This is a genomic window from Spirosoma jeollabukense, from assembly GCF_054777855.1.
This window is the reverse complement of record NZ_BAAHAD010000010.1, coordinates 172,253-229,798: the sequence shown is the minus strand read 5'-3', so window position 1 is coordinate 229,798 and position 57,546 is coordinate 172,253. Positions and strand designations below refer to the sequence as shown.

Here is a 57,546-nt window from a genome sequence, read left to right as displayed (position 1 = left end):
GTTTTCAGTATCTAACCTGTAACAGATTGATAATGAGCGACTTAGTTCTCTCTTTTCAATCTCCCTGATTGTTTGGGAGTGCAAAGGTACGAGACTTCAATTTATTTGTCAAGTAAATCTGAAAATAAATTTTTACTTGCTTTTCCTATTGGCTGCTCTTGCTAATTGGTGGCGGGGGTTGTGAGACCCAGTCGTCAACCGTTTTCCCTGATTTGGGACTGCAAAGGTAGGGGGCTGGGAGGCCTTTGTCAAGGCCTGAGAGAAAAATAAGTAGGTAGTTGCCAAAGATAATTTGGCAACTACCTACCAGTCAGGCACTTACAGCCGCATAAGAGCTAAACTTTTTTTAAAAGATGGTTTTTCTTCCCTTTTGAAACCAATACGTAGCGTCCCTGTAGCCACTCCAAGTCCGTAGATGCACCCGGATCAGCCACTTTTGTTTTGTTTATACTGACCGCATTTTGCGTAATGGCCCGACGAGCTTCTCCCTTTGAGGCATACACTTCTCCCCTACTGGCAACAGATAACAGATCTGTAATGTCTTTACTGTTGGCTAGTTCTTCAGTTGAGACTTCGGTTTGAGGTACGCCTTCAAAAATAACATCAAATTCATGAGCCTGAATTGAACGTAGCGTCTCGAGCGTGGCTTTCCCAAATAAGACCTCTGAGGCTTTTACGGCTAATTCATATCCAGCCTGAGAATGTATACGAGTTGTTACGTCCTCGGCAATTGCTTTCTGTAAGATTCGCAAATGCGGTGCTTCGGCATGTTGACGTTCCAGCTCTTCGATTTCTTCCCGGGATAAAAGGGTAAATACACGAATTAGGCGCGGACAATCGGCATCCGTTGTATTGAGCCAGAATTGGTAGAACTGATAAGGCGATGTCAGAGCGGGATCAAGCCAGACGTTGCCGCTTTCGGACTTACCGAATTTAGTGCCGTCGGCTTTAGTCACGAGGGGCGTTGTCAGGGCATAGGCCAAATGGTCTTCGTGCGTAGCATTTTCGCCAGCTTCCTTGCGTCGGATGAGTTCGGTTCCAGTGGTGATATTGCCCCATTGATCGGAGCCACCCATTTGTAGACGAACGTTTTTGTTTTTGTAGAGCCAGTAAAAGTCGTAGCCTTGCAATAGTTGGTACGAGAATTCGGTGAATGAAATTCCGGTTTCGAGCCGCTTTTTGACTGAATCTTTCGCCATCATGTAGTTGACGGTGATATGCTTACCGGCCTCGCGTAGAAAACCAAGGAACGATATTTCTTTGAACCAATCGTAGTTATTGACCATTTCGGCAGAATTGGCTCCACTTTCGAAATCAAGGAATTTGGTCAGCTGCTGGCGAATACCTTCCTGGTTCCGACGTAGTGTTTCTTCAGACAAAAATTCGCGCTCGGCTGCTTTACCTGATGGATCCCCAATCATACCTGTAGCCCCACCAACCAGCGCAAACGGTTTGTGACCCGCTCGTTGGAGATGCACTAATAACATAACTGTAGCGAGGTTACCAATATGAAGTGACGCAGCCGTTGGGTCGAAACCAATATAACCCGCTGTCATTTCCTTCTGGAGCTGTTCTTCGGTGCCGGGGGTCATGTCATTCAACATACCACGCCAGCGGAGTTCTTCAATGAAATTCATAATTGGGGAAGAGAGGGAGGAAAAGGAAAGAGAGGGGAAAAGGAAAATAAACAAGCATAGTTTTTTTCGTTTCTTCCTCTTTCTTCTTTTCCTCCTTTTTTCTGCAAAACTAGTAGTTTATGGCAAAAGCAATGACGAATCACCGTAACTAAGGAAGCGATAATCGTTTGCCAAGGCTTCCTTATATATATACTTCCAATCGTCGCCGATGAGAGCCGCAATCAACAGAATCAATGTGGAGCCGGGTTGGTGAAAGTTGGTGACGATCCCCTTGCACACTCTTACCTGATAACCGGGTGTAATGTAGATACCAGTATGCGCTACAACCGACTCCTTATTCGTACTAGTAAGGTAATTTAAAACGGCCGTTAAGGCCTCGTCAACTTTTGGCTGTTGATCGGCTGAGAGTTGGTACGCGTAATACTGATCAAGTGAAAACGGATCAGGCTCATTACGCAGAAGTTTTACACCCATCCAGTATAAACTTTCCAACGCCCGCATAGACGTAGTACCTACCGCAATTATATGACCCAGGTGACCCAGTAAATTACGCAGGTTCTGTTGTGTATAAACGACTTGCTCCGTGTGCATGTGATGTTGCCGAACATTATCCGTTTTGATTGGCTGGAAGGTTCCGGCGCCAACATGCAGGGTCAGGTAATCGTGTTCCAGGCCATGTTCAGCTAACGTGTCAAATATGGCAGGGGTGAAATGTAAGCCAGCAGTAGGGGCTGCGACAGCTCCCTCCTGCTTCGAGTACACGGTCTGATACGTATCCCGATCTAGGTCGGTAGCGTCGCGTTTTAAATACGGCGGCAGCGGAATTTCACCCGCCAGCTGAATAAGCTGAGCGAATGTCAGATCAACGGGTTGCCAACTTAGGCGTACCACCGACGTCTCATAGTTGTACCAGCTGGCAGTGAGTGTTACGTCGCCGGTTGGTGTCGGGAATGTGGTTTGCAGGGATTCGTCCTGTTTCCAGCGTTTACGGTTGCCAATCATACCCTGCCATATGGCTGAACCCGTCGTCTCCATAGCCTGACTGATGGGCAGATTATTTGGAACCGGATTCAGTAAAAACAGTTCAATAATGGCGCCCGTTGGTTTCGTAAAATACAACCGCGCCGGAATAACCTTTGTATTGTTGAAAACCAGGAAACTAGCCTCAGGCAATAGATCGGCTAAGCTGGAAAAGCGTTCATGGCTAATCAGACCACTTTTATACACGAGCAGTTTCGATGCATCGCGTTGGGGTAATGGAAAGCGGGCAATACGTTCATCGGGCAAATTGTATTGAAACTCGCTCAGCAATAGTTCATCCGTTTCACTCATCTTCACTGGGTTTTCTGAACAAACGAATCGGCAACCAGGCAATCACAGCAATCAGGATAAATGTACTAAGTGGTAATAGCCACGCATATTCAACTGCCCGAATCGGCCGGTCGGATCGATTAAGAAATGAGAGTACCAACAATCCTAACCCGAGGATCGTATTAATGGACGACATCAATAGGCTAAACCATTCCTTAAAAACCACGTTCAATTCTGGTCGGTGCGTTGCCCAGACACGTTGATTCGGTACTGGAATCTGATCGGTCGGAACTTTAAGAAACAGGCGCCCAATCAGATTAAGCAACGTATTGTTAATCAGAAAGATAGCGATAGCGATGTAAAAAATCGTTTCTCGATTGATCGTTTGAAGAGGATGATTGAGTTCATCGAAACGTACCACAACATTATCGGGGTACGAAATATAACTACTAAACAGAGCGAATAAGAATCCGACAATGGACAAAACACGCCACACACGGACGAAAAAAGTACCTGCTTTCATGTAAATAAGCGAAAGAGCGAAAGACTGAAAGATCGATCCGTTATAAGGTGAATCGAGCGGCCAATCCAATGCGACTTGATAAGCAATCAGTCTGATTTTTCAAATCAGGGCGCAAAGGTACGGCTCGAATGGGGGAAATCCGTTAGCTTAGCTATTTGTTGATGAGTTTGGTTATGAAGATTTACACAAAAACTGGAGATAAAGGGCAAACGGCACTCATTGGTGGGCGTCGGGTAAGCAAAGCGGATTTGCGCATTGACACGTACGGAACAGTAGACGAACTGAATTCGTGGATCGGTTTAGTACGTGACCAGGCAGTAAATGTCGACCGGAAAGAGTTATTGAAAGAGATTCAGGATCGACTGTTCACGGTTGGTTCAGAACTGGCAACAGATCCTATGAAAGCGTCCGTCCAGACCGGCTCCAAACGGGCAATGCCAGCCATTGCACCCGAAGATATTACGTTGCTGGAACAGGCAATGGATGAGATGGATGCCGAATTACCAGAATTAAGAGCGTTTGTTTTGCCAGGTGGACACGAATCGGTGTCGTTTTGTCATTTAGCCCGAACGGTCTGTCGGCGGGCCGAGCGTTTGGTAATTAGTCTCAATGATAATGCCCCAGTTGATGAGTTCGTATTGCAATATCTTAATCGACTATCTGATTATTTATTCGTACTCGGACGAAAAATGGCACAGGAATTACACGCCGAAGAAGTTGTGTGGAAGCCAAGAGTATGATTTTCCCGATGCTTCTTGGCAGCTATTTTCTCACCGTAGCTACCGATCAAAAAAAAGTTGTCTTGACAACTAAATTTAGTCAATCTATTTTTTTAGCTTTGCCGCAGGTGTTTTTCAGCCACCTAACTCATTACTTAATACCCTGATTATGACGACGGACGTCTTACAAATTGAACTGCGGAAAGTGGAGCACTCCCGCATTCAGGAGGTAGATTTTAATCATCTGCCTTTCGGAAAACATTTCTCGGACCACATGTTTGTGGCCGATTTCGTAGACGGTGAATGGCAAAATCAAATGATTGTGCCATTCGACAATTTCACGCTAAGTCCTGCTCTGTCGTCGCTACACTATGGTCAATCCATTTTTGAAGGCATGAAAGCTTTCAAAAATGAAGCGGGCCAGGTTTCGCTGTTCCGCCCTTATGCCAACTTTGAGCGTATGAACGAATCAGCCCGCCGGATGTGTATGGCTACGCTTCCTGAAGAGGTATTTATTGGTGGACTGGAAGCGCTGCTACGTGTTGACGCTGACTGGGTACCTGATGCGCCAGAAAGCTCACTTTATGTGCGGCCGTATATGTTCGCGACCGACACTTTCCTGGGTGTAGCTCCGTCGAAGACGTATCGTTTCTGCATTTTTACATGCCCGGTTGGTGCTTATTACTCAAATCCGCCCAAACTGAAAGTAGAGACCGAATTTATCCGGTCGGCTCCGGGTGGTGTGGGGTACGCCAAATGTGCTGGTAATTACGGCGGTTCGCTGTACCCAACACTAATGGCGCAACAGCAGGGCTATGACCAATTGATCTGGACCGATGCCCGCGAGCACAAGTACATTGAGGAATCGGGCACGATGAATATCATGTTCATGATCGACGGCAAATTAATAACGCCCGCTACGTCCGATTCGATTCTGAAGGGTGTGACGCGTGATTCGATCATACAAATCGCCCGCAGTTGGGGGATTACTGTTGAAGAGCGATTAGTATCGGTTGAGGAAATCATTGGGGCAATTGAAGCAGGGCGTCTTTCAGAAGCCTTCGGGGCCGGAACGGCTGTAGGTTCGGCGCCGTATTCGCTCATCGGATACAATGGCAAGGATTATATGCTACCGGAGTTTGCACCGGAAGAATCCTTTGCCGTTCGCATCAAAAATTATCTCTCTGATCTTCGTACGGGTAAAGTGGAAGACAGCTTCGGCTGGATGCACAAGGTTTAGGTTTATACTATAAGTTAAAGACAAACGCCCCGGCCACATGGCCGGGGCGTTTGCATTTGCAGGCTTGTCCCTTGGCCTATTTAATTAGTTTGTAATTAGTTTTCACTACGTATACCGTCGTGCTGTATTCGGAAAGGAGATGCCAACTTGCCTATAGCGAGTACGCACGAGGGTCGCGATGGTGAACGTAAGAGATTAATTCGTACAAAAAAGCTCTACTTCGCCGAAGCGGTCGTTGCGCCACCGGCGGGAGCAATCTTGATTTTCAGGCCAAAGTCTTTGCCTTTCGATACGTCTTTCAACGTAACCGTTTCTCCCTTTGAGTTCGTCCAGACTGTTCCTGAATTTCCGGACTTGGGCGCACCATATCGAGTGGCAAAATACGTACCCAATTGTTTCTGATAGTCCGTAACAGACTGGCGGCTATTCAGGAATAAATCGACCTCAATGGCGGATACTTTCTTATTCGCCTGATAATACAGCATATCGGCAGTTTCCAGGTTGGCGAACTCAATGGTGTAGCCAATGTGCGTTGCATCGCTCTCGAATGATTCGCCCTTTTCAGTGGCTTTTACTTTGCTAAAGTCATCACCGAGATTAATACCGCGCCAATCGCTATCCATCGTCAGACCCAGATCGGCTAGGTGACCGGTGATGGCGACATCCGTTGCTGTTTCAGAAATCGATGACTGAGCCGTTGAATCAGGAGACTGGCTATCTGTCTGCTGGCGGCTATTACAGGCAGTAAAAACGACGGTCGAAAGGCAAATGGCTACCGTAAGGAAATGTTTATTCATATGTATCAGGTTGATTCTACAAAGGTACGTTATTGGCCTCATTAGAGACTGGGCTTTGCACAAAAACCGTTCCCTAGAAAAATAAGCGCATATACGCAAAATATTGAACTTTACAGATTAAATCCTAGACTAATCTAATTAATTGAGTAGTTAAAGGAACTCAAACAAACAAACAAAGTTGATGGGTTTATAACACTAGGACTTTCGCTTAGAGCCGTGCGACCATTCAAAACCGTGGCACGGCTCTAAGCGAAAGTCTTAAACACTCATCCTCGAATAGCTATTTCAATTATGCATTTTCCCTTATTCGGCGCTGCTCCAATTCCCTTCGATAATTTACATACTATTGAGAAAAACATACCTAATATTATCCTTTGGGCGGTTCCTGTCATGCTATTTTTTACCGTCATAGAGATGGCCGTTGCATACTATCAGGAGAAAGAGTTCTATGAGAAAAAGGAAACGATCGGTTCTATTCTGGTGGGTCTGGGCAATCTCGTTGTCACCGCGGGCCTGAAAGTCGGATTACTTTATTTATGTATCTGGGTGTATAATCTGATTCCCTGGCGGATGGAATTACAGTGGTGGACTTTGATTCCGTGCTACGTTATTTACGATTTTTTCAGTTACTGGGCACACCGCGTTTCGCACGAGCAGCGATTCTGGTGGGCTACGCATGTGGTGCACCACTCCGGCGAACATTACAACCTAACGGTTTCCTATCGGCTGAGCTGGATACAGCACCTGAAGATTATCTTCTTTTTGCCCGTAGCGTTCATGGGTTTTCATCCAATTATCTTTTTCGTGACGAACCAGATTGCGGTCTTGTTCCAGTTTTGGGTACATACCGAATATATCCGTCGGATGCCCGCCTGGGTCGAATACATTTTTGCTACGCCCTCCAATCATCGCGTACATCACGGCACGCAGGAACAATATATCGACAAGAATTTTGGCGCTACGTTCATTTTCTGGGATCGTATGTTCGGCACATTTGAACCTGAAATTGAGCCGGTTACGTATGGAATTACGACCAATATTCCGAACAAAGCCAACCCGATATTTATCAACTTCCACGAACTCACCGATATGGCCAAGGATGTGAAACAGGCTAAAGGACTTCGTAAAAAGCTTTTTTACATTTTTGGTAGCCCCATCAAAATTGCCGAAGAGAAGAAGCAGCAGGAGATTCGGGAAGCCGTTGATAGTGAGGTCGCCGTCTAGCGAATTCTTTTTTCTAGCTCACACGTTTTCCGTGCAGGAGCATATCGACTGCGTTATCGAACGAGCCAGCCAGCGTAACCTGCCCAGCGTTGATAAAGAATATCTCGTCGGCACTTTCAATGGTGTTCAGGCGGTGGGCAATAATGATACGTGTCGTTTTTTCGGGTAAATTTTGCAGGATTTCGTCCAGCAATTGTTCGGTAATGGTGTCAATATTAGCCGTGGCCTCGTCCAGAATCAGCAAATCCGGATTACGTAACACAGCCCGCATGAATGCGATTAACTGTTTCTGTCCCAGGCTGATCGCGTCGCCAGTTGTCTTGACTTTGGTATCCAACCCATTGTCAAACCGCTCCAGCAATCCGTTCAGATTTGCCTTTCGGATAACCTCCGCCAGTTGCTCATTGGAATAGGACTGATAAGTCTCATTACCGTAAAGAATATTTTCCCGAACGGTACCCGTGAACAGAAACGGCTCCTGCAAGATGAAGCCAATCTTACGAGTGCGTTCCTCTGAACTATAGGAACGTATGTCTTTGCCATCAAGCAGTACGGTTCCACTGGTCGGATCGTATAAGCGGGCAATCAGTGACGCCGTTGTAGTTTTTCCACCGCCGGTCGGGCCGACCAGTGCATACGTTTTGCCCCGCTCCAAATCAAAGTTGATCGTGTGTAGCACCTCCTGTCCATCCGGATAGCTGAATGAAACGTTCCGGAAGGCCAGCAACGGAGCGTTTGGCTCTACCAGCGAATTTTCGACGGTTTGTAAATTCGTTTGCATAGCCAGTAGGTGCGATATGCGATCCCAGGCTGCCATAGCTACCTGAAAGTTGGCCCACAACGTAGCGAGTTGGCGAAGCGGATTATAAAAATTGGTGATGTATGATAAAAAACTAATCAGCAGGCCGATAGAGAAATGACCCGTTGAAATTAAGTAGATGCCGAAGGTGAGCACGATTAACTGGCCAAAATTGGCGGCCAGTCCAATCACGGGCATAAAAATATTGTTGGCCAAACCGGCTCCAATAGCCGTTTTATAGTTAAGCTGGTTTGCTTCCTCAAAACGTTTGCGAAAATAGTCACGTCGGTTAAAGGCGATGATCACCTTGAAGTTGGTTAGGCTTTCCTGAATTTCGGCGCTCATATTTCCGACACTATTCAGGTTGACGGCATTCTTTCGTTTTACCCAGGCCGATGTCGCCTGGGTGAATACCCACATCAGAATAGCCGGAGACAACGCTGCTGCGCCCAGTGGCAGATCGATAAACAACAGAAAAAGGCCCGCCCCGGTCATAATAAAAATACTCCCCACAAACTGCATCAGCGATTGTGAAAAAAACTGATTGAGTTTATCGGTGTCGTTATTGATCCGGGAAATGAGGTCGCCCGCCTGGTTCTGATTGAAAAACGCCACAGGCAAATCCTGTAGCTTATTGAATACCGCATTCCGAAGTTTAAACAAAGTGCGTTGCCCTACCCCACCCATCAGGCGCGATTGCAGGTAATTGGTTCCGAAAGCGACTACGTAAACGACCAGCAGAATACTAACATTTCGCAGGACACCGTCATACTGTTTCGTCTGAATATACTTGTCGACGGTTTGACCCACCAGCATTGGGCCAACTAAGGTCAACCCTGAATTGACTAGAATGGCGATGAACGCCAGAATGAGTGTCTGGCGTTCATCGTCAATCAGGGCCAGCAATTTTCCAAGGGCTTTGTACGTAGCGTTTTTTTCTTCTTTCTGCCCGACAAACTGTTTAAGATCGTAGTTCATATTGGCTGGTGCTACGTTGGGATTGATAGATCTGGACGTATTCGGGGCTGGTTTGCATCAGTTCCGGGTGTGTCCCTATGGCAATAATTTCTCCCTCCATGAGCAGAATTATCTGTTCATAGTCTTCAATGGAAGCAATTTTCTGGGTCACGGCAATGAGCGTCAGGCCGGGATAGTTCTGCTGAACGTTAGCCAGAATTTTCTGCTCTGTGCTGGTATCAACCCGGGCGGTGAAATCGTCAAGCAGTAATACGTTGGGATTAAGCGCCAGCGCGCGGGCCAGCATGATACGTTGTTTCTGCCCACCCGAAAGGCTGGAACCCCGTTCCGAAACGACCGTCTGCAATCTCTCGGGTAAGGATTCAATAAAACCGCTTAATTCGGACGTAGTGATGGCCTTTTTGAGCGATGCATCGGTTACGGTTTCACTGAAGGCAATGTTTTCGCGCAGACTCAAATTGAAAATGATGCTATCCTGAAAGACAAACCCTACCTGCTGATGGAAAACATCTTCATCGTAGCTGTCGATCGGGATGCCGCCGTAGTGTACGCTACCCTCTGTTGGCTTAATCAAACCGGTCAGCAGGAATAACAACTGACTTTTACCCGCGGCCGTTGGCCCAACAACGGCCGTTCGTGTTCCGGCTTTCACCGAGAAAGAAACATTCTTGAGGGCGGGCTTTTCACCGTAGTAAACCGATACGTTCTGAAGGTCAATATTTCCCTTCAGGGTTGAATTGACCGTACCCGTGCTGGCTGTTTCGGGCGTTTGAAGTACTTCGCTAACGCGTTGATAAGAAGCCGACGCCTGCGCGATCACGTTGCTCATGAAACCAATGACAATGATCGGGAAAACCAGCATGGCCAGATAGCCATTGAAAGCGGCAAAATCGCCCAGCGACATACTTCCGGCAATGACAAACTTGCCACCTAACACCAGAATAGCCAGCCCAGCCATACCAGCCGTAAAACTGATAACCGGAATAAGTCCCGCAAACAGTCGCAGAATGGCCAGCCCTAACTCTTTGGCATCGGTATTGGCCGCCAGAAACTTAGTATACTCAAGTTGCTGGGAATTAAGTACCCGAATTAGTGATGCACCCAGGATGCTTTCGTTGATGACTTTATTGAGCCAGTCGATTACTTCGCGGCTTTTGACGAACAGAACCCGCACTTTTTTCAGCACCAGAAAGAACGTAACGCCGATGATCGGCACTATGGTCAATACAGCTAAAGCTAGTTTCCAATTGATGTTGATCAATAAAATACTGGCTCCAATAATAATACAAAGCGACGAAACGATGGACACTATCGCCTGTGACACAAACAGTTTGACCGAATCAATATCCGACGTCAGGTTTGTCAACAATCGGGATGGATTGGCCTGCTGGATATAGGCAAAGCTCTGACGCGAAATTTTCGTTGCCAGTTCGGTCCGCAAATCCTTCGCTACCCGCTCCGACGCGTATGTCTGAACGACACTCTGGAGATAGGTGAAGACAAAAATGAATAGTGCCGCCACCAGAAACTCAACGATTGTCGTTCGCAGCACATATGTACCGGCGGAGTAGGCGTCGATCCCATGCTTGATAATCATCGGCAACAGCAAGTTCACGCCATTGCTCACCAATGCCAGAAAGATCAGCAGCATGATCATTCGGGAATAGGGTTTCAGCAGACTAAGCAGGGGAGATGACGGCTTCCTGGGCGCTTCTTTTTGGGGAACAGCGTTATCCATAATCAATCCTAAAAAACGGAGGCTCTAGCTAAAGTAAAGCATCACCCAAAGGTAAGTAAATTAGGAACGTACCGCCATGTAACGTGGCTGGCATACGGATTAACAGAACATTAAAATGAGAGTGGATTTATAGAATAACTCAATTATGCGTAGTGCTGGGTAGATTATATTCTATTGTTCAGAATAATAATTTTGTCAACTTTGACTAATGTTTAGCTCATTTGATGGCGTCCGAATTTATATTTATCCACGTGACCATAGTCCACCTCATTTTCATGCTTACTACGCTGAATATGAAGCCTTAATTAATATTAGAACACTAGAAATTATGGTTGGCGAGCTACCAGGCAAACAACTAAAGCGCGTACTAAAATGGGCTGGATTAGTTCAAAATGAACTGTTAGACGAATTTATTCGATTACAACAACTATGAGCCAGTTACCACGTATTACTGAAATAATTAAAGTCGAGCCATTCAAAATAACCTGTCGCTGGTCAACCGGTGAGGTGCGGGTTATTGATTTTGAGCCAATTTTTCAGGAATGGAAGTTGGAGCAACAATCGTCCGAAAGTTCCTTACTGGATTATGAACAATTTAAGTATGTCTCCATTAGTGAGCAGAAAACACTCCAGTGGGTTAATATCTTAACATCCCATAAATATTGGGATGAATCAGGAAATGCCAGTGAACAAAAAAGCCCTCTGACCTATGATGCGGATGGCTTATATAGCAAGAGTCAACCTTTAGAGTTCTATCGTTTGGTACCCATTACCGATAGACAACAAGCTGCTTAACTTACAACTCCTGCGCCAGGTTGAAGAAAAAACCAGACTTTCCCTGAGCGTTGATTGTCCCACTAAAACGCATTACCAGGTTGTAAAATGATACGATGTCCAGGCTCATACCAGTTCCAACAAGAAGGCGATTGGCCAACTGACTCTGATACTGTTCTGCTACGGTGCTTCTAACGTAGCCCGCATCGGCGAAACCTGTTATATAAATCGAAATCGGCACGGTGTTGAATTGACGAATGTGCAGCCAGTTGAGTTGTTTTCGGGTATTAACAAGCTGATACCGAATACTATTTCGCCAGGTTGCCGTCCGCTGTCCGTCTATTACATATAATTCATAGCCCCGAACGTTATCGACGGAATTTCCCAGACCACGCAGATTGAAATAAGGTTGGCGCGTTGGCCAGGTAGAGCGCCCCCGCAAGCTACCCGCGGCATAAAATCGATTGCCCAGCGGCCAGTAACGCGTTACGGATGCCGACAGATCCAGAAAGTGAAAGTCATCACCCGGCAAGATGCCCGATACACCAACATTGCCGGAAAACAACGTCCCCCGCAACGGATACACGACGTTATCGCGTCGGTCATACCGATACGTATAACTCATGGCCAGGAATTTTTGACTGGTACGGCCATCCAGAAAATAGTCCGGGTTGATACGGGCTATGGTGTCGGCAATGGTGTTGTGCGTATACCGCGTATCAAACGTATGGTAGTGATATAGCCCACGCCGATGGGTCAGCGTGACGGCTGCGTACCTCCGTTCGCGAAGTACATTTTCTGACTTTACGTAAACCCATTTATCGGCCAGCGTCCGGTACGGAATTTCTTTGTTCGTTATGTATCCCACATCGACCCGCAACCCAATCCGCTGCGCTTTATCAATATAGGGTTTGGCATAAGACAGGACAGTTCGTTGTAGAAACCCCCGCTCAATAATCACCTGAAGTCGGTCATTGTTGCCCGTTACGTTGCGGTAACTAAGATGGCCTCCATAAATTACCCGACTGAAATCGTGCCCCCGGTCATACCACCACTCATTAAAATTCCGGTCAGCCAGATCGAACACCGGATAGGCAATGAGGTACCATCGCTCTTTCATGATAATCGTCAGATCGAGCTGGGTAAGCTGGGTAGAATCGTCGGATGGGGTAAGCCGCGTCTCGGTATCTACCGTAACAAACAGGGTTGTATTGTTAATATTTCGCTGATCCCAGGATACGCGCTCCGGCAGGGTAGACAGCCGAACAGAGTCGCCAACACGGAGTGTCATTTCCCGTAGAATAATCCGGTCGCGGGTGCGGTAGTTTCCCTTGAGCGTAACCGATCGGACAACAACCTTTTGTGTTGAGTCGACCAATCCATTAGCCCGCGCAAATTGAGACGATACGAATAGCGCCATCAGGAGGAGAGCAACGGACGGCCACGTTTTGGGAATCATGCTCAAAAGTACGCCTTTTCAAAAAAATAAGACAAGTATATCCCCATATCCTGCAAATACGTATGTATTATTGTTCGCTATTTAGTAAAACCTATGATGACTGATAAATATACGACAATCTATGCAAACGGGAAATATTCAGGAGCCAGCCAGGAAAGCTAAACCCACCTTACGTTTCTGGCAAATCTGGAACATGAGTTTCGGATTTTTTGGTATCCAATATGGTTTCGGTTTGCAGCAAGCCAACATGAGTCCCATTTTCCGGTATCTGAATGCCGACGAAGCTAACATCCCGATTCTGTGGCTGGCAGGTCCCATAACCGGGCTGATTGTACAGCCAATTATTGGTTCCCTAAGTGACCGTACCTGGTCGACGCGCTGGGGCCGCCGAAAGCCCTTTTTCCTGATCGGAGCCATCGTTACCAGTCTGGCTTTATTCCTCATGCCCAATTCGTCGGCCCTGTGGATGGCCGCCAGCCTGATGTGGATTCTGGATACGGGGCTCAACATTACACAAGAGCCATTTCGCGCCTTTATTGGTGACAAACTCAACGATCAGCAGCGCGATTTGGGGTTTGCCGTGCAAAGTTTCTTTGTTGGATTTGGCCAGACTCTGGCGAATCTGATGCCAACCATTTTTCGACTTCTGGGCTTAACGACAACGGCCGTTGTGGCGGCTGGTGTCATTCCCGACAGCATAAAATTCCCGTTTTATATTGGCGGTGTCGCTGTTCTGCTGGCCGTTTTGTGGACTGTCTATACAACGAATGAGTACCCACCAGATGACATGGAGGAATTCAACCGCCAGAAACAGGAGGGCAGCGGTATTGGCGGGGCTTTTTCGGAAATTTTTCTAGCCTTCAAAGAAATGCCGGCTACCATGAAGCAGTTATGGTGGGTCAAGTTCTTCACGTGGTTCGGCCTGCCGCTTATGTGGCAATATTTAACGCTGGCCGTGGCTCGCCATGCCTTCAATGCCCCTAATGCCGACTCTCCGGGCTTTCAGGAAGGCACCGAATGGGGAAATCTGTGCTTTGCCATGTTCAACGTAGGCTGTTTCAGTATTTCCTTTTTCCTGCCCGCCATTGCCGAACGTATCGGTCGCCGGGCTACCCACGCTACGTTCCTGATGATTGGTGGGCTGGGTTTTCTATCGATGCTGCTGTCGGACGATAAATACGTTTTCTTTATCGGGATGACCTTAGTGGGGTTGGCCTGGGGATCAATTCTGTCCATGCCCTACGTATTACTTTCCGGTTCGGTCCCTCCCGAACGCATGGGTGTTTACATGGGTATTTTCAACGGTTTTATTGTTGTTCCTCAGATCGTTAATAATTTAACCGTACGATTTTTTTACCCGACGTTGCTGAAAAACGACCCGCGTAACGCACTGGCGCTGGCGGGTGTCTGTCTCCTTTTAGCAGCTGGCTCCTGTTTTCTGGTGAAAGAAAACAAAGCCAGCCAGGAAGCCGCTTTCCCAATTGAGCCTGGGGGAAATTAATACATAAACTCGTTTTTAATTTTCTATTCCGATTGTAATCTCCTCCTGTGTCGAGTAGTTTGCAATCGGAATATTTTTTGATAATTATGTCACAACGCTCCTACGCCCTCCTTTCCGTTGGTGAATTACTGGCCGATTTCATTGGTCATCATGTGTCGAGAAGTTTGCTTGATGCGCAGGATTTTCGTCGATACCAGGGGGGTAGCCCCGCTAACATGGCGTCGAACATGGCTCGACTGGGAAACCCAACCGCCCTGGTCGCCTGTGTTGGTACCGACAATATTGGCGAATACCTGACCCGACAAGTGGAAGAGTCTGGCGTTGACATTCAATTCATTACGTCCGACCCGCTGGAGCCGACCAGCATCGTGCTGGTTTCCCGTACGGCTGGTACGCCCGACTTCGTTGCCTACCGCCATGCCGACTCCCTAATCAAACCCGAACAATTACCCGACTCCTTGTTGGCACAGGCAGAGTTATTTCATACAACCTGCTTTGCGTTAAGCCGTCAACCGGCGCAGGATACTATTGTCGATGCCGCCAAACGGGCACAGGCGGCCGGTTGCCAGGTTACAATTGACGCCAATTATGCGCCAACGATATGGCCCGACCGTGAGCAAGCCTGGCGTGTAATCACGAATTATTGCTCGGCTGGCGCACTGGTTAAAGTCAGCGAGGATGATGCCGAACGTTTATATGGCTCCCCTCAACCGCCAGAGCGCATCCTGAACGATTTTCATCAAATGGGGGCAACGATTATTTGCCTGACACTTGGCGCGAATGGCAGTCTGGTATCGTATGAGAAGGGAAAGAAACAGGCCCGTATCCCTGGTAAAAAAATCGATGTTGTTGACGTAACGGGTGCTGGTGACGCCTACTGGGCTGGCTTCCTGACGGCGCACTTAGATGGATACGCACCGGGCAACTGTGCGATTGCCGGGGCGGCTTTAGCCAAAATGAAACTAACCCGGCAAGGCCCGCTACCCGATAAAGTCGACCGTAAAGTGATCTACGAGCAGTTTTTGTAGCCCACTTATTATCAAACAGGCGTGCCACGGTTATAAACCGTGGCACGCCTGTTTGATAATAACTCTATTATTTGCCTTATTTCAAATCCTCCAGCTTATCCAGGTCAATGTCTTCAATGGCCGATTTGATTTTGTCCATGCTGACGCCACGGCCCTCCGCCGTAACAATGAATCGCTTGTTTATCAACACCGCCACTTCACCATTTTTATCTTTGTTATCGTATTTCTCATACGATTTATTATCGCCCATTTTACTGGTTTTTTCGTAGCCGTTTTCGGTCTCTTTATCGATGTCGATCATCGACCAGGCCGCCAGCCCCATCATCATGGGGCCGCCACCCGCATCCACAATGGTGAGTTCAATCGTTTCACTCCCATCTTCATTTCCATATTTACCTTCAGCAGTCGATACATTATAGCCAGCCGCTCCGTTTTTCTCACCAGTAGCTTCTTTCCGGGGCAATCCATCCGCATCGGCGGGAAGCATTTCCTTCAGTTTTCGAAAGTCGATCGTTTCAACAGGGCCTTTCTTTGACATTTCTTCAGCCTGAGCGGCCAATTCCTTCACCGCACTTGCGGCACCCATCATGGATACAGATTCTTCGTCCTTTTTTTCTTCCTCTTTAGTTTTTCCGCAACCAGTCAACAATGTTACTGATAGCAATCCGGTCCAGAGCAGGGTCAGGTTTGTTTGCATGGTAATGTTGAAATGAGAATGGGTGATGATTTATTTGTCGGCAAACTACGTATTACCATCCTATAACGCATTAACTTTTGAGTAAACGTGTTTATGAACGAACCCCACTACTCAACTCGCTTGCTCAACACGTAGTAATTGGCGTCGACCGTCACTACGCTTTCCTGCTGAACAGGCAACGTTTTCCACTGTGTCGTAGGCTGCAATAACTTATAAGGTCCGGACTCGCCCAGACAAACCTGAACAGGCATGGCAAACCCTGCTACGCAATTAGCCCATCGGTACTGAATTCCACCCGCAACGGGACGGTATTCAAGCACCGGAATTCGAACGTCGCGCAGGTATTGATCGAATACGGGTTTCAGGTTAATTCCGGTTTGCTGGATCATATACTCCTCGATTTGCCTGGCTGTAACGGTCTGGTGGTAGAATGTCTTGTTCATACCGCGTAGCAACTGTCGCCATTTATCGTCGTTGTTCACGAGTTGTCGGATAGTATGGAGCATATTGCCCCCTTTGTAGTACATATCTGATGACCCCTCATGGTTGACATTATACGTACCAATGATCGGTTTATCATTCCGGATATTGGCGCGACACCCGATTACGTATTGCGCGCCAGCATCTTTCCCATAATAGTACTCCGTAAACAGGCATTCCGAGTAATTCGTAAAGCTCTCGTGAATCCACATGTCGGCTACGTCCTTGTAGGTAATATTATTGGCAAACCACTCGTGCCCCGACTCATGAACGATAATAAAATCCCAGAGCAGGCCCCAGCCCGTTCGGGAGAGGTCGCGGCCGAGGTAGCCGTTTTGAAAGTGATTCCCGTAGGTCACCGAACTTTGATGCTCCATGCCGAGGTACGGCGTTTCAACCAGTTTGTAGCCGTCTTCATAGAACGGATACGGACCAAACCAATACTCAAATGCTTTCATCATTTTGGGCACCTGCTGAAACTGCGTTTTGGCCGAATCGAGATGTTCGGGAAGAACATAGTAGTTCAACGCCAGCGGGCCTTTTTCCCCTTTATAAACTTCTGACCAGTGCTCATACCGGGCGATGTTGAGGTTAACGCCATAATTGTTGATCGGATTTACTACGTACCAATCAAAAGTTCGGGTGTGATCGGGGTTGGTGGTCACCTTTCGTAGCCGCCCATTCGATACGTCGGTCAGGTCTTCCGGAACGGTTACACTGATGGCCATCGAATCGGGCTCATCATACATGTGATCCTTGCAGGGCCACCACGCGCTCGCACCCAATCCCTGACAGGCCGTAGCGATAAACCAATTACCGGCTTTGTCGTGCGACCAGACCAGGCCTCCATCCCAAGGTGGACGTTTCGCCACGCGTGGCTTTCCGGCATATTCCACCGTTACCGATTCCGTCTGCCCGGGTCGTTGTACCTTGGTTAACTTTACAAAATAGGCGTTACCGTCCTGTTTGAAGGCTAGTGATTTTCCGTTCTGAACAACACGAACAACGCGCAACGGACGCTGTAAGTCCACCTGCATGGTCTGGCCAGGTTTCAGCACACGATATCGGATCATTGTCGAGCCACTCAATGTACTGTCAGTGGGTTGCACGCGGACGTTAAGGTGGTAAAAAGCCAGATCCCACCAGGCCCGCTCGGGTGTGATGGAACCACGTAGCGTGTCGTCATGGGTAAATACATAGCGTTGTGCCTGCGTGAGCATAGGCAGCACTAACAACAGACACAAACTTACAAATCGGGTCATGGTTTTATGGCGGTTAGCGCGGACCGGGTGGGCAGTATTTAAGCAGATAATTTGTGTATAGCGTTCGAAGGTGCTGCGACGTGCCCGGCCCTTCCGAAATACCATGCGTCCGGTTTGGATACGACATTAGCTGAAACTGCTTGTTGTATTTCACCAACTCGTTGATCAGCACTTCGGCGTTGTCGTAATGTACGTTATCGTCGCCGGTGCCGTGAATATAAAGCAAATTTCCCTGTAGATTTTTGGCATACGTAATGGGCGAACCAGCCACAAAATCCTCCCGGTTTTCCTGCGGCAAACCCATATACCGTTCCTGATAAATGTTATCGTAAAATAACTGGTTACCGACGGCAGCAATAGAAATTCCCGTTTTGTAAATCTCAGGATGCTGGAAAAGCAAATGCAACGTCGTGGAGCCACCTCCGCTCCAGCCCCAAACGGCCACGCGGCTCGTGTCAATGTAAGCGTGTTGAGAAAATAATTTCCTGGCCCCCATTGCCTGATCGCGGATGTTGGTACGGCCAATCTGCCGGTAAATCGACTTCCGCCAAGCGGCTCCTTTCAAATTGGGCGTTCCCCGATTGTCGAGTGCTACGTAGATGTAACCCGCTTTGGCCATATCACCCAGAAACATCCGATTCATGCCCACCGAAAAAACATCATTGACTGTACTGCTGGCAGGTTCGCCGTAAACGTAGAAAACAATCGGGTATTTCTTTGTGCTGTCGAAATCCGTAGGCTTGGCCATCCAGCCGTCCAGCGTCACCCCATCGTCGGTGGTGAGGTTAAAAAAGCTAACGTTTGGTTTGGCAACGGGCTTCATGCGCGATTCAATGCTTTCCGGCGTATTAACGGCCTTATGATCGGGCAAGCTAATCCACTCGCGAAGGGGTGGCGTCAGGTAATTTGTAAAGCTGTGTTGCGCCAGTCGACCGGTTGGCGAGATGGTATAATCGTGCGTCCCCGATAAACCGGCGGGTGTCATGCGTTCAGCTTTCCCCTTGCCATCCAGGCGGGTTCGGTAGAGATAACGCTGGTTCGTATTCTGGGGTGAGGCCATAAAGTAAATCTGTCCACCTGCCTCGTCGATCCGGCTAATCGACTCAATGTCATAGGCCCCAGGTGTCAATAAAACTTCGTTTTTACCGTCAATTGCCAAGCGGTACAAATGCCGCCAGCCATCTTTTTCAGACACCCACACAAAGGATTTGCCACCCTCCAGCCACTCCCAACCGCTTGGATCGTCGTTATTCCATCGCTCCTTTCCGTCAATCCAGGCTTTGTCGGTTTCGGTGTAAACGGGCGTAACGGCCTGATTGGTAGCCTGGCAGATAAACACTTTACTTTCGTTCTGTTTACGGTTCAGCTGCTGCACAATCACACTTCCTTTCTTAGGAAGCCACTCCATCCGAATGAGATAATGCTGCTGCGGATCACCCGGAAGATTGAGCCAGTTGGTTTTCCCGCCCAATGCAGTCACTATGCCGATACGGGCTGGTGATGGACTTTCACCCACTTTCGGATACTCGACCGGCACTACGTGTGAATAAGCCGAGTCGGTCGTATTCAGCATCAGATAATCCCGAATGTGGGTGGCATCCACCTGCCAGTAGGCAATCTGTTTGCTGTCCGGACTCCACCGGAAACCGTCACGGCAACCAAATTCTTCTTCGTACGCCCAGTCGAACGTACCGTTAATACGTTTACGCGTTCCGTCGGTGGTGAGTTGCGTTTGTTTGCCCGTTGCTACGTCTTCGGTATATAGGTTATGTTCACTCACATAGGCCACACTACGTCCATCCGGCGACAGCTTGGCATACATGAGCGACTGTGCCGGGCGCCCCTTCCCTACCTGACGGATCTGCCCGGCATTTCGGTTGATGAAGTAATAATCTCCCCGCGTATTATAGCGCCATACGCGAGCCGTATTGGTAAAAATCAGTACGTTGGCACTGTCAGGCGTGAACGTAAAATCAGCAACAGGCATTGCTGAGTCGCTCCCGGAACGACGCAGTTTGTCCTTTGATAACAGACTGGTTTTACGGCTCGTACGAATATCGGTTTGTACAATATCTCCCTGTTCAACAGCCGCGTAGGCGTTACCATCAGCGCTCCAGTGCATCTGACGACCGGGTATTTGTGCCTTTGCAAAACAGAAGGGAACGGCAGCCAGGAGTAAGGCCAGCCGGAAAATAGAAAAAGACGGGTTCACAGAATGAAGTGTATAGTTGAGGTAAGTAACCCTCAAAAATACAGCATTTCCATGAACCCGTCTCTGTTAAGGCACTTAGTTCTTCAGGACTCTATTTTCCTGGCTTCTTCCTGCGGGGATATAACAACCGGCGTCTGGTAGCTACGTATGACGAAGTAAATACCCATCAGTACGGCAGGAACACTCAGAATCTGACCCACATTCAGTGGCAACTTATCTTCGAAAGGCACCTGATTTTCTTTCAGATATTCGTAGAAAAACCGGAGTCCGAATATCCAGATCAGGAAAATACCCAGCATGCTTCCGCGCGGTGTTCGCTCCTTGTAGCGGTTCCAGAACCAAAGCAGCACCAGGAAAATCACCAAACATGAAATCGACTCATACAACTGGGCCGGGTGACGTGGGATTTTCGCGTATTCGGCATTATTCATGAACACAAACGCCCAGGGCACATCCGTCGGGCGACCGACGATCTCGGAATTCATCAGGTTACCGAAGCGAATACAGGCGCCCGCCAGCGCTACCACGATGACAATACGATCCGTTACCCACAGAAACGTCTGGTTCGTCAGTCGGCTTTCTTTCCGGCGCGAATACAGCCACAAGCCCGTTAAGATACCGATCGTAGCCCCGTGACTGGCCAAACCGGCAAAAGGGGGCGTGATAACGGTTAGGGGATGATGAAGTAAAACTTCAGGCTCATAGAACAGAAAATGACCGATGCGAGCACCCAGAATCGTGGCTATTACCATGTAAATCAGGAGTGTATCGGTATCGGCAACGGGCTTGTTCTCCTTCTTGAAAATATAGCCCATGATCTGCATCCCGATCAGAAACCCCAGTGCGAATAGAAGGCCATACCAACGCACCGAAAACGAGCCTATGTGAAAAATTTCGGGATTAACTTCCCAAATAATGTATTGAAGCATATAGAATCAGTGGCAATGTCGATTGATTTATGAACGACGGCGAGCAAAGATACGTATTGCGGGAAAGTTTTCGGCTGTTTTGGTGTTTACCCGTTCATGATGAAGTCAATTCTGATCGGACTGGTTAAGGTTTATCAGGCCATTGTGTCACCTTACTTCCCCAATGCCTGTCGGTATACACCAACCTGTTCGCAGTATACCATCGAAGCCATTCAAAAACACGGCGCCATTCGAGGTGGATGGATGGGATTGAAACGCATTAGCCGGTGCCATCCCTGGGGCGGACATGGCTACGATCCGGTGCCATAATTTCAGTCGTTAGTCGAAAGTTAATGGTGAGTAGTGGCTGTTGGACTATGACATTTTGACCTGTCGCACAAATCCGCCTGATTTTTGACTACCCATTATTTACTATTGACTATTGACTACTATGCTTGGTATAACTGCAGATAATAAACTAAAACGCCTGATTATTGTGGGCGACCGGGTGCTCATCAAACCCAAAGATCCCTCCGACCGTACAAGCAGCGGTTTATACTTACCCCCAACCGTACAGGAAAAAGAACAAGTTCAGTCGGGTTACGTTATTAAGGTGGGGCCGGGTTATCCCATTCCTACGCCAACCGAAGATGAGCCCTGGCGGGAAACCGAAGAAAAAGTGAAATACATGCCGCTTCAGGCACAGGAAGGCGATGTCGCGCTGTATCTGCAACGCAACGCCATTGAGTTGCAGTATGAAGGCGAGCAGTACGTCATTGTGCCGCAGGGCTCAATCCTGATGCTGGAACGACTGGAGGATTTATAAAAACTGCGGCTGGAAAGCCGCATTGCGGCAAACACTATGCGAAGCCATTGGTTGATATCTCTGACAGTCCTGCTAATGGGGCTTACTTTTTTTATGGAAAGCGTAGCGAACCAGCAAAAATCGCTCAAAGCGATACTAAGCGAAAAGAAAGATCATCGGCGCGTACTGTTGCTTTATGTACGCGATGATGCGCAACATTATAGCCTTGAACAACAGGAAGCTCTCACCGAAGCGCATGAAGGGGTAGCGGAACGTGATCTGGACGTTATCGTGCTGGTTGCGTCGACGGTCATGGAACCCGACCGCCAGTTCCTGATGCACGATTACAAGCTCAATCCATCCGATGGATTTGTCGGCTGGTTAATCGGCAAAGATGGGGGAGTGAAGAAAACCTATAAAAAGCCTGTCTCGACTAAGGAGTTGTTCGATACGATCGACAGCATGCCGATGCGGAAGCAGGAAAAGCAATAAGTTCGAACCAGGATTTATATGATTTCGCTGACTGACTATGATTTTTGTTGGATAATTTTTCAAAGAAAGCAATTTAACTGCGCAAGCAAAACCATAGTCAGTCAGCGAAATCATATAAATCCTGGTTCAGATTAGAGTGTCTCCAGATAACGTAGCGCTCTGGCTAATTCGGACCAGGATTTTAGCTTCACTTTTTGATCGGCCGCATATTGGTCAATACGGCTGGCTTGCTGCGGCAGCGCTGCCACCAGTGACTTTTTGCTGGCAACTATCGACTTCATTTGCCCATCCGCTAGTTTTAGAAAGTAATTTTCGGACGGAGGCTGGGCGTTGGCAATCCATAAGTAATACTCTTCCCGGGTATCAAACCTTTCCTTGCCAAAGTCATTCTCCATTGGGTTCGTATTTTTCTTGATATCAGACCGGATGTGTTTCACCAGTTTGGTCATGCGTCCATCGTAAAGCACCTGATAAAATTCGCTGGCGGTCCATGTACCTACAGCCGGAAAGCCTTTTTTGAAGGTCAGCGTATCAGGTCCCCAGATCACAAATTCGGAAACGGGACTTTTAGGCGTCATCACCTGCTTATCCTGAATATATTCGACTTCGCCCGTTTGAGAATTATACCGTAGCTGGGTGGTTGTCCGCTTAGTCCCATCCATGATCCACCCATTTTTCATCGTTTCCGAGGGCAGATAGGGCGATCCTTCAATGTTTTTATAACGTGTAAGATAGGGATCGTAGATCTGAATGGTTTGCACGGTGTTCGCATCCGAAGACGTTATTATCGCCTGAGATCGGGCATACGTTGTTGCGATCACGATTAAGCACATGAGTCCGATATAAAATTGTCTGTGCATATAGTTTTTATATTGCTAAAAATAAACCATCATTGATTGCGCTGGTCAAGATAAGCACATCTGTTCTTTTAAGAACCTTCGCTTAGCGCCGTGCCACGGTTTTGAACCGTGGCACGGCGCTAAGCGAAGGTTCTATTTATATCTTCTTTAATTTCTACTGACCTTTATCGCCGAATTTAGTGGCTTCAGTAATGCCTTTCCATGTATCGGTCCGGAAAGGGACGGCCGGAAAATTCTCCTGATTATACAGGTTTACGTCACCGTTGTCATCGGCCCATCCGTAGCGTACGGCTACTGGTTTAGCCACCGAATCAGCATGAACGACAACAGAATTACCTTGAAGGTCGGCTTTCGCATAGTAGAATTTCTGGTCAGCACCCGCTACTTCAAATCCCTTTAAGTAGCCATATTTATCGTTTACGCGTAAGCCCCTGCCTACATTTCGAAACGTTAGAACCGCTTTGTTACCGTCAACTGTCATTTTATCAAACTGGGGTCCACGCGATGTTTCGCGGGGATTACTTTCGCTTTTCTGATAGGCTACCCGCATGGCCTCGGCCGCTAAACGCTTCCCAACATCTTCCTTATTCCTTGGGTGAATGTCCGTCCGTTCGCCGATATCCGACGTAACAGCCATGCCGGTATTGGGCAATTGCAGCGTCATGGTTTGCGCTTCCCGGAGTTCCGCCCACGTACTTCCATGCCGACTGTCGCCATTGGCAGCATTATAATTAGCTAACTGGACAAATAGAAAAGGAAAATCGTAACCCCAATGATGCCGCCAATCCTGAATCATTAGCGGAAATGCAGTGCGATACTGGTTCGCCCGCCCCGCATTCGACTCACCCTGATACCAGATAACGCCCTCAATGGCATACGGGATTAACGGATTCAGCATGGCGTTGAATAATTGGGTAGCATACGTATTGGGACCTGGTTTATAGGAAGAGGCAAAAATACTGGCCACCCGGTATTTCCATTTTCCCGCCAATGAGATTGTCAGATTTTCACCCGACAGGTTAAGTTGCTCCGCTGTACCAACCATTCCCCCAACGTTCCCCTTATCAACGATGCGTACAGCCACTACGTTACGTCCCGGTTTTAGTAAGCCATCGGGTATACTATACGCACGGACTCCACTACCTTTTTTACTGCCAATTAACTGACCATTTACGAACGTCGAGTCATTGTCGTCTACAGAGCCGATGTGTAACTGCATGTTGTTCAGTTTACTCCCTTCTGGAATGACTACCTCCTGCCGAAACCAAACAACACCATCAAATGTCGGCAGGCCGCCCCACTCCCAATCTCCGGGGACATTCATGGTTTTCCAGGCGCTATCATCCAACCCTACCGTTGCCCATGTTTGCTCCTCAGCAGCGCTGGGCAGCCCACCCTGTTGAGTCTGCACGAGCGCTTTCGTCCGCTCTAAACCATTCTGAATCACTTCCTCCTGAGTAGTCGGCAATTTATTGGCAACGATCCGTAATTCATCATGTTGATTCATGGCCGCCCGGCTGGTCCAGGTTTCGGAATGGGTGCCACCCCAGGACGTATTGATCAGCCCAATAGGCACATTCAATTCGCCTTGGAGCTGCTTAGCGAAGAAGTAACCAACGGCCGTGAAGTTAGGGGCCGTTTCGGGACTGCACACGACCCAACTGCCCTCCATATTATCTTTAGGCGTTAAGCTGAGGTCTTTTTTAACCAGCAATTGCCGAATCTGCGGATGAATGGCCCGGGGAATTTCCGTTTTGGCAGTAGACGCCGAACGAAGGGGCCACTCCATATTCGACTGACCGGAACAAATCCATACCTCCCCTGCCAGCACATCGTCGAACGTAACGGTATTGTTTTTCCCCCTGGCAACAAGTTGATAAGGCCCGCCCGCTTCCATTGGATCAAGCGTAATACGCCACTTACCATCTTTGCCTGCTTTTATGGTCTTGACCTGAGAAGCCAGCGTAACGGTCACTTTTTCGTTCGGGTCAGCCCAGCCCCAAACCGGCACGGGTTTTCGACGTTGTAGGACCATGTGCGACCCAAAAACGTTGGGTAAACGAACGTCGGCCAAAGCAGCCTGAACGACCAGTAAACCAACAAGAAGACTCCATACCAAACGTTTCATTTACTTTTCAGATTTTTAGGAAGAGAGGACATACCAGCGTGCAAGACACGAAAGCGCTTTTCAATTAAAAGGCAGAACGCCACTTTTATCCTTATGACTACCAAAAATCTTCAGGATGACGGCGGGCGTGGACTTGCTGTCCATTATAAATCCATAAGTGGCAGTGCGGGTATAATGACTAACTTACCTGACCAGAAAGACGCACTCAATGGCTACCGGCTGGATTTGCCCTAGTAGCCTCCACGTCGGAGCAAACTGGGAAATACACTTTTACTCGGGGAACTGAGCCACTATCAAACAGCCTACTAAACGTTGGGCAGGGCTAATTGCACTATTAGCATACTCAGGTGATTTTAGCGAATATGACCCATTTTACCCCGCACCTCCATTACATTGGGTGTAGTACGCCGGGTAGCAAAGGTATAGCGCAGGGTTAGGCCGTAACTCATACCACTGCCAGTACCCTGTAGTTGGGCTTCCTGAAAGGGCTTCCCATTGACTGTATACGTTACGTTGGTGTTGATGGAATTAGCAAAGCCGAAAAATTTTCGGGCTGAAATTCCCAGGTCAACGCTGTTGCTCAACCGAACATTGTATTCGGCACCTACTTCAGCTAAAGCCGTGAGTTGTGTATTCGTATGCGTACGGCCAGCCAAACGCATCGTATCGCGTGCTTCCCGATACCCCTGTTTTGCATAACTGATTAATGAAAAAATCCCTTCCTGCTCACCGCTGTTTGGGACAGCCCATAAACCACCACTCAGCCAGAAACCCGATCGTAGCCACGACTTACTGGTCGATAGCACCAGACGCTTACCCCGTACGACAAACGCATTTTGCCCATTCATATACCGAAAGACCAAGGGCGAACTAATGCTACGAACGGATACCTGCGTATGAATGGGAATTCGGGAATACCCCCCTTCTATCATCCAGCGCTCTCGTAAGGCCAGGCCGACCACGACACCCCAACTCGCTTTGGCAACCCGGTCGCTTTCAAGCAGGCCATTAATCGAATTATCGAGTTGAGCGTGATCCGTTTTGACGAATCCTTCCAGGGCAACGTACCAGCGATCCCGAATTTGGGGGCCGCCATAACGTGTTACCAATCGTTTATATTGATGTTCCTGAGCCGGTAACCGATAATAGTCCGCCACCCCCTGACCACAAACAGGCAGTACAGCTAAGCCAAACAGGAAAAACAGTAAGTAGCGTTTCATCATCAGCGGTCGGTTAAACTAATGCCTAAATAACGTGATAAATGTTTGTTTGTTAATTACTTAAGATAAAATAATTACAGATGTAATTTAACGGATTACTTAACGGTCTGTAAGTAAAACACGAACGTATTTATCATCTACTCAGTATTTAATAAGTTATTAATTTACAACACGTTACAAAAAGAAGCCCGATCCTAAAGAATCGGGCTGTCAAGTAGCATAAATGCTATAGTAACGTAGTAACGTACCGTTATGAACCGTGTTTCATAATAGGTACAGAAACGGTTACGTTGTCCCAGGCAATGGCAATGCTATTGTTGGATGGCGTAATGGTTAATTTTTCGATAGGTGTTTTGGTCGACGAAACCGGCACTTTGATCATCGCTACGTCGGCACCTTTAATTTTATCGTAATCATACGCTCCCCACTGACCCAGTGTGCTGTTTAGCAAAACGCTCCACTCCTTTTCGCCGGGAATGGTGAAAAGTGTATACGTACCCGCTTTGACCATTTTGTCGCCAAACATTACGTCGCTTTTAAACGTCACTTCGGTCGCTTCGTTAGCACCCGTGCGCCAAACTTTACCGTATTTTTCCAGGCTATTCGACCCTTCGGCACCAAATATAACCCGACCTTTCTTGGCTGGCTGACCATATGCAATTTTGATGTTCTTGTCCGGGCTTTCGACGGTTACTTTCGGACTGGCAGGTGCTTTTTTGTCCTGGGCCTGTACCAGCGACACCATCGCAAGCAAGAAAGTGAATGCACCTAGTAAATTTTTCATGTGTGTAACTACTGTTTTTAAAGATTATTTCTTTGTAAAACGATGCAAGGTACGGTATAGTTTGGGGACCGTATAAACCATATGACAAATGGTGGTATTTTTAGGTCTGTAATTGTATGTAAGCATACCCTTTTCCAAGCGAATGGCAACGACTTATTTCAGCAAACGTAACCTTCAATTTCTTCTGCATGAAGTCTTTAAGGCCGAAGAACTCACAAAGTATGACTACTTCAGTGCCCATGATCGGGAGACGTTCAACCTCGTGCTCGACTCGGCGACGTCCATTGCCGATACGCTTATGCATCCTTATTTGAAGGAAGTTGATAAAAACCAGCCTGAACTTAAAAATGGGCAGGTTACCGTGCATCCGAAAATAAAGGAGTATTTGAAAGCCATGGGCGACGCTGGCCTGATTGGCGCCGGATTCTCGTTTGAGCACGGAGGTCAGCAACTGCCCGAAATGATCAGCTCGTGCGTGGGATTCATTCTGATGGCGGCCAACAACGGCATGATGTACACGGGGCTGACGTCGGGCGCAGCTCATCTTATTACGTCCTTCGGAACGCCCGAACTCAGTGAAGCCTACGTCCCAAACATGCTGGCGGGTACCTGGCAGGGCACAATGGCGCTAACCGAACCGCAAGCTGGTTCATCACTGTCGGACGTAACAACATCGGCGACTCCTCAAGCTGACGGAACATATAAAATCAGAGGACAGAAAGTATTTATATCAGCGGGCGATCACGATGCTGCCGAGAACATCATCCATTTAATGCTCGCCCGGATTGATGGCGCGCCTAAAGGAACAAAAGGTATTTCCCTGTTCGTCGTCCCTAAATATCGCAAAGACGAACAGGGAAATTTTGTCGATAATGACGTAGTATCAACGGGTGTTTATCACAAAATGGGGCAAAAGGGCGTACCGGCCATGCACCTAACGATGGGCTCGAACGACAACACCATCGGTTATCTTGTTGGTGAGCCACATCAGGGACTTCCATATATGTTCCAGATGATGAACGAGGCTCGCATCGGCGTTGGCATGACGGCCACGGCTATTGCCACGGCGGCTTATTATGCAGCCTTAGAGTACGCCCGGGAACGACCTCAAAGTCGCCGGTTGAACGAAAAAAACCACCTGGATGCTCCCCAGACAGCTATCATCAATCACCCCGATGTTCGGCGAATGTTGCTGTTTCAGAAAGCGGTAACGGAGGGGTCATTGTCATTGCTTATCGAGGCCGCCCGTCTCTACGACATTAGTGAGGTGGCCGAAGGTGAGGAAAAAGAAAATGCATTCCTACTGCTCGACATCCTGATGCCCGTGGCCAAATCGTACCCTTCCGAAATGGGCGTCCAATCGGTGAGCCAGAGCGTACAAACCTTTGGCGGCTACGGCTACACCGAGGATTTCCCGGTGGAGCAACTCTACCGCGACATTCGCATTACGCCAATTTATGAAGGGACAACGGGTATGCAGGCACAGGATTTACTGGGTCGCAAAATGACCATGAAAGGGGGGAAGGCCCCTCAATTGCTTTTCGCCGAAATGGTCAAAACCATCGCCGAGGCCAGCACCCACGACGACCTGAAACCCTACGCCGATCAACTGGCCGCCGAACTTAAGCGGACGCAGGAGGTGGTGATGAGTCTCATGCCGCACGCTCAGAAGGGTGATATTGAACGCTATCTCTCAGACGCAACGCTGTTTCTGGAACTCTTCAGCATCGTCGTCATTGCCTGGCAGTGGTTGAAACAGGCGACGGTTGCGAAACAAATCCTGATCACGCAGAATCCGCAGGGTGACGATCTGGCTTTTTATGAGGGTAAAATTCACACGATGAAATTTTACTTCCACTACGAAGTTCCGAAAACGTTGGGCTTAGCCGTGCGGCTCAAAGACCCCGAAGTATTGACGATTGTCTCAGAGAAGGAACTGGCGTTGTAATAGAAGCGCTACGTATTATAAAAAAGGCCGCTCGCTCGAGCGGCCTTTTTGGTTTCAATGAGCAACTAACTCCAGTCGGATAGGATCAGGGGATCGATCCATCAAGTCAGCCAATTGCTTAAGATAGTCTGCACGTAAATGTTGATATTGGCGTACACCAAGCGTGTCACCATCTTGTTTGCACCGCAAAATAGCCTGATTGGTACCATCAATCAGTTTCAGTAAATGATTAACAGCTGTTATATAATTTTGAGTTAATTCCTTGTCTATCATGTCACATTGATAATTAAGAAGCCTTTATCAAATTGACGAAGATCCTCATTGGGTTTTGTCTTAGTGTACCGTTCCAACCATTCATCGTAATATTTTGCAGTGTGTATTTTGTACGATGGGTGAGAGATGGAATAAACTTTTACAATATACTAATCTAGCCCTTCTTTTTCCCACATATCTGACCAAAAATTATCTAACACGGCCATGTGGAAGTCATACAGATCAGCACGTATAAAGCTCACTATATCAATATCTTTCGGATTCAGCTTCTGCGTCACAAAGCCACCATTTATCCATTGAATAAAGTCTTCGCCAAGCTCCTGACGCAGCATTCGGTTGTATTTTATCCACTCGTTGAACAAACGGTTCCGCGTTTCTGATTCAGGAAAAGGCGTTACGAAAACGGCATACAGCTCATCAATAGTTGCCGAAATTCCGTCGGCAGGCGTCAATAAACCTTGTTCGTTGAAAGTAAGCATTATGGTCGAATAGAGCACAAAGCTATGTTTTTTGCTGTTTATCCAGCGGCAACTTCCCAAAAGCCATGTAGAACCCTTACCTTTGCGGCTTCAATCGCCCGCGTTCACTAATGCCGCTGATTGCCCCATCGAGTTATGAGCCGCCCACCCGATTGTGGAATGGCCACCTGCAAACCATTATCCCCTCGCTATTTCGCAAGGTCGAGGTTTCCTACGTCCGCGAACGTATCGAAACCCCCGATGATGATTTCCTGGATTTAGACTGGAGCTATGCTAATGATGAATTAGTAATGAAGAATGATGAATTGGCTGGCGCAGAACCTCATTCATCATTTAAACCACTCGTCATCCTTTCCCACGGCCTTGAAGGTAGTTCAACGAGTCAGTACTTAGTGGGTATGGTGCGACACCTGACCCACAATGGGTTTGATTGCCTGGCCTGGCACTACCGCTCGTGCAGTGGGGAACTGAATCGACAGGAGCGGTTTTATCACATCGGCGAAACCAGCGACCTTCATTTTGTTAGTCAATACACGATCTCGAAAGGGTATCGGACCATTTATCTGATGGGGTTCAGCGCGGGCGGCAATGTAACCCTGAAATATATCGGGGAACAGGGAAAGAACATCAATCCGGCAATAAAAAAGGCGGTCGTCTTTTCGGTTCCGCTCGATCTGATGGGGTCAGCCCGACGGCTCGAACAATGGGACAGCCTGGTCTATAATTATCGCTTCAGTCGAACGCTCAAGCGAAAAGTGATGCAAAAAGCCGCTTTGATGCCATCGGCATTTCCGACCGAAGCTGTTCTTAAATCACGTAGTATCCGTGAATTCGATAATGTATTTACGGCTCCATTGAATGGGTTTCGGGATGTTACGGACTATTATACCCGTAGTAGTTCGTTGCAATTCATACCCTCTATTGCCATTCCAACACTGATCGTCAACGCTAAAAATGACCCGTTTCTATCGCCAGAATGCTTTCCGAGCGAACTGGCGCGGGAACTCCCCAACGTCTGGATGGAGTTTCCCAGAGAGGGCGGCCACTGCGGTTTTCCATCCAGCAAAGGCGGCCTCAATGGCACGTCCTGGTCGGAAGAACGGGCTCTGGCTTTTTTAACAGAATCTAATTCGCTATGATTATAAGCTGCTTTGACGGCGGTTATTTACACTATGCTCACTAAAGCTCCGAGTGTCGGCCAGGCCGAACAGACGTATTACATTATTGATTTCGACAGCACCTTCACGAAAGTGGAAGCCCTGGACGTGCTGGGTGAAATCTCCCTCGTTGGCCGCCCCGACCGCGACGACGTACTGGACCAGATTAAAGCAATTACTGACCGCGGTATGTCGGGCGAAATATCATTTACCGATTCGCTCAATCTCCGCCTGAATCTTTTAAAAGCGCATCGGGATCAATTGCCGGCACTCGTCGACAATTTGATGGGTAAAATCTCCGATTCGTTCCAACGCAACAAGCCGTTTCTGAGTGAGAACGCGGAGCATATTTATATCGTCTCCAATGGCTTTAAGGAATTCATCATTCCTATTGTTACGTCCCTGGGCATCCGGGCTGAAAATGTATTTGCCAATACGTTCGAATTCGACGAAAGCGGTGCTATTGTTGGTTTCGACCCCCAAAACCCGTTATCGGCCAACGGCGGTAAGTCGCAGGTGATTCGGGATTTGAATCTTGACGGCGAAGTGTACGTCATTGGCGACGGGTATACAGATTATGAAATTCGGGCTGCCGGTCTGGCCAATCGGTTTTACGCCTTCACCGAAAACGTGATGCGTCCGAAGGTTGTCGAGAAAGCGGATCACGTAGCCCCCTCACTCGACGAGTTTTTATACCACAACAACTTGAGCCGAAGCCAGTCATACCCCAAAAGCCGGATTAAAGTCTTGTTACTGGAGAACGTACACCCGGTGGCCGTTCAGCTGTTCGAGCAGGAAGGGTTTAACGTCGAAATCCGGAAGGGCGCATTAGACGAAGACGAACTAATCGAAGCCATACGCGACGTATCGATTCTGGGCATCCGCTCGAAAACGAACGTCACGGCCCGTGTGTTGGAACATGCCAACAAACTAATGACCGTAGGCGCGTTTTGCATTGGCACGAACCAGATTGACCTCGATGCCTGCACCGAAAAAGGTATTGCCGTATTCAATGCCCCTTATAGCAACACGCGTTCTGTGGTAGAACTGGCCATTGGCGAGATCATTATGCTGATCCGTAGCATTGTGCCGAAAAGCAATTTGATGCACCAGGGTGGCTGGGATAAATCAGCCAAAAACAGCTTTGAAGTGCGGGGCAAAAAGCTGGGTCTTGTTGGCTACGGTAACATTGGCACACAACTTTCGGTGGTTGCGGAAGCACTGGGTATGGAAGTTTACTTCTATGACGTAGTGGATAAACTCGCGCTTGGCAATGCCCGCAAATGCAAATCACTCGATGAACTACTCGCCATTGCCGACATTATCAGCCTGCACCCCGACGGTCGTAAAGAGAATAAAAATCTGATCAGCTACCGCGAATTTGGTTTGATGAAGACAGGAGTTATTTTCCTGAACCTGTCGCGCGGCCATATTGTTGACATTCCGGCGCTGGTCGACGCCATCGAACGCGGCAAAGTGGCTGGCGCTGGCGTTGATGTGTTTCCACAGGAGCCCAAAACGAACAATGAAGAGTTTGTAAACGCATTACGTGGGCAGCCAAACGTGATTCTGACGCCCCATATCGGAGGAAGCACCGAAGAAGCTCAGGCAAACATCGGCAATTTCGTGCCCGGCAAACTGCTCGAATACATTAACAACGGCAGTACGTATGGTAGTGTCAATTTCCCCGAGTTGCAATTACCCCTGCTGAAGGGTGCCCATCGGTTGCTGCACATTCACGCCAACGTACCGGGTATTCTGGCAAAAATGAACGCTATTTTCGCCAACTACCATATCAACATTCACGGGCAGTATCTGAAAACCAACGAGAAGATTGGGTACGTGATTACCGACGTAGCGAAAGAATATGCCGATGAAGTGGTCGAAGAACTGAAGGGCATTGACAACACGATAAAGTTCAGACTTTTATATTAAAGAGAAAGGGAGGAGGGAGTTTTATAAACACCGATCCTTCCTCCCTTTCTCCCCCTCCTCCCAGGCTCCCTTATGAAAAACACCTATTTCACTCCCGGCCCGGCCGAACTCTACCCAACGTTCTATCAGCATTTGCAAACAGCGATGGATGAGCAGATTGGCTCAATTTCGCACCGAAGCAAGCAGTTCAGGGCTATTTATAAATTCGCTGATGAGCAGCTACGAACGTTGTTATCGATTCCGGACTCACATGGCATTTTCTTCACCGGCTCGGCGTCGGAAGTGTGGGAACGGGTACTATTCAATTGTGTGGAGCACGAGAGTTTTCACCTTGTCAATGGGTCGTTCTCCCAAAAATTTTATGATTATGCAGGGGCACTTCACAAGCACGCACACGTACTGAACAAGCCGTTTGGCGAAGGCTTCGATGCGGCTGAAATCGACGTACCGGACTATGCAGAACTGGTTTGCCTGACGCACAATGAAACCTCATCGGGTGTGCAGATGAAACCAGCGGAGATGCATAAACTAAAACGCAAATACCCCAAAAAGCTGTTTTGCGTGGACATGGTTTCGTCGGCTCCCTACTCTGACCTTGATTTTAGCCTGATCGATTCGGCGTTTTTCTCGGTTCAGAAAGCATTTGGCATGCCAGCCGGTTTAGGCGTCTGGATTTCAAACCAGGCATGCCTGGAGAAAGCCGAATACCTACAAAAAAGCGATTCGATGACCATTGGAGCGCACCATACGCTGCCAACCCTGTGGAAACATTACAAAGACTTCGAGACGCCAGCCACGCCGAACGTATTGTTTATTTATCTGCTCGGCAAAATCGCCGAAGATTTTAATCGGATCGGTATTGATACAATCCGCAAACAGACCGAAGAAAAAGCACGAATGCTGTATAAGTTCCTGGAGACCAGCGATGCTTATGAACCATTTGTGAAACAGGAACGGCATCGCTCACAAACCGTGGTTGTGGCTACGACCGGACAGAAATCGCCAGTTGATGTGATTGCAGTTGCCAAAGCTGCCAATCTGGTTGTTGGCAGCGGGTATGGTAAATTCAAAGAGTCGCAAATTCGGATTGCCAATTTCCCGGCTGTTTCCGCCGATCAGGTCGCAACCCTGATCGAGGCACTCAAAAAATAAACTGGCATTCATAGCTTTATCACAAAAAACGTCTTTTCAATGCATTGAGAAGACGTTTTTTTTAGTCTGTCAGCCTCAATACCTTCCGGCAAACACAAACCTTATTTTAGCTTACTGGTTAATAAGGCATTGTTTCCATGATATTAACTCAACGACAATGAAGAAATCACTTACAATCTTAACGCTGCTAACCTGTCTATCGGCAGTTGGGCTGGCCCAGAATAGATCAGATTCAACAGGCCGTTCCAAACCGATTCTTGATGACAATACGAAGCAGGAAATTCGCCAGAAAGCGAATCAGGCAGGCGAAAAAATAGAAGAAGAAGTTGACAGATCCCGCAGTTATCAGCAGACTCACCAGCTTAGTTGGTTCCAGCCGGGTAATGTCTTCGTTGGCGGTGGACTTGGCTTGGGCGCTACCGATGGAAAGGCCTATATTGGCATCAACACGCGCATCGGTTATTTTTTTCAGCCCGGTTTTACAGCCGGTCTACGCTATGATTTCGACCGGCTTGTGGGAAACAAGTACCATAGTCGGCAGATAGGTGCGTTTGCCAGGTATTATCCCTTCCGCACACGTATCAGCAGCTTTATTGGGGCCAGTTTAAATAGTGGCCGTGAGTTCTCAGAAAACGTCCCCGCCGGTGATAAGTACAAATACACCAGCGTTGGTCTGGAAATTGGTGCAATGGCCTGGATTCTACACCGCCTGGGGGCTGAAATATCGTACGAAAATAGTTTTTATAATAAAATTGACCCAACGGTTAGCCGTGGAAAAGGTGGTCGCATAAAACTGGGCGTCAATTATTATTTTGGCTCCGTCGGGAATCGCGGGCTTAAACTAGCGCGCTAAAATCAGATGAACCAATTTAAAAGGTCCCGAATCACTCCTTATTAATAAGGAGTGATTCGGGACCTTTTGTTTTTATCGTATAAATCGAACAATTAATCCTGTAGGCATCAAACAGCGTAAAGTCGGCAGAGAAATAACCATACCAACTGTCCAATGTGCCGTTAGGTACGTAACTATTTAATAAAACCTTGGGGTGGCTTACCTGACGGCACGCTGGATGACGGCTATATTAATTTCTCTACTGAGGTAACACTGTCAAGCCTCGGCCGGGGCGAAAAACTCGATTATTTTAGGGAAATCAATCAGGCAACACAACTTTCTACCGGACTGGCGTTTCTGCCACGCTACGTCAAGCGTGATTATGTTTATTTTCTTATTTTTTAAAAAAATAATCTTATACTGAAGGTTAACTTTCTATTAAAATCTGCTCATACTAGTAAAGCCACCGTAGACTTATGAGCACACGGCTACCTTCGCAAGAAGCACAACAACTTTGGCAGGAATACCGGTCGGGCGATATGTACGCTCTGGCCAAAATCATGCAGAGTTACTACCCCGATCTTTTCCATTGGGGTATGCGTCTGCATACTGACCGTGAGTTTGTCAAAGACTGTATTCAGGAAGTGTTCATGAATCTCTGGAAGCTCCAGGAATCTATCAATTCGGTTGACAATGTACGCTCCTACCTGCTCGTCGTACTTAAAACGCACATCCTGCGGGAGCTGGCCAATAAGCGCCGTTCGGTTAAATCCACGCTGTCGGACGACTACTCGTTTTCGGTTGAGTTTGCGGCTGATATACGGTTGATTGAAGAAGAGAATGAAGTCTATAAAATTCGCAAGCTGGAGCACGTCATCAATCATTTACCAGATCGTCAGAAAGAACTTATTTATCTCCGCTTTTACCAGAATCTCAGTTTTGAACAGATCGCAACTGTCATGCATCTGGGCCGTCAATCGGTGTATAATCTGCTTCAAAAATCGTTAAACAGTCTTCGTAAGAACTGGACTGTCAATACGATAGCCGTTTTCCTCTGCCTCATTGAGAGGGTATAATTTATGTCTTTGCAGTAACATCAATCAAACGGAACGCAAAAAACAGACATGAAAAATTATAACTCATACAGGGTGGAGGATTTCATTCAGGACGATGATTTTCGGAACTGGGTACAGGGACGTAGTAATCAGGACTCCTTCTGGTTATCTTTTCTTAAACAGTATCCGGAGAAAGTGGAAGCCATGCAACAGGCTGAGCGGTTTATTCGGGCAACCCAGGTTCTGCCAGAACGCATCAGTGATCTGGAGATTCGAAAAGAAGCGAATTTGTTTATTGAACGAGCGAGTGCGTATATACCCAATCGTCAGAATCCTCTGCCCGGTTTTCATCGCAAAAGGAGCCTCTGGGATACACGTCTCTCCTTTCGATGGTGCGCGTCCGTTGCCGCTTTGTTAGCCCTAATCATTGGCATGAATTGGTACGTTTCCCGATCCAAACCGGCGGAACTGACGCCCCAACGGGCACAGTTATCAACCGTTCACTTAGTCGAAACGACGAATGATACGCAACATCCACTTCGGGTGGTTTTAAATGATAGTTCGGAGGTATTACTGAGTCCGCAGAGCCAGCTACGTTACCCCGCCCGATTTACGGGAAACTCGCGAACCGTGTATTTAAAAGGCGAAGCAACGTTTGCGGTAAGGCGTCAGAATCAGCCGTTTATGGTTTATACCGGCGACATGGTAACGAAAGTACTCGGCACTCGGTTTGTCGTTCGGGCCTTCGATCTGGACAAGAAAATCACGGTGCAGGTCGTATCAGGAAAAGTATCTGTGTATAAAGAAAAACCAAAGCAAGCGCCTGGCGATAAAGAAGTTAATGGCTTGATTCTTCATGCGAATCAGGCGGCTATTTTCGAAAAAAGCGACGGTAATTTAACTAAAACGCTGGTAGCCAATCCGACCCTGGTGACGAAAAACGTTAAAGAGGCTCCGTTTGTGTATGATGAAGTCGCCTTACCCGTGATTTTACGCGAGCTGGAGAAAAGCTACGGCATTCCGATTCAGTTTGATGAGCAAAGTTTCGAAACGTGTAAAATCACAGCGACACTTTCCACCGAGTCCTTGTATGAAAAGCTGGATTTACTCTGCAAAGCGGCCCCAGCGACTTATGAAATAACCGACGGCCAAATCGTAATCAGCCGGAAGAGTAGCCAATAAGTATACGGTTAAAAATTACGGTGTACGGTTTTGGCGGTCAGTCACTACAGTGGCCCGTTGCCACGGTTGCCGGATCGCACCGGCAAATGCGATCAGGTGTGGCGACCGCCAAAAACCGTAACCCTAAATCAGAACCTTTACTCTATAAAAACTATGAAAAAACAGTTTTCCGGAAAATTCTGGGTAGAACTCATGCAGTTTTCATTAACGCAGAGTCTAGTCCTGTTTTTACTGATCGGCATATCCCAGGCGCATTCGGGCAACGCGCAGGAATACCTGAAGATGCGCCTGACATTACATGCTGAAAATCAGGAAATCAAAAAGGTATTGACTGACATCGAAAAGGCGACGGGCGTACAGTTTGTATACAGCTCGGAAGTTATAGAGCCAAAACAGAAAATAAGCATTCAGGCGAATAATGCTACGTTGGAAGAAGTACTCATCAAGTATTTCAAACCATTGAAAGTGACCTATGAACTGGTGGGCAGAAAGTTGGTCCTCTCGTCCATTAGACCCGTTTCCAACGAAACCGGATTCGTAAGTCCGGTGGAGAAGTCTGTCGAAGAAGTTGCCCCTAAACGCCTGATTTCAGGCAAAGTAAGCGACGAAAAAGGCAGCGGCTTGCCGGGCGTAAGTGTGCTAGTCAAAGGGTTACAGCGGGGCACAACCACCAACACGGAAGGAAATTTTCAGCTGGAGATTCCGGATGATGGCGCGCCTGTACTGGTTTTTAGTTTCGTCGGCTACGAGGCCAAAGAAGTGGCCGTTGGCAATCAGTCCGTTTTACGCATTTCACTCATCCCAGCCGACAAATCCCTCAATGAAGTCGTGGTAACCGCTTTGGGTATAAAAAAGCAGGCCAAAAGCATTGGCTACGCTACGTCCACCGTTACGTCGGATCAGATTACGGTGAACCGGACGGCCAACTTCATGAACACGTTACAGGGTAAAATTCCCGGCGTTAACATTACATCGCTGGGATCAGGCCCGGCCGGAACCAGTAAAATTCGTATTCGCGGGCAGTCATCGTTTGGTGGCAATAACTCACCCCTGATCGTAGTCAATGGTGTTCCCATCGACAATACAAACTACGGTGCCAGAGGGGACGTATCGGATAAAGGCAGCAATCGCACCTCGGACGGTGGCGACGGGCTGAGCAGCATCAATCCCGACAATATCGAAACCATGACCGTGCTGAAAGGCGCAGCGGCTTCTGCTTTGTACGGGTCTCGGGCGAAGGATGGCGTCATTATGATTACGACAAAAACCCGGGGAACGGGGTCGGGCATCGGCATTGAATACAACACCAATTTCACGACTGATACGCCACTGGACTACACGGACTATCAATATGAATATGGGCAGGGCGAAAACGGCGTTCGGCCAACGGCTCCTTTCCCAACATCGGGCCAGTGGAGTTTTGGCGAGAAGTTTCAGCCCGGCATGACACAGATTTTGTTCGATGGCGTCGAGGTACCTTACGTACCACAACGCCATCAGATAACGAATTACTACCGCACCGGGCAAACCTGGACGAATACCATCAGCCTTTCATCAGGTGGTGAATTTGGCGGTTTCAATTTATCCGTATCCAATCTGGATAACAAGACGATTCTGCCCGGTTCGGGCTATAACCGCAAAACGGTCAACCTGGGGTTCACCCAAACGCTGGCGAAAAAACTGACCCTGTCGGGAAACGTTAACTATTCTAACGAACGGCGGACAAACCCACCGAATATCGCCGAGCAGGATTATAGCCCGGTTGTTTTGTTCAGCATGGCGAATTCCATGCCGCTGGATTTGCTGGAAAAATACGCATCGGATGCGAATGGCAATGAAATTATCTGGTCGCGGTTTACGAACCGAACCAATCCTTATTTTGCCCTAAAACGCTTCGAAAATATTCGCAATGACCGCGTATTTGGCAACCTAACCGCCCGTTACAATTTCACGGACTGGCTATTTTTGCAGGCACGGGTTGGTCAGGATTATTACTCACGCGAGCAGGATTACAACCTCCCCACGGGCAGCCAGCGCCAGCCTGCGGCACCAGCGGGCTTTGTGAATGGACAGTACGTGCAGGATGCCCGGAACGTCCGCGAACTCAACACCGACTTCCTGATTGGCGCCAACAAAACATTTGGTGTTTTTGGCGTAAACGTAAATGCTGGCGGAAACCAGATGTACCGCCGAATCAGCCGCCACAACGTATTTGTGCAGGATTTTTACACCAGAGGGCTCTATACCATCGGAAACGGACGGCAGCGCGACGCGACGTATGAACTGTCTGAACGGCAGGTCAACTCGCTTTATGGATCAGCGGAAGTTTCCTTTAAGGACTTTCTATTCGTAAACGGCACCGTTCGAAACGACTGGTTTTCAACCTTGTCAGCGGCTAACCGCAGTATCTTATACCCATCCGTTACGGCCAGCTTTGTCTTTTCTCAAGCCTTCGCCAGCGCCTTACCCGGCTGGTTGACCTTCGGTAAAATCAGGGCGGCCTATGCCGAAGTAGGCAGTGATACCGATGTTCAGCCCTACGCCAACAACCTCTTCTACGGCATCAATTCACAGCAGTTTCCGTCGCCGAGCGGAACGGCTCAGCCACTAGCCGCCATCAGCGGATCGACCGTTCCCAACGCCAATCTGCGCCCGATGCGGGTTTCCGAAAAAGAAGTCGGGCTGGAACTGAAACTGTTCAATAACCGCGTGGGATTGGATTTAACGTATTACGACAAACTGTCATCAGACCAGATTCTGCGGGCGCAAACCTCCGACGCAGGTGGCTACCTTACTCAGTTGATCAATGTGGGCCAGAGCCAGAACCGGGGCTTTGAAATGCTGTTGACATTCTCGCCTATGAAACGGCCAAATTTCAACTGGGACGTCAATTTCAATGCGGCTTATAACGTAACAAAAGTGCTCGATTTAGGCTCCAGCGTCAGCGATAACATGATCACGGTGGGAACGGGCGATTTCAGCGGAGAACTCCGGCAGGTCGTTGGCCTCCCAATGGGTCAGTTGTTTGGCTTTGGCTACCTGCGTGACGCACAGGGACGGCAGGTTTTCGACGCGGGGAACGGACGCCCTCTGCGCACGGCGACGCAAATTCCCTTCGGCAGCGCCTTGCCGAAATGGGTAGGCGGCATCACCAATAGCTTCACCTACAAAGGCATCAATCTATCGTTCCTGATCGATTTCAAACTGGGTAACAAGATGATTTCCGGGACAAACCACAACGCCTGGCGGCATGGCCTGCACAAAGCAACGCTGGTGGGTCGGGCCGAAAATTTTGTCATAGGCGATGGCGTCAATCCAAACGGTGAAGTCAATAAAACCAAGTCGGGCGTGCAGGCTTTCTACGAAACGGTACGTTCGCAGAACATTGCCGAAGAGTTTGTTTACGATGCAGGACTGTGGCAGTTGCGCCAGATCACGATTGGATACGATTTCACCAAATTTCTGCCGACCTCTGGCACGTTCATCAAGGGCATTCGGTTAAACGCCGTGGCCAACAACGTAGCCGTGATTAAGAAGTGGGTCCCTAATATCCACCCGGAACAGTTTGGCTTTCCCTCCGATAATCTGATCGGTCTGGAAGCCACCGGCTTACCCATAACCCGCAGCATTGGCTTTAATCTGAACGTCAAATTTTAAATAGTAACCGAAAACCCCTAAATCCCCTGAAGGGGACTTTGTTTAAGTGTGAGCTAAGTCCCCTTCAGGGGATTTAGGGGTGTCAACTTCTATAAAAGACTATGAAAATCAAGTATAAACAACTACTTACTTGTGTCTGCACGCTTTGCCTGCTGACGTCCTGCGACAAAGGATTCGACGAAATGAACGTGAACCCCATTGCGCTGACGGGCGTAGAGCCGTCTTTTCAATTGAACACCGCCATTCTGAATAGTGTACCGGGCTACGGCAACCTGAGTTACGAGACAACCATCGTAAAACAGATGATTACGCCATTCAGCGGTCAGGGTTCGGCGGCTAATTTCAATCAGGATAACCGGACGGTCAGCAATGGTAACTGGGTAAATTACTACCAGAGTGTTATCAAGGAACTGACCGATGTACTTGCCAAAACGAAAGATGACCCAACGCGTACTAACCTGTATAATATGGCCCGAATCTGGCGGGCCTACTCGTTCATGGTGCTCACCGATACCTATGGCGATATTCCCTACACTCAGGCGGGCAAGAGTTATCTGGAAGGGATTGTTGCGCCGGTTTACGATACACAGGAAGCCGTTTATACCGATATTCTTTCGGAACTGGATGCGGCTTCCGGCGCGCTGGATGCCGCCAAAACAAAGGTAGCCAGCGACATTCTGTACGACGGCGACGTAGTGAAATGGAAACGAATGGGGTATTCTATTTTGCTCCGTGCCGCCATGCGACTCTCGAAAGTCAATCCGACAAAAGCGGCTGAATACGTTGGGAAAGCCGTTGCAGGCGGTCTCATGCAGTCGAATGATGATAACGCCATTATCCGCCATACCGCCAGTTTCACGAACCCTGTTGGCTCCCAATTGAATGGTGGGCAGTCGGCTTTCTTTTACCTGGCGGAAGATTTCGTTACGTATCTGAGCAAAAATAATGACCCTCGACTGGCATCCATCGCCGTCCGCTACATCGGAGCAACCAGTGGCGCGCAACAGGTTGAGTCAAGAGCCAACCGGACGCCGGCCGTTCAGATCGGCGCCCCTTTGGGCTACGACAATACGACGATCAGTTCGGCCGTCACCGCCAGTAAACTTGCCAGCTTATGGGATTACAGCCAGCTCGACAAAACAAGAATGGCGGCCTTACTCGCTCCCAGTTTCCTGGTCACCTACGCCCAAACGCAACTTTTACTGGCTGAAGCTGCCTTCCGCAAATGGACAACGGGTGATGCGGCTGCCCTTTATGCCAACGGCATCCGGTCGCACATGCGGCAGTTAGCGACGTATGGCGCAAGCACCGCCATCGCTGATGCTGCGATCACTACGTATGTAACGGCCAACCCGTTGACAGCGGGGAAAGAGCTGGAGCAGATCAATACGCAATATTGGGTAGCCTCTTTCCTGATGGGCCCCGAAACCTGGGCCAATTTCCGACGGTCGGGCTTTCCGGTCTTAACGCCGAATCCGTATCCGGGGAGTGACCTCAAAACCGAGCCGTTCATTCGCCGACTGACCTATACCGATGCCGAGCTAAATGTCAACAAAGTCAATGTGCAGCAGGCCATTAGCCGACAAGGGCCAAATCTGCTGGATACCCGTATTTGGTGGGATAAAAAGTAAAGACGGTTTGACAAGAGCTGTGCCACAGTTCCTGACTACGCTTAAATAAACCGTGGCACAGCTTTTTGGCAAAACCTAGTAAAGAGTCTTTTATTCTGCCTTTGTTCTGAATGAAAAATCTAAAGAAACGACTCAAAGCGGGCGAAACGCTCAACGGTTGCTGGCTGAACCTGGGAAGCTCACTAACGGCCGAAATTGTTGGCCAGGCCGGATTTGACTGGGTGCTTATTGACCTTGAGCACGGAGCCGGATCGGAGAAAGATGCGCTGTATCAGTTACAAGCGCTTGAACATACAGCCGCCGGGGCAATTGTTCGGGTTGAAAGTGCCGAAAGTCAGCGGATTCATCGGGTGCTGGACATGGGAGCCGAAGGAATCATGTGCCCCAAAATCGGAAATCCGGCGGATGCTCAAAAGGTTGTCAACAGCTTGCACTATCCCCCACACGGGAACCGGGGCGTCGCCAAGATGGTACGGGCTACAGGCTTCGCGCAGAATTTTGATCAGTACTATCAGGAGTCGCGGGAAACGATTTTAGGCGTCGTGCAAATCGAAACGGTAGAAGTACTGAATCATCTGGACGAAGTGGCCGCTATCGACGGTGTCGATGTGCTGTTCATTGGCCCCGCCGACCTGTCGATGGAGCTGGGTATTTTCGGTCAGTTCGATCACCCGCGTTTTAAGGAAGCTTTACAGGAAACGGTCAATGCAGCGCAAAAAGCGGGCAAAGCAACGGGTATCCTGTTCTTTAACCCCGACGATTATCAGCGGTATCATGACCTGGGCATTCGGCTAATCGCCTGTGGTGCTGACGCTACGTTCGTGGCCGATGGCGCCCGTAATCTGGCCGGGAAGCTGGACGCCTTTCGATCCGTGCTAAAGACGACTTAGGAGTTGAATTAGGAATCGCCGGGTTAAAACCCGGTGCAAAAATATAATAAGAATGAATTGCGTCGGGTTTTAACCCGGCGAGAATGAAAATTCCGGTGAACCTGAAATACCCAACCCGTTCCTAACCTTTTTCTTAATGACTGATCCTCTTTTAATCTTAGCGGCTGGCGTAATTATTGTCGTGGGCGGCATTATCGGGCTAAAATTACACCCCTTTCTGGCGCTCCTGCTTGGTGCATTTGTGGTGGCGCTGATGACCCCCGCTTCGGCCATTGAACAATTTGCGCTGGCCAAAGGAACGGCGCCAGCCGCAGCCCTCGCGCTGGCCAAGAAAAGCATCGGCGAACGTATCGCCACCGAGTTTGGGAACACCTGTGGCAAAATCGGTATCCTAATCGCGATGGCCGCAATCATTGGTAAATGCATGCTGGAAAGCGGAGCTGCCGAACGGATTATCCGGTCTATGCTGCGGCTGACGGGCATCGAAAAAGCACCCATTGCCTTTTTGGTGAGCAGTTTCTTTTTGGGCATACCCGTCTTTTTCGATACGGTCCTTTTCCTGATGATGCCGCTGGCCAAAGCCATGACGATACGTATCGGCAAAAATTACCTGCTGCTGGTACTCTGTATCATGGCGGGCGCGGCTATGGCCAATTCACTGGTTCCGCCCGCACCGGGACCGCTGTTTCTGGTGGGCGAAATGCACATTCCCATTGGGTTGATGATGGTTGGCGGCACAATTGTCGGACTTTTCACCATTACAGCTGGTTATTTCTTTGCGCTCTGGGCTAACAAAAAATGGCCGATCCCATTACGGGACTCATTGGACGCGAAGCTGGACGATATCAAAGCCGTTGCGGCCCGCGAAACGCAGCATCTTCCGACATTGGGTTTGTCGTTGTTGCCCGTGTTGATTCCTCTGGTTTTTATCTGTGCTGATACAGCCCTCACGGCGATGGCTACACCGGGCAAACCCCTTACCTCATCGTCTTTTCTGAACCAGTTTCTGAGCCTGGTCAAATTTTTTGGCGATAAAAATATCGCCATCGTTACGGGTGGCATTGCTGCCTTACTGATTCTGGCTCGCCAAAAGAAGGATAGCAAAGAAGGGTTAACAGCCTTCGTTCAGGCAGCGCTCATGAGCGGTGGAGGTATTATCCTGATCACAGCCGCAGGGGGGGCTTTCGGGGGTATGTTGCAGCAAAGCGGTATTAGTGTCCGTATCGCCGATATGACCAAAGAATACCAGATGGCGTTGATTCCGATGGCGTTTTTCATTGCCGCCGTTGTCCGGACGGCCCAGGGTTCCGCTACCGTAGCCTTAATCACCGCGTCGGGGATTTTGTCTGGCATGGCCAGCAATGCTCACCTCGAATTTCACCCCCTGTACCTGGGTCTGGCCATCGGTTGCGGGTCAAAACTGGTGCCCTGGATGAACGACGCGGGCTTCTGGATTATCTGTAAACTAAGCAATCTCACCGAACAGGAAGCGCTGAAAACCATATCACCCTTGCTCGTGGTAATGGGATTAACCGGCCTGGTTGTGATCATGATTGCCGCCCAATTGTTCCCGCTGGTTTAACTTGCGGTAATCATTTTATCAGTTTGTTTTCGAATCAGACTATGGAAAAAGTAGGTTTTATCGGATTAGGTATCATGGGGAAACCCATGGCAATGAATTTAATCAAGGCAGGTTATGCCGTATCCGTTTTAAGTCAAAGCAAGGCGGCCGAAGCATTCATTTCGGCGGGTGCTCAATCATTCCCAACCAGTAAAGCACTGGCACAACAATGCGACGTAGTGATCACGATGTTGCCCGATTCGCCGGATGTAGAGCAGGTCGTTTCGGGCCCGGATGGCGTGCTGGAAGGCATTCGGGAAGGCGCGCTATTTATCGACATGTCGACCATTGCCCCTGCCACAGCCAAAAGCATGTATAGCGCAATGCTGGAAAAAGGCGTGGAAGCGTTAGATGCGCCCGTTTCGGGTGGGCAGGTGGGCGCCGAAGCGGCTTCGCTGTCCATTATGGCGGGCGGAACGGAAGCCGCGTTTCAACGGGCGTTGCCACTTTTTCAGGCAATGGGCAAGAACATTGTCCATATTGGCGAACCGGGGGCCGGTCAAACCACAAAAGCCTGCAACCAGATGATTGTCGGGATAACCATTCAGGCAGTAGCCGAAGCGTTTGCGCTGGCGAAAAAAGCCGGAGTCGACCTAGAGAAAATGCGGGAGGTTTTGCTGGGTGGATTTGCCCAAAGCCGCATCCTCGACCTACACGGAAAACGGATGATCGACGAAAATTTTGCGCCCGGATTCAAAATCAGATTACATAAGAAAGACATGGGCATCGCCCTACAAACAGGAGAAGCCTTTGCTGTTCCGCTTAAAGCTACTGCTCTGGTCGCTGACCAAATGAAACAGGCTATGGACCAGGGCAATGGCGACCTGGACCATAGCTCACTGGTGTTGCTGTTACAATAATTTGCCCATTTTTAAACCCTTAACTTCTATGAAACGTAAACGCTTTATTAGAGTCCTGACAGCGGGTTCCGTCGGTGCGGCAGTTTTCGGACCGGACCAGGTAACTGCCGGAAATACAGTCAGTAAGCCCACAGTCCCGAAAAAGGTTCTGATGAAAGTTGGCTGTCAATCGGGTGGTACGTCAACGGAGAATCTGGAGTTCAAAGCCCGGCACGGGGTGTATAATATTGACGGCGGTGCCCCGAAAACCATTGCGGGCAAAGGCTGGGATCTGGACGATTCAATGCGTAAAAAAGAAGCGTGTGAGAAGTTTGGCATCAGCCTGGATGCGTATCACTTCCCGCTGGCATCCTCAGGAATCGACAAGGCCGACTATCCCAACATCATGCTTGGGAAAAGCCCGGAACGGGATCGGGAAATCGAAATTCTTCAGCAGATGATTCAGGTGGCGGGTAAGACAGGCATTAAGGTGTTGAATTACAACACCACCATTCTGCCAGTGCTACGTACCGGCAGAACAGTCGATCCCAAACGCGGCAATGCTATTTACAGCACCTGGAATTATGAGGAAGCGGTGAAGCAAAACCTGCCAAAAACGATAGCCGGTGACGTAAATATTGAACAGATGTTCGAGCGCATTATCTACCTTCTCGATCGGATACTGCCTGTGGCAAAAGAGTACAAAGTCAAGTTAGCCAACCACATTGCCGACCCCCCAACGCCGGTTGGCTATCGCGGCATTACACGCTGGAACAGTCCGGACGTGTTCAAAGGTATTCAACGGTTCGCAAAGCTGTACGATAGTGAGTATCACGGGTTCAATTTCTGCATCGGCTCCATTGCCGAAGGGCTGAAAGATCCAAAAAACGACATTATGCCGATCATCAAATGGGTAGGTGAGCGAAATCAGATTTTCAACGTTCATTTACGGAATATCAAAGGGGGCTGGAATAACTTTCAGGAGGTGTATCCCGACAACGGCGACATGAATTTTCTGCACGTAGTGCGGGCTCTGCGTGATGTTGGTTTTTCGGGTATGGTCATGCCTGATCACGTACCCCATCACGCCGACCATGCCGCTGATTTGCAGGCCTTTTCGTTTTGCTACGGCTATATTAAAGGATTGCTCCAAACGGTGACGGATGAAGCCGCCTGATTACTTTTGCCGCACCGGTCGGTAGACAAAAAAATAACCCACAATAGCATGCCTCATAAAATTGGCCCCCGCATCAGGGAAATCCATATTACACCCATTGCCATTGTCGATCCTCCCCTATTGAACGCGGCAGGGTTGCACGCACCATACGCGCTACGTACCGTTGTCGAGCTGGTTACGGACGATGGCATTTCGGGTATCAGCGAAATTCCCGGCACATCGGCCATTGATGCCGCACTGGCAGAATCCAGAGAATTGCTGATTGGCAAAGACGTGTTTCAACTGAATGAAATCAGGCAGGTTTTAATCGATCGGTTTGGCACCGATAGTGCGGCTGAACGTGGTGAAACGCCCTGGGATCAACGCAAGCTAGTCCATATTTTCAGCGCCATCGAAGTGGCGTGCCTGGACATTATCGGCAAAGTCACCAATCGCCCTGTCGTTGATTTGTTAGGCGGCAAACTACGGGATCGGGTACCTTTTTCAGCTTATTTATTTTACAAGTACGAAGGGGCTGGCGGAAAACTTGGGTTCGGAACTGATCCAGACGCTGAAGGATGGGCGGCTGCCCGGCAAGCCAGTGCGCTGAATCCGGCCGAAATTGTGGCGCAGGCCAAAGCCATGTGTGCGGAGTTTGGCTTTCAGTCGATCAAGCTGAAAGGTGGCGTTTTTGAACCGCAGCAGGAAGTCGACGCCATGTTTGCCCTGCACGACGCCTTCGGTCCTGATGTACCACTACGTGTTGATCCGAATGCGCTCTGGACGGTTGAAACGTCTATTGAGTATGGCAAACAGATGGAGCCGATTCTGGAGTACCTGGAAGATCCGACCCGTGGGCAAGAAAACATGGCAGCAGTCCGGAAAGCGCTGAAAACGCCACTGGCGACGAACATGTGTACGACGTCATTTGAGGATATCCCCAACAGCATACGTATTGGTGCAGAAGATATTATCCTGAGCGATCACCATTTTTGGGGCGGATTGCGGGCGTCGATCACGCTCTCGGGTATCTGCGAAACCTTCGGGCGTGGGCTGTCCATGCACTCCAACAGCCATCTGGGCATTTCGCTGGCCGCTATGGTGCATCTGGGCGCTGCGTTGCCCAAAGTCCCCTATGCGCTGGATACGCATTACCCCTGGCAATCCGACGAAATCATTACGTCCGGACGCTTCAACTTTGAAGAGGGTGCCGTGCTCGTGCCGACTGAGCCGGGACTAGGGGTCGAACTGGATCGGGAAGCGTTAGAAAAACTCCACCAGAACTACCTGGATTGCGGCTTAACGAAGCGGGATGATGAGATCGAAATGCAAAAGGTGCAACCGGGTTGGAAATTTCAGTCGGTTCGCTGGTGATCAAACTAACACAGGACCAATTATTGAATTTTATGGCTTCGGCAGCAGCCGCAAATGATGCTGTGTATGGATGCTCGTGAAGTAGACCATTTCCCGAACCGTCACTTTTCCCAGGGCAGGATGTGGCATACAGTAATTGTCCATCTCCTGCTCTGACCACGCATAAAGAACATCAACTGACGCATCGTAAACTGCCACAAACCGCGCCATTATGCTACTTCTGCTTTCCTGCATATCTTCGGACCGGGGCGACATCGTAGCCGGTGCTTTTGTGCCTTTCGTCAGTATTTGCTCGTAAGCGGATGTCAGTTCGTCATAGGTTCTGGATGGCGTCGTTGGCTTTCCCCATTGGTCAAACACGTCACGCGGACCGGCCATCAAACGAGCCACCGGACGGGCTGACAGGTACAAATGTTGCGCGACGTCACCGACTGACCATTTCCCATTGGGCTGATAGCTAAACGCTTCATTCGTGTAACTCGTTGCTACGTTAACGAACGCCTGACAGTCATTTGTCAGTTGCTTTTGGAGACCCGGTATTACAATCTGCATGGTTATGTTTTTTACAAGCTTACTAAAACTATGTACACGCTCCTCATTTACGGGTAATCATTTGTGAATTACGGTTTTCATTTACTTTCTGGAATCAATCTGAATGAGTACTTTTGGAGTATCATCCGCGCAAGCCCAACCGATCACGTAATGATTCCATGCGCAACCAATACAACAGCAATTACTCGCACTAATCATCAGGAAATCAATGAAAACCCTACTGCTCACCAGCTTACTTGTTGCCGCTTCAGTTGGCGTATTTGCCCAGGGCGAAATTAGTTATCACGGCAAAAAAATTACAGAAAGCGGTGCCATTCCAGCGGCACAGCTAGCCACGAAAATGGCTGACAAAACTGAAATGCCCGCCAAAGTAGAAGGCACCGTTGAATCAGTATGCAAAGTAAAAGGCTGCTGGATGAAGGTTAAAACCAGCGATGGCCAGACGATGCGCGTTACGTTCAAAGATTACGGTTTCTTCGTTCCGAAGGACATCGTTGGCAAAACCGTTGTTGTCGAAGGCACTGCCGAAACCAGCACGACACCCGTAGCTGATTTGCGTCACTTCGCTCAGGACGCCGGAAAGTCTAAAGAAGAAATTGAGAAGATCACCGAACCAGAAAAAGCCCTGACATTTGTAGCTGATGGCGTGATCGTAAAAAAATAAACCCGTTTCCAACCCTTTTTCCAGCCATAGTGTCTTTGTAAAAAAATGCAAGAACTATGGTAGATTCAGTGAAATTACTTTCTGGTTTTCTCATCGTTGGAACAACACTCTTTGCGGCCTGCACATCATCTGAAACAACGCCATCTGACCGGGTATCGCTCGGCGTAAATCAGTCGGCTCGGTTAGGTTCAGATGTTACGATCCGAGCCGACTCCATTCAGGATAGCCGCTGTCCAACGGGGGCTGTCTGCGTCTGGGCAGGACAAGCTAAGGTTAAGCTATTACTTGCAACCAGCAGTGATTCGAGTACGGTACGGCTGGTTTTAGGAGCCGACATCAATGGGAGTTCTAAACAGCGATTAGACTCAACGGGTGTTACGCTTAACAACACTACGTATAAGGTGATCTTACGGGAAGTGACCCCTTACCCAACCCTGGATGCCCCTGGTCGGGCGCAAACGGCGGTTGTTCAGGTAACAAAATTATAAGCGTTGTTCACGCTATTTCCGTAGCTTAAGGGCTGCAACTACTCGTTGCAGCCTTTTTTTGTACCCAACCAATTTGTTCTATGAAAAAACTATACATGCTGGCAGGCTTGTCGCTGCTGGCGGCTCCTCTGTTTGCCCAGCGCACCTTAATTCACTGCGGAAATCTCTTTGATGGGTTGGGGAATACCTTGCAACCACAAATGACGGTTGTGGTGGAAGGCAACAAAATTACAGCCGTACAGAAGGGCTACACAGCCCCCGCCGGTCAGGATCGGGTGCTGGACATGAAATCAAAAACCGTATTGCCCGGCCTGATTGACATGCACGTTCACCTCGAAATGCAAACGCGTCGGGGTGGGGCCATTGATGGGTTCACCAGCAACCCGGCCGATGTGGCGTATCGGGCAGCCGGTTATGCTAAAACAACGTTGCTGGCAGGCTTCACCACCGTCCGTGACCTGGGTGGTTCGGGGGTGAACGTATCACTTCGCAATGCGATTAATGCGGGTCTGGTGGAAGGCCCCCGCGTGCTAACGGTTGGCAAATCCATTGCCACAACGGGCGGCCACGCTGACCCAACGAATGGCTATCGCAAAGATCTGATGGGCGACCCAGGTCCAATGGAGGGCGTTGTCAATAGTCCTGAAGATGCGCGCAAAGCCGTTCGGCAACGGTACAAAGACGGCTCCGACCTGATTAAGATCACGGCAACCGGTGGCGTATTGAGCAATGCCAAAGATGGCTCCGGTCCCCAGTTTTCGCAGGAAGAAGTCAACGCCGTTGTGCTTGCGGCCAAAGATTACGGCTTTGCAGTAGCGGCCCACGCCCACGGCGCCGAAGGCATGAAACGCGCCATCAAAGCAGGTGTACAAACGATTGAACACGGTACGTTGATGGATGACGAAGCGATTGAGTTGTTCAAAAAACACGGCACGTACTACGTTCCAACCATCATTGCCGGTAAAACAGCCGCCGACTCAGCCCGGCACTTTGGGTATTATCCGCCTTTAGTAGTTCCCAAAGCCTTAGCTATCGGCCCGAAAATCCAGGCTACATTTGGTAAGGCGTACAAAGCGGGCGTGAAGATTGCCTTTGGCACCGACGCGGGTGTTTTCATTCACGGTTATAATGCGAAAGAGTTTGAATACATGGTCGAAGCGGGTATGCCAGCAGTTGAAGCGATCAAAGCAGCTCTGATGACGAACGCCAAGCTACTAGGCATGGACGCGCAGATTGGCTCGATTGAAGCGGGCAAATTTGCGGATATCATTGCCGTCGCCGAAAGCCCGATCCAGAACATCAAAACCTTACAAGCTGTCCAGTTCGTCATGAAAGACGGCAAAGTGTATAAACAGTAAAACAAGTCAATAGTTGTCAGTCAGTAGTCGATAGTGAAACATCACATACTATCGACTATTGACTGACGACTTCTTTTATCAACTCACTCACTCGTTCAGCTTCCTCGTGCTGAACCCAGTGGGAAGCCTTCTCAACATACACAACACGCCCGTTGTTGCAAAGATCGATGCTGAGTTGTGCCATTTCTCGTTTCAGAAACTGATCACCAACACCCCAGATCAACAACGTCGGTACAGTAATTCGAATGCCAGAGCGTCGGGAAGGTGGTTTCTGAAGCGCGGCTCTATACCAGTTGACCATGGCCGTAAAGGCCCCTGGTTGCGACCAGGCCGCTTTATACTGTTGCAAATCAGCATTGGAGAACGTACCGGGCCGACTGCTTTTACGTAGTGTTCGCACGAGCATCGCCCAGTTACCCAATCGGGATAACGTTTCGGGTAACCACGGCAATTGGAAGAAGCCAATATACCAGCTACGTAGCATCTGCCCTACATTGTGACTGACGAACTTCTTCATAACAACCGGATGTGGCACGTTCATGACCACCAGCCGGTCGACGCGTTCAGGATACGTAACGGCTGTCCACCACGCTACTGCCGCCCCCCAATCATGCCCCACAACAACTGCTCTCTCCCGACCCGCGGCATCGATCAGCCCCACGACGTCGGCGGCTAACGTGTCTATACCATAGGCTGCAATCCCTTTTGGTTTATCGCTCAGGTTATAGCCTCGCTGGTCGGGTGCCCAGACCCTGAAACCGGCTTCGGCTAACGTATCGATCTGATGCCGCCAGCCATACCAGAACTCAGGAAATCCGTGCAACAAGATCACAAGCAGCCCATCTGCTGGACCCGCCTGAACGACGTGCAATTTTATACCGTTTGCTTCAACAAATGTGTGGGTCATGGATTAAACAGGTTAAACCCAGAGTGGTGCGCCATTGCGACACAGAGAACACAGAGTTTTTATATAATTTCTGCGTGTTCTCTGTAACGCTGGGTTTAATCTCCTCTATAGATATTTTTTCAGAACCCGAAATACCGCTCGGCGTTGCGGTAGCAGATGTCCTGGATAATCTGGCCAACCCATTCTACGTCGTTGGGGAGTTCGCCATTTTCGACTTCGTTGCCGAAGATATTGCACAGAATTCGCCGGAAATATTCGTGACGCGGGTAAGAGACGAAACTGCGCGAATCGGTAAGCATGCCCACAAATGCGCTCAGCAGTCCCATGTTCGAGAGGGCGTTGATTTGTTTTTCCATACCATCTTTCTGATCGAGGAACCACCAGCCCGAACCAAACTGTATTTTACCCCGCACCGAGCCATCATTGAAGTTGCCAATCATGGTGGCCATCACTTCATTGTCAGCCGGATTTAAATTATATAAAATGGTCTGGGTCAGCTTGTTCCGGTCGTCCAATCCACCCAGGAAGCGAGAGAGCGAAGCCGCCTGTGGGAAATCGCCGATACTGTCCCAGCCCGTATCAGGACCGAGTTCGCGGAGCCGACGGATGTTATTGTTACGTAGCGCGCCGAGGTGAAACTGCTGTGTCCACCCTTTTTCGTGGTCCCACTCCGCAAACTGCACCAGCATAAACGACTTGAATTTGAGCACATCAAGCGGACTGAGTACCGAAACACCATCTTTCCAGTTTAGCAGTAAATTCGAAAATATGGTCTCAATTTCACTTTCGACATACGGTTCCGCATAGATCATTTCCAATCCATGATCCGACAGCCGACAACCCATTTCGCCAAAATAATCATGACGGGATTTCAACGCGTCGAGATAATGCGTTAACGTCCGGATTTCGCGGTTCGTCAACGTAGCTAATTTCTCCACATAGGCGCGGAATCCAGTCGGATCATCGGCAGCCATGGCTTTGTCGGGCCGGAAGGCGGGCAACACTTTAACCGAAAAATTACTTTTCGCAATAGCACGATGGTGCTCCAGCGAATCTAGTGGATCATCGGTCGTACAAACTACGCGAACGTCGAAATGCTGAAGTAAATTACGGGCGGTGAGCTGCGGCAATTGCTCATTACACGTATCATATATCGACCGGGCGGTCCCTGGATTCAGTACGTCCGTTATACCAAATGGGTTTTTCAACTCCAGATGCGACCAGTGGTACAGCGGGTTACGTAGCGTGTAGGGCACGGTTTCGGCCCATTTTTCAAACTTCGCCCAATCCGAAGCATTGCCGGTGCAATACTGTTCGTCAATACCGTGCGTTCGCATGGCCCGCCATTTGTAGTGATCTCCATACAGCCAGAGTTGGGTGACATTCTCAAAGCGTTTGTCGGCGGCTATTTGATCCGGTGGTAGGTGACAGTGGTAGTCAATGATCGGCATTGGCCGGGCGTAATCGTGGTAGAGCCGACGGGCGGTTTCGGTTTGTAACAGAAAATCGTCGGATAAAAAAGTGGGAGCGGTCACGAGTATATTCATGGTAGGCAAAAGCAAAAGCCGGGCGATTTCTCCCGGCTTCTACTATTATTTTTTTGATGTTGTTACAAACGTATCGGGCACAAACTGACAGCTCGGCAGCACCTCAACCGGATGGCTCCAATCGCGGATGAGCCAGTCTTTATTGGCTTCGGCAATCCAGACTTTACGGGATTTAGTGAATAACCAGATTACCTTCTCAACCCCAAAGTCAAGCAGTTTTGTCGTTTTCTTTTCGTAGTAGTCAAAAGCCGAATCATATTGATCCATGTCAGCTTTCGTATCTATTTCGATTGCTACTTTAGGAGGCACCCAGGCGTATTTTGTCTCGTCCTGCCCTTCCAAAATTTCCAATTCAAAAATTGCTATATCACAGGCTCGCCAATCCCCTTTCTTAAACTGAATTCCTACTTCGTTCCCCAAGACGTCATACACGTTCAAGTCTAATACTGACAATAAATAGGCAGCTAATCGAACGACTAACCGACTTTGCAAAATGCTCGAACTCATAACCTGCTCAACCGTTTTTGCACCCTTCAATACGTCTTTATAGCCGGCATAATACACCGGCTTACCGTCCCACATTTCGTAGACAAGTGACTTGAGTAATCGGGCACGTTCGGCGCGACGTTGTTTCTGTTCAGGAGTAAGAGGAGGGTGCTTCGGCTTGTTGATCGCTTCCATAACCGCACGGTTTAGCTATTGGCAAGATAACTATTAAAGACAGGATTTACGGGATAAAACAAGGTTAGAGCCTACAAAAATCCTGTTTACCATGTAAATCCTGTCAAAACTTCATTATCACTCAATCGACAAGCCCACCATCAGACCGCGCAGTTCAGCCAGACCACGCAACCGTCCAATGGCCGTGTAACCCGGATTGGTTCGTTTGCCGGAAGTCAAATCATCAAGCATCCGGTGCCCGTGATCGGGGCGGAATGGCATCCGAAGATCCGTACGTCCTTCCTCTTTTCGCCTTTTCTGTTCAGCCAGCAACGCCCGCATAACGCCCGGCATCGGTACGTCGCCTTCGAGGTGATTAGCCTCCTGAAAACTGCCGTCGGCACTGCGTTCGGTGCTGCGCAAATGGATAAAATGAATTTTCGATCCCAACCGTTCGACCATGCCAACCAGGTTATTATCGGTCCGAACGCCGTAGGAACCCGTACAAAAACAAATCCCATTAGCGGGCGAATCGGCCGCAGCCAGCAACGCACGAGCATCAGCTTCGGTACTTACCACGCGCGGCAGGCCAAGAATTGGGTAGGGTGGATCGTCGGGGTGAATGGACAGCCGTACCCCTGCCGACTCGGCGACAGGTACAATTTCGCGCAGAAATGCATAAAGATGCTGACGTAATTCGCGATCGCCCACATCGGCATACGTAGCGAGTGCATCCCGAAATCGCTCAACCGTATAACTCTCCTCCGAACCCGGCAACCCGGCAATGATCGTTCGGGTCAGGCGTTTTACCTCAGCATCACCCATCGCGTCCAGCTTAGCTTTTGCCTGCCGTTTCTGTTCATCGTTATACAAATATTCGGCACCGGGGCGCTGGAGAATAAATAGTTCAAAAGCGGCAAATTCAGTAGCGTCAAAACGAAGTCCTGTAGAGCCATCGGGCATCGGAAAGTCCAGATCCGTACGCGTCCAGTCGAGAACCGGCATGAAATTATAACAAACCGTATCGATCCCAGCCTGCGCCAGATTGACAATCGACTCTTTGTAGTTTTCGATGTATCGCTGGTAATCGCCCGTTCGGGTTTTGATGCCCTCATGCACCGGAATACTCTCCACCACCGACCATGTCAGTCCACTGGCTTCGATAAGAGCCTTCCGATGCTGGACTTCCTCCAGCGACCAGACCTCGCCGTTTGGAATATGATGCAAGGCCGTTACGATGCCCGTAGCACCCGCCTGCCGGACGTCATTTAGCGATACAGGGTCCTTAGGACCAAACCATCGCCAGGTTTGTTCAAGCATATGAATAAAAGTTAGTCGGTAGTCGACAGTTAATAGTCGTCAGTCGTCAGTGCTTCCAGGCAACTACTAAAGACTATCGACTGTTGACTGCCGACTATTTTAGGTAAATAAGCAATCTTTGCTGCTTTTCTCATCAAAAGAGTCTACTTGTTTTGCAAACGCCAACCACATCTGGCCGATTTCGATGGCGCATTGTCGCCTTGTTGTTCCTGGCAACAACGATCAACTATGTAGACAGACAGGTATTGTCATTCACCATGACCGACGAGCTATTTCGGAAAGAAATGCTCGATATGACGCCTGATTCCGTACTGACCAAAGAAGCGACTGACCGATTCAAAATCTTTTACGGCGATGTAGATGCGGCCTTCAAATTCGCCTATGCCATTGGCTTTCTGCTGGTTGGCTGGCTCATCGACCGGATCGGCACCAAGCGGGGCTTCTCATTGGGTATGTTTGTCTGGAGTATTGCCGCTGTTCTAACCACGTTTGTTAGCAATATGGCCAGTCTCCGCTGGGCACGGGTATGTTTAGGTCTGGGGGAGGCCGCCAATTTCCCCTCATCCGTTAAAACCGTAGCTGAGTGGTTTCCACGGCGTGAACGCTCCTTTGCCAATGGACTTTTCAATGCCGGGACTAATGTGGGGATTATTTTAACCGCTCTGCTGGTGCCCCATCTGATTTTACAATTTGGCTGGCGAAGCTCGTTTCTGATAACTGGTTTGCTGGGATTTGGGCTACTGATTTTCTGGTGGTTCATGTACCACAAACCCGAACGAAGTCCACAACTCTCCGCCGATGAACTGGCCTACATTCGTAGTGATAAGGAAAAAATGGCGCCCGTAAACGTATCTTGGGGGCAATTACTGGGCTATAAGCAAACATGGGCGTTTGCGATTGGAAAATTTATGGCGGACCCCATCTGGTGGTTCTACATGTCCTGGCTGCCCGATTTTTTTAACTCCAATGATGCGCTGGACCAAAAGCTGGACCTTAAAACATTTGGCGTGCCGTTTCTAATTATTTATGTTGTTTCTGATGCGGGCAGTATCTTTTTCGGCTGGCTGAGTACGCAGCTCATGGGCCGGGGCTGGTCGGCCAACCGCGCCCGCAAAACAACCATGCTCATTTGTGCACTTTGTGTGGTGCCAATTTTCTTTGCCGCTCAAACCAGCAGCCTAACCATTGCCATTGCTCTGATTTCGCTGGCAACAGCGGCTCATCAGGGCTGGGCAGCCAATATGTATACGTTTGCCTCCGACCTGTTTCCCAGGAACGTAGTGGCATCTGTAA

51 protein-coding genes (1 of these 51 running past the window's edge) are annotated in these 57,546 nt (G+C 48.9%); 29 read left to right on the top strand and 22 right to left on the bottom strand.

Going from position 1 to position 57,546, the window contains the following annotated elements; all coding sequences use genetic code 11:
- Nucleotides 1-335: 335 nt before the first annotated feature.
- The 3 genes from tyrS to ACYVEA_RS27515 form a co-directional block, all read right to left on the bottom strand.
- Complete coding sequence (tyrS, locus tag ACYVEA_RS27525) at nucleotides 336-1,637, bottom strand: tyrosine--tRNA ligase (RefSeq protein WP_461116642.1); 1,302 nt, start codon at nucleotides 1,635-1,637, stop codon at nucleotides 336-338.
- A gap of 117 nt (nucleotides 1,638-1,754) precedes the next feature.
- The gene (locus tag ACYVEA_RS27520; protein ID WP_461116641.1) at nucleotides 1,755-2,969 is read right to left on the bottom strand and encodes an S-adenosylmethionine:tRNA ribosyltransferase-isomerase; all 1,215 of its coding nucleotides are present in this window, start codon (nucleotides 2,967-2,969) and stop codon (nucleotides 1,755-1,757) included.
- The gene (locus tag ACYVEA_RS27515; RefSeq protein WP_461116640.1) at nucleotides 2,962-3,471 is read right to left on the bottom strand and encodes a hypothetical protein; all 510 of its coding nucleotides are present in this window, start codon (nucleotides 3,469-3,471) and stop codon (nucleotides 2,962-2,964) included. The genes ACYVEA_RS27520 and ACYVEA_RS27515 overlap by 8 nt, the downstream gene beginning before the upstream one ends.
- Before the next feature lie 173 nt (nucleotides 3,472-3,644).
- Between ACYVEA_RS27515 and ACYVEA_RS27510 the strand changes: the two genes are divergently transcribed.
- Nucleotides 3,645-4,211: a cob(I)yrinic acid a,c-diamide adenosyltransferase gene (locus ACYVEA_RS27510; RefSeq protein WP_461116639.1), complete on the top strand. Its 567-nt coding sequence runs from the start codon at nucleotides 3,645-3,647 to the stop codon at nucleotides 4,209-4,211.
- A 148-nt stretch (nucleotides 4,212-4,359) separates the two neighbouring features.
- Nucleotides 4,360-5,430 (top strand): branched-chain amino acid aminotransferase, encoded by a 1,071-nt coding sequence (locus ACYVEA_RS27505; protein ID WP_461116638.1) that lies wholly within the window; start codon nucleotides 4,360-4,362, stop codon nucleotides 5,428-5,430.
- Nucleotides 5,431-5,645: 215 nt separating this feature from the next.
- Here the strand turns inward: ACYVEA_RS27505 and ACYVEA_RS27500 are convergent, their stop codons facing one another.
- Nucleotides 5,646-6,227 carry a hypothetical protein gene (locus ACYVEA_RS27500; protein ID WP_461116637.1) on the bottom strand — a complete coding sequence of 194 codons (582 nt, stop codon included), beginning with the start codon at nucleotides 6,225-6,227 and terminating at the stop codon, nucleotides 5,646-5,648.
- Nucleotides 6,228-6,518: 291 nt separating this feature from the next.
- On the opposite strand from ACYVEA_RS27500, the gene ACYVEA_RS27495 reads away from it, so the two are divergent.
- Nucleotides 6,519-7,451: a sterol desaturase family protein gene (locus tag ACYVEA_RS27495; RefSeq protein WP_461116636.1), complete on the top strand. Its 933-nt coding sequence runs from the start codon at nucleotides 6,519-6,521 to the stop codon at nucleotides 7,449-7,451.
- A gap of 13 nt (nucleotides 7,452-7,464) precedes the next feature.
- On the opposite strand, the gene ACYVEA_RS27490 is transcribed toward ACYVEA_RS27495, so the two are convergent.
- Both ACYVEA_RS27490 and ACYVEA_RS27485 read right to left on the bottom strand, forming a co-directional pair.
- Nucleotides 7,465-9,228 (bottom strand): ABC transporter ATP-binding protein, encoded by a 1,764-nt coding sequence (locus ACYVEA_RS27490; protein WP_461116635.1) that lies wholly within the window; start codon nucleotides 9,226-9,228, stop codon nucleotides 7,465-7,467.
- On the bottom strand, nucleotides 9,212-10,966 hold the full coding sequence (locus ACYVEA_RS27485; protein ID WP_461116634.1) for an ABC transporter ATP-binding protein: 1,755 nt from the start codon (nucleotides 10,964-10,966) through the stop codon (nucleotides 9,212-9,214). The genes ACYVEA_RS27490 and ACYVEA_RS27485 overlap by 17 nt, the downstream gene beginning before the upstream one ends.
- A gap of 208 nt (nucleotides 10,967-11,174) precedes the next feature.
- On the opposite strand from ACYVEA_RS27485, the gene ACYVEA_RS27480 reads away from it, so the two are divergent.
- Nucleotides 11,175-11,399, top strand: a complete 225-nt coding sequence (locus tag ACYVEA_RS27480; protein WP_461116633.1) for a DUF4160 domain-containing protein — start codon at nucleotides 11,175-11,177, stop codon at nucleotides 11,397-11,399.
- Nucleotides 11,396-11,761: a hypothetical protein gene (locus tag ACYVEA_RS27475; protein ID WP_461116632.1), complete on the top strand. Its 366-nt coding sequence runs from the start codon at nucleotides 11,396-11,398 to the stop codon at nucleotides 11,759-11,761. Before ACYVEA_RS27480 ends, ACYVEA_RS27475 begins: the two co-directional genes overlap by 4 nt.
- 1 nt (nucleotide 11,762) lies before the next feature.
- Here the strand turns inward: ACYVEA_RS27475 and ACYVEA_RS27470 are convergent, their stop codons facing one another.
- Nucleotides 11,763-13,199, bottom strand: coding sequence for a BamA/TamA family outer membrane protein (locus ACYVEA_RS27470; protein ID WP_461116631.1), 1,437 nt, complete (start codon nucleotides 13,197-13,199; stop codon nucleotides 11,763-11,765).
- 121 nt (nucleotides 13,200-13,320) lie between these two features.
- On the opposite strand from ACYVEA_RS27470, the gene ACYVEA_RS27465 reads away from it, so the two are divergent.
- Together ACYVEA_RS27465 and ACYVEA_RS27460 are read left to right on the top strand one after the other, a co-directional pair.
- Complete coding sequence (locus ACYVEA_RS27465) at nucleotides 13,321-14,700, top strand: MFS transporter (RefSeq protein ID WP_461116630.1); 1,380 nt, start codon at nucleotides 13,321-13,323, stop codon at nucleotides 14,698-14,700.
- Between the two features lie 86 nt (nucleotides 14,701-14,786).
- Entirely contained in the window at nucleotides 14,787-15,728 is a 942-nt protein-coding gene (locus ACYVEA_RS27460; protein ID WP_461116629.1) for a carbohydrate kinase family protein, read from the top strand.
- A 76-nt stretch (nucleotides 15,729-15,804) separates the two neighbouring features.
- On the opposite strand, the gene ACYVEA_RS27455 is transcribed toward ACYVEA_RS27460, so the two are convergent.
- The 4 genes from ACYVEA_RS27455 to lgt form a co-directional block, all read right to left on the bottom strand.
- On the bottom strand, nucleotides 15,805-16,425 hold the full coding sequence (locus tag ACYVEA_RS27455; RefSeq protein ID WP_461116628.1) for a transposase: 621 nt from the start codon (nucleotides 16,423-16,425) through the stop codon (nucleotides 15,805-15,807).
- 107 nt (nucleotides 16,426-16,532) lie between these two features.
- A complete protein-coding gene (locus ACYVEA_RS27450) occupies nucleotides 16,533-18,167 on the bottom strand; it encodes a M1 family metallopeptidase (RefSeq protein WP_461116627.1) in 1,635 nt (544 codons plus the stop codon).
- A 13-nt stretch (nucleotides 18,168-18,180) separates the two neighbouring features.
- The gene (locus tag ACYVEA_RS27445; protein ID WP_461116644.1) at nucleotides 18,181-20,289 is read right to left on the bottom strand and encodes a S9 family peptidase; all 2,109 of its coding nucleotides are present in this window, start codon (nucleotides 20,287-20,289) and stop codon (nucleotides 18,181-18,183) included.
- A 173-nt stretch (nucleotides 20,290-20,462) separates the two neighbouring features.
- Nucleotides 20,463-21,308, bottom strand: a complete 846-nt coding sequence (gene lgt, locus ACYVEA_RS27440; protein ID WP_461116626.1) for a prolipoprotein diacylglyceryl transferase — start codon at nucleotides 21,306-21,308, stop codon at nucleotides 20,463-20,465.
- A 99-nt stretch (nucleotides 21,309-21,407) separates the two neighbouring features.
- Here lgt and yidD point away from each other — a divergent pair, with 99 nt between their 5' ends.
- From yidD to ACYVEA_RS27425, 3 genes are all read left to right on the top strand, one after another.
- A complete protein-coding gene (gene yidD / locus ACYVEA_RS27435; protein WP_093829716.1) occupies nucleotides 21,408-21,617 on the top strand; it encodes a membrane protein insertion efficiency factor YidD in 210 nt (69 codons plus the stop codon).
- Nucleotides 21,618-21,738: 121 nt separating this feature from the next.
- Nucleotides 21,739-22,113 (top strand): co-chaperone GroES, encoded by a 375-nt coding sequence (locus tag ACYVEA_RS27430; RefSeq protein ID WP_461116625.1) that lies wholly within the window; start codon nucleotides 21,739-21,741, stop codon nucleotides 22,111-22,113.
- A 75-nt stretch (nucleotides 22,114-22,188) separates the two neighbouring features.
- Nucleotides 22,189-22,584, top strand: a complete 396-nt coding sequence (locus tag ACYVEA_RS27425; RefSeq protein WP_461116624.1) for a DUF4174 domain-containing protein — start codon at nucleotides 22,189-22,191, stop codon at nucleotides 22,582-22,584.
- A gap of 131 nt (nucleotides 22,585-22,715) precedes the next feature.
- Here ACYVEA_RS27425 and ACYVEA_RS27420 read toward each other — a convergent pair whose 3' ends face one another.
- The gene (locus ACYVEA_RS27420) at nucleotides 22,716-23,444 is read right to left on the bottom strand and encodes a hypothetical protein (protein ID WP_461116623.1); all 729 of its coding nucleotides are present in this window, start codon (nucleotides 23,442-23,444) and stop codon (nucleotides 22,716-22,718) included.
- Nucleotides 23,445-23,598: 154 nt separating this feature from the next.
- Nucleotides 23,599-25,572 (bottom strand): sialate O-acetylesterase, encoded by a 1,974-nt coding sequence (locus ACYVEA_RS27415; RefSeq protein WP_461116622.1) that lies wholly within the window; start codon nucleotides 25,570-25,572, stop codon nucleotides 23,599-23,601.
- A gap of 93 nt (nucleotides 25,573-25,665) precedes the next feature.
- Between ACYVEA_RS27415 and ACYVEA_RS27410 the strand changes: the two genes are divergently transcribed.
- Nucleotides 25,666-25,806, top strand: coding sequence for a hypothetical protein (locus ACYVEA_RS27410; protein ID WP_461116621.1), 141 nt, complete (start codon nucleotides 25,666-25,668; stop codon nucleotides 25,804-25,806).
- Nucleotides 25,807-25,925: 119 nt separating this feature from the next.
- Here ACYVEA_RS27410 and ACYVEA_RS27405 read toward each other — a convergent pair whose 3' ends face one another.
- Both ACYVEA_RS27405 and ACYVEA_RS27400 read right to left on the bottom strand, forming a co-directional pair.
- Complete coding sequence (locus tag ACYVEA_RS27405; protein ID WP_461116620.1) at nucleotides 25,926-26,792, bottom strand: hypothetical protein; 867 nt, start codon at nucleotides 26,790-26,792, stop codon at nucleotides 25,926-25,928.
- A 250-nt stretch (nucleotides 26,793-27,042) separates the two neighbouring features.
- The gene (locus tag ACYVEA_RS27400) at nucleotides 27,043-27,576 is read right to left on the bottom strand and encodes a DUF2911 domain-containing protein (protein WP_461116619.1); all 534 of its coding nucleotides are present in this window, start codon (nucleotides 27,574-27,576) and stop codon (nucleotides 27,043-27,045) included.
- A 142-nt stretch (nucleotides 27,577-27,718) separates the two neighbouring features.
- Between ACYVEA_RS27400 and ACYVEA_RS27395 the strand changes: the two genes are divergently transcribed.
- On the top strand, nucleotides 27,719-29,524 hold the full coding sequence (locus ACYVEA_RS27395; RefSeq protein ID WP_461116618.1) for an acyl-CoA dehydrogenase: 1,806 nt from the start codon (nucleotides 27,719-27,721) through the stop codon (nucleotides 29,522-29,524).
- A gap of 54 nt (nucleotides 29,525-29,578) precedes the next feature.
- Here ACYVEA_RS27395 and ACYVEA_RS27390 read toward each other — a convergent pair whose 3' ends face one another.
- The gene (locus ACYVEA_RS27390) at nucleotides 29,579-29,797 is read right to left on the bottom strand and encodes a hypothetical protein (RefSeq protein WP_461116617.1); all 219 of its coding nucleotides are present in this window, start codon (nucleotides 29,795-29,797) and stop codon (nucleotides 29,579-29,581) included.
- Between the two features lie 149 nt (nucleotides 29,798-29,946).
- Nucleotides 29,947-30,276 (bottom strand): DUF6932 family protein, encoded by a 330-nt coding sequence (locus ACYVEA_RS27385; RefSeq protein WP_461116616.1) that lies wholly within the window; start codon nucleotides 30,274-30,276, stop codon nucleotides 29,947-29,949.
- Between the two features lie 110 nt (nucleotides 30,277-30,386).
- Here ACYVEA_RS27385 and ACYVEA_RS27380 point away from each other — a divergent pair, with 110 nt between their 5' ends.
- The 13 genes from ACYVEA_RS27380 (at nucleotide 30,387) to ACYVEA_RS27320 (ending at nucleotide 48,757) form a co-directional block, all read left to right on the top strand.
- Nucleotides 30,387-31,415 (top strand): YheT family hydrolase, encoded by a 1,029-nt coding sequence (locus ACYVEA_RS27380; RefSeq protein WP_461116615.1) that lies wholly within the window; start codon nucleotides 30,387-30,389, stop codon nucleotides 31,413-31,415.
- A gap of 33 nt (nucleotides 31,416-31,448) precedes the next feature.
- Nucleotides 31,449-33,368 (top strand): phosphoglycerate dehydrogenase, encoded by a 1,920-nt coding sequence (gene serA / locus ACYVEA_RS27375; protein WP_461116614.1) that lies wholly within the window; start codon nucleotides 31,449-31,451, stop codon nucleotides 33,366-33,368.
- A gap of 72 nt (nucleotides 33,369-33,440) precedes the next feature.
- The gene (locus ACYVEA_RS27370) at nucleotides 33,441-34,520 is read left to right on the top strand and encodes an aminotransferase class V-fold PLP-dependent enzyme (protein WP_461116613.1); all 1,080 of its coding nucleotides are present in this window, start codon (nucleotides 33,441-33,443) and stop codon (nucleotides 34,518-34,520) included.
- A gap of 157 nt (nucleotides 34,521-34,677) precedes the next feature.
- On the top strand, nucleotides 34,678-35,373 hold the full coding sequence (locus tag ACYVEA_RS27365; RefSeq protein WP_461116612.1) for a hypothetical protein: 696 nt from the start codon (nucleotides 34,678-34,680) through the stop codon (nucleotides 35,371-35,373).
- 455 nt (nucleotides 35,374-35,828) lie between these two features.
- On the top strand, nucleotides 35,829-36,428 hold the full coding sequence (locus ACYVEA_RS27360) for an RNA polymerase sigma factor (protein ID WP_461116611.1): 600 nt from the start codon (nucleotides 35,829-35,831) through the stop codon (nucleotides 36,426-36,428).
- A gap of 48 nt (nucleotides 36,429-36,476) precedes the next feature.
- Nucleotides 36,477-37,589, top strand: coding sequence for a FecR family protein (locus ACYVEA_RS27355; protein ID WP_461116610.1), 1,113 nt, complete (start codon nucleotides 36,477-36,479; stop codon nucleotides 37,587-37,589).
- 153 nt (nucleotides 37,590-37,742) lie between these two features.
- Nucleotides 37,743-41,246, top strand: coding sequence for a SusC/RagA family TonB-linked outer membrane protein (locus ACYVEA_RS27350; protein WP_461116609.1), 3,504 nt, complete (start codon nucleotides 37,743-37,745; stop codon nucleotides 41,244-41,246).
- 101 nt (nucleotides 41,247-41,347) lie between these two features.
- Nucleotides 41,348-42,877 carry a SusD/RagB family nutrient-binding outer membrane lipoprotein gene (locus ACYVEA_RS27345; protein WP_461116608.1) on the top strand — a complete coding sequence of 510 codons (1,530 nt, stop codon included), beginning with the start codon at nucleotides 41,348-41,350 and terminating at the stop codon, nucleotides 42,875-42,877.
- A 110-nt stretch (nucleotides 42,878-42,987) separates the two neighbouring features.
- Entirely contained in the window at nucleotides 42,988-43,767 is a 780-nt protein-coding gene (locus ACYVEA_RS27340) for an HpcH/HpaI aldolase family protein (protein WP_461116607.1), read from the top strand.
- 136 nt (nucleotides 43,768-43,903) lie between these two features.
- Nucleotides 43,904-45,349, top strand: coding sequence for a GntP family permease (locus ACYVEA_RS27335; protein ID WP_461116606.1), 1,446 nt, complete (start codon nucleotides 43,904-43,906; stop codon nucleotides 45,347-45,349).
- 41 nt (nucleotides 45,350-45,390) lie between these two features.
- Entirely contained in the window at nucleotides 45,391-46,248 is an 858-nt protein-coding gene (locus tag ACYVEA_RS27330) for a 2-hydroxy-3-oxopropionate reductase (protein ID WP_461116605.1), read from the top strand.
- A 28-nt stretch (nucleotides 46,249-46,276) separates the two neighbouring features.
- On the top strand, nucleotides 46,277-47,404 hold the full coding sequence (locus ACYVEA_RS27325) for a mannonate dehydratase (protein ID WP_461116604.1): 1,128 nt from the start codon (nucleotides 46,277-46,279) through the stop codon (nucleotides 47,402-47,404).
- Nucleotides 47,405-47,452: 48 nt separating this feature from the next.
- On the top strand, nucleotides 47,453-48,757 hold the full coding sequence (locus tag ACYVEA_RS27320; RefSeq protein WP_461116603.1) for an enolase C-terminal domain-like protein: 1,305 nt from the start codon (nucleotides 47,453-47,455) through the stop codon (nucleotides 48,755-48,757).
- A 30-nt stretch (nucleotides 48,758-48,787) separates the two neighbouring features.
- Here ACYVEA_RS27320 and ACYVEA_RS27315 read toward each other — a convergent pair whose 3' ends face one another.
- Entirely contained in the window at nucleotides 48,788-49,309 is a 522-nt protein-coding gene (locus tag ACYVEA_RS27315) for a DinB family protein (RefSeq protein ID WP_461116602.1), read from the bottom strand.
- Between the two features lie 208 nt (nucleotides 49,310-49,517).
- On the opposite strand from ACYVEA_RS27315, the gene ACYVEA_RS27310 reads away from it, so the two are divergent.
- The 3 genes from ACYVEA_RS27310 (at nucleotide 49,518) to ACYVEA_RS27300 (ending at nucleotide 51,819) form a co-directional block, all read left to right on the top strand.
- Nucleotides 49,518-49,973 (top strand): DUF4920 domain-containing protein, encoded by a 456-nt coding sequence (locus ACYVEA_RS27310; RefSeq protein WP_461116601.1) that lies wholly within the window; start codon nucleotides 49,518-49,520, stop codon nucleotides 49,971-49,973.
- A 68-nt stretch (nucleotides 49,974-50,041) separates the two neighbouring features.
- Nucleotides 50,042-50,461: a hypothetical protein gene (locus ACYVEA_RS27305; protein WP_461116600.1), complete on the top strand. Its 420-nt coding sequence runs from the start codon at nucleotides 50,042-50,044 to the stop codon at nucleotides 50,459-50,461.
- An 80-nt stretch (nucleotides 50,462-50,541) separates the two neighbouring features.
- Nucleotides 50,542-51,819: a metal-dependent hydrolase family protein gene (locus ACYVEA_RS27300; RefSeq protein ID WP_461116599.1), complete on the top strand. Its 1,278-nt coding sequence runs from the start codon at nucleotides 50,542-50,544 to the stop codon at nucleotides 51,817-51,819.
- A gap of 55 nt (nucleotides 51,820-51,874) precedes the next feature.
- Here ACYVEA_RS27300 and ACYVEA_RS27295 read toward each other — a convergent pair whose 3' ends face one another.
- The 4 genes from ACYVEA_RS27295 to uxuA form a co-directional block, all read right to left on the bottom strand.
- Nucleotides 51,875-52,726: an alpha/beta fold hydrolase gene (locus tag ACYVEA_RS27295; protein WP_461116598.1), complete on the bottom strand. Its 852-nt coding sequence runs from the start codon at nucleotides 52,724-52,726 to the stop codon at nucleotides 51,875-51,877.
- A gap of 119 nt (nucleotides 52,727-52,845) precedes the next feature.
- On the bottom strand, nucleotides 52,846-54,273 hold the full coding sequence (gene uxaC, locus ACYVEA_RS27290; RefSeq protein ID WP_461116597.1) for a glucuronate isomerase: 1,428 nt from the start codon (nucleotides 54,271-54,273) through the stop codon (nucleotides 52,846-52,848).
- A 45-nt stretch (nucleotides 54,274-54,318) separates the two neighbouring features.
- Entirely contained in the window at nucleotides 54,319-54,954 is a 636-nt protein-coding gene (locus ACYVEA_RS27285; RefSeq protein ID WP_461116596.1) for a hypothetical protein, read from the bottom strand.
- A 117-nt stretch (nucleotides 54,955-55,071) separates the two neighbouring features.
- Nucleotides 55,072-56,253 carry a mannonate dehydratase gene (uxuA, locus tag ACYVEA_RS27280; RefSeq protein ID WP_461116595.1) on the bottom strand — a complete coding sequence of 394 codons (1,182 nt, stop codon included), beginning with the start codon at nucleotides 56,251-56,253 and terminating at the stop codon, nucleotides 55,072-55,074.
- A 152-nt stretch (nucleotides 56,254-56,405) separates the two neighbouring features.
- Between uxuA and ACYVEA_RS27275 the strand changes: the two genes are divergently transcribed.
- On the top strand, nucleotides 56,406-57,546 hold the 5' portion of the coding sequence (locus ACYVEA_RS27275; protein WP_461116594.1) for an MFS transporter. It continues 221 nt past the right edge of the window; the window shows 1,141 of its 1,362 coding nt (coding positions 1-1,141); its start codon is at nucleotides 56,406-56,408; the stop codon falls past the right edge of the window.

Bases quoted from the DNA above. Each gene is read 5' to 3' on its own strand.
- ACYVEA_RS27495 (WP_461116636.1), top strand. From the start codon at position 6,519: ATGCATTTTCCCTTATTCGGCGCTGCTCCAATTCCCTTCGATAATTTA.
- ACYVEA_RS27430 (WP_461116625.1), top strand. From the start codon at position 21,739: ATGCTTGGTATAACTGCAGATAATAAACTAAAACGCCTGATTATTGTG.
- ACYVEA_RS27485 (WP_461116634.1), bottom strand. From the start codon at position 10,966: ATGGATAACGCTGTTCCCCAAAAAGAAGCGCCCAGGAAGCCGTCATCT.
- ACYVEA_RS27410 (WP_461116621.1), top strand. From the start codon at position 25,666: ATGACTACCAAAAATCTTCAGGATGACGGCGGGCGTGGACTTGCTGTC.
- ACYVEA_RS27390 (WP_461116617.1), bottom strand. From the start codon at position 29,797: ATGATAGACAAGGAATTAACTCAAAATTATATAACAGCTGTTAATCAT.
- ACYVEA_RS27350 (WP_461116609.1), top strand. From the start codon at position 37,743: ATGAAAAAACAGTTTTCCGGAAAATTCTGGGTAGAACTCATGCAGTTT.
- ACYVEA_RS27370 (WP_461116613.1), top strand. From the start codon at position 33,441: ATGAAAAACACCTATTTCACTCCCGGCCCGGCCGAACTCTACCCAACG.
- ACYVEA_RS27400 (WP_461116619.1), bottom strand. From the start codon at position 27,576: ATGAAAAATTTACTAGGTGCATTCACTTTCTTGCTTGCGATGGTGTCG.
- ACYVEA_RS27460 (WP_461116629.1), top strand. From the start codon at position 14,787: ATGTCACAACGCTCCTACGCCCTCCTTTCCGTTGGTGAATTACTGGCC.
- lgt (WP_461116626.1), bottom strand. From the start codon at position 21,308: ATGCTTCAATACATTATTTGGGAAGTTAATCCCGAAATTTTTCACATA.
- ACYVEA_RS27415 (WP_461116622.1), bottom strand. From the start codon at position 25,572: ATGAAACGTTTGGTATGGAGTCTTCTTGTTGGTTTACTGGTCGTTCAG.
- ACYVEA_RS27480 (WP_461116633.1), top strand. From the start codon at position 11,175: ATGTTTAGCTCATTTGATGGCGTCCGAATTTATATTTATCCACGTGAC.
- ACYVEA_RS27445 (WP_461116644.1), bottom strand. From the start codon at position 20,289: ATGCACTGGAGCGCTGATGGTAACGCCTACGCGGCTGTTGAACAGGGA.
- ACYVEA_RS27295 (WP_461116598.1), bottom strand. From the start codon at position 52,726: ATGACCCACACATTTGTTGAAGCAAACGGTATAAAATTGCACGTCGTT.
- ACYVEA_RS27320 (WP_461116603.1), top strand. From the start codon at position 47,453: ATGCCTCATAAAATTGGCCCCCGCATCAGGGAAATCCATATTACACCC.
- ACYVEA_RS27330 (WP_461116605.1), top strand. From the start codon at position 45,391: ATGGAAAAAGTAGGTTTTATCGGATTAGGTATCATGGGGAAACCCATG.
- yidD (WP_093829716.1), top strand. From the start codon at position 21,408: ATGAAGTCAATTCTGATCGGACTGGTTAAGGTTTATCAGGCCATTGTG.
- ACYVEA_RS27470 (WP_461116631.1), bottom strand. From the start codon at position 13,199: ATGATTCCCAAAACGTGGCCGTCCGTTGCTCTCCTCCTGATGGCGCTA.
- ACYVEA_RS27520 (WP_461116641.1), bottom strand. From the start codon at position 2,969: ATGAGTGAAACGGATGAACTATTGCTGAGCGAGTTTCAATACAATTTG.
- ACYVEA_RS27395 (WP_461116618.1), top strand. From the start codon at position 27,719: ATGGCAACGACTTATTTCAGCAAACGTAACCTTCAATTTCTTCTGCAT.
- ACYVEA_RS27285 (WP_461116596.1), bottom strand. From the start codon at position 54,954: ATGGAAGCGATCAACAAGCCGAAGCACCCTCCTCTTACTCCTGAACAG.
- uxuA (WP_461116595.1), bottom strand. From the start codon at position 56,253: ATGCTTGAACAAACCTGGCGATGGTTTGGTCCTAAGGACCCTGTATCG.
- ACYVEA_RS27385 (WP_461116616.1), bottom strand. From the start codon at position 30,276: ATGCTTACTTTCAACGAACAAGGTTTATTGACGCCTGCCGACGGAATT.
- ACYVEA_RS27360 (WP_461116611.1), top strand. From the start codon at position 35,829: ATGAGCACACGGCTACCTTCGCAAGAAGCACAACAACTTTGGCAGGAA.
- ACYVEA_RS27365 (WP_461116612.1), top strand. From the start codon at position 34,678: ATGAAGAAATCACTTACAATCTTAACGCTGCTAACCTGTCTATCGGCA.
- tyrS (WP_461116642.1), bottom strand. From the start codon at position 1,637: ATGAATTTCATTGAAGAACTCCGCTGGCGTGGTATGTTGAATGACATG.
- ACYVEA_RS27405 (WP_461116620.1), bottom strand. From the start codon at position 26,792: ATGAAACGCTACTTACTGTTTTTCCTGTTTGGCTTAGCTGTACTGCCT.
- ACYVEA_RS27380 (WP_461116615.1), top strand. From the start codon at position 30,387: ATGCCGCTGATTGCCCCATCGAGTTATGAGCCGCCCACCCGATTGTGG.
- ACYVEA_RS27335 (WP_461116606.1), top strand. From the start codon at position 43,904: ATGACTGATCCTCTTTTAATCTTAGCGGCTGGCGTAATTATTGTCGTG.
- ACYVEA_RS27345 (WP_461116608.1), top strand. From the start codon at position 41,348: ATGAAAATCAAGTATAAACAACTACTTACTTGTGTCTGCACGCTTTGC.
- ACYVEA_RS27325 (WP_461116604.1), top strand. From the start codon at position 46,277: ATGAAACGTAAACGCTTTATTAGAGTCCTGACAGCGGGTTCCGTCGGT.
- ACYVEA_RS27510 (WP_461116639.1), top strand. From the start codon at position 3,645: ATGAAGATTTACACAAAAACTGGAGATAAAGGGCAAACGGCACTCATT.
- ACYVEA_RS27310 (WP_461116601.1), top strand. From the start codon at position 49,518: ATGAAAACCCTACTGCTCACCAGCTTACTTGTTGCCGCTTCAGTTGGC.
- ACYVEA_RS27420 (WP_461116623.1), bottom strand. From the start codon at position 23,444: ATGCACAGACAATTTTATATCGGACTCATGTGCTTAATCGTGATCGCA.
- ACYVEA_RS27300 (WP_461116599.1), top strand. From the start codon at position 50,542: ATGAAAAAACTATACATGCTGGCAGGCTTGTCGCTGCTGGCGGCTCCT.
- ACYVEA_RS27490 (WP_461116635.1), bottom strand. From the start codon at position 9,228: ATGAACTACGATCTTAAACAGTTTGTCGGGCAGAAAGAAGAAAAAAAC.
- ACYVEA_RS27315 (WP_461116602.1), bottom strand. From the start codon at position 49,309: ATGCAGATTGTAATACCGGGTCTCCAAAAGCAACTGACAAATGACTGT.
- ACYVEA_RS27455 (WP_461116628.1), bottom strand. From the start codon at position 16,425: ATGCAAACAAACCTGACCCTGCTCTGGACCGGATTGCTATCAGTAACA.
- ACYVEA_RS27465 (WP_461116630.1), top strand. From the start codon at position 13,321: ATGCAAACGGGAAATATTCAGGAGCCAGCCAGGAAAGCTAAACCCACC.
- ACYVEA_RS27425 (WP_461116624.1), top strand. From the start codon at position 22,189: ATGGGGCTTACTTTTTTTATGGAAAGCGTAGCGAACCAGCAAAAATCG.
- ACYVEA_RS27355 (WP_461116610.1), top strand. From the start codon at position 36,477: ATGAAAAATTATAACTCATACAGGGTGGAGGATTTCATTCAGGACGAT.
- serA (WP_461116614.1), top strand. From the start codon at position 31,449: ATGCTCACTAAAGCTCCGAGTGTCGGCCAGGCCGAACAGACGTATTAC.
- ACYVEA_RS27515 (WP_461116640.1), bottom strand. From the start codon at position 3,471: ATGAAAGCAGGTACTTTTTTCGTCCGTGTGTGGCGTGTTTTGTCCATT.
- ACYVEA_RS27500 (WP_461116637.1), bottom strand. From the start codon at position 6,227: ATGAATAAACATTTCCTTACGGTAGCCATTTGCCTTTCGACCGTCGTT.
- ACYVEA_RS27450 (WP_461116627.1), bottom strand. From the start codon at position 18,167: ATGACCCGATTTGTAAGTTTGTGTCTGTTGTTAGTGCTGCCTATGCTC.
- ACYVEA_RS27340 (WP_461116607.1), top strand. From the start codon at position 42,988: ATGAAAAATCTAAAGAAACGACTCAAAGCGGGCGAAACGCTCAACGGT.
- ACYVEA_RS27505 (WP_461116638.1), top strand. From the start codon at position 4,360: ATGACGACGGACGTCTTACAAATTGAACTGCGGAAAGTGGAGCACTCC.
- uxaC (WP_461116597.1), bottom strand. From the start codon at position 54,273: ATGAATATACTCGTGACCGCTCCCACTTTTTTATCCGACGATTTTCTG.
- ACYVEA_RS27475 (WP_461116632.1), top strand. From the start codon at position 11,396: ATGAGCCAGTTACCACGTATTACTGAAATAATTAAAGTCGAGCCATTC.